Source organism: Mycobacterium sp. IS-1496 (genome assembly GCF_001499995.1).
Classification (GTDB): Bacteria; Actinomycetota; Actinomycetes; order Mycobacteriales; family Mycobacteriaceae; genus Mycobacterium.
On the sequence record NZ_LQIU01000011.1, the window covers coordinates 57,672 to 100,323 of the forward strand.

Annotated in this window: 41 protein-coding genes and 1 tRNA gene (1 of these 42 running past the window's edge); 30 read left to right on the top strand and 12 right to left on the bottom strand. The window is 69.2% G+C overall.

Annotated features, from left to right (window positions below):
- Together AU195_RS07265 and AU195_RS07270 are read left to right on the top strand one after the other, a co-directional pair.
- Nucleotides 1-230 carry the 3' portion of an Rrf2 family transcriptional regulator gene (locus tag AU195_RS07265; RefSeq protein ID WP_059158394.1) on the top strand. The gene continues 259 nt to the left of window position 1, outside the view, so only the last 230 of its 489 coding nucleotides appear in the window; the start codon falls outside the window, past its left edge; the stop codon is at nt 228-230.
- A gap of 43 nt (nt 231-273) precedes the next feature.
- A complete protein-coding gene (locus AU195_RS07270; protein ID WP_059158438.1) occupies nt 274-1,848 on the top strand; it encodes a threonine/serine exporter family protein in 1,575 nt (524 codons plus the stop codon).
- 37 nt (nt 1,849-1,885) lie between these two features.
- Here AU195_RS07270 and AU195_RS07275 read toward each other — a convergent pair whose 3' ends face one another.
- From AU195_RS07275 to AU195_RS07295, 5 genes are all read right to left on the bottom strand, one after another.
- Nucleotides 1,886-2,365, bottom strand: coding sequence for a DUF1942 domain-containing protein (locus AU195_RS07275; protein ID WP_059158395.1), 480 nt, complete (start codon nt 2,363-2,365; stop codon nt 1,886-1,888).
- Nucleotides 2,366-2,525: 160 nt separating this feature from the next.
- Nucleotides 2,526-2,774 (bottom strand): hypothetical protein, encoded by a 249-nt coding sequence (locus AU195_RS07280; RefSeq protein ID WP_059158396.1) that lies wholly within the window; start codon nt 2,772-2,774, stop codon nt 2,526-2,528.
- Between the two features lie 147 nt (nt 2,775-2,921).
- Nucleotides 2,922-3,815, bottom strand: a complete 894-nt coding sequence (locus AU195_RS07285) for a DUF4097 family beta strand repeat-containing protein (RefSeq protein ID WP_059158397.1) — start codon at nt 3,813-3,815, stop codon at nt 2,922-2,924.
- Between the two features lie 19 nt (nt 3,816-3,834).
- Nucleotides 3,835-4,479 carry a response regulator transcription factor gene (locus AU195_RS07290; protein WP_059158398.1) on the bottom strand — a complete coding sequence of 215 codons (645 nt, stop codon included), beginning with the start codon at nt 4,477-4,479 and terminating at the stop codon, nt 3,835-3,837.
- A complete protein-coding gene (locus AU195_RS07295) occupies nt 4,467-5,771 on the bottom strand; it encodes a sensor histidine kinase (protein ID WP_059158399.1) in 1,305 nt (434 codons plus the stop codon). Before AU195_RS07295 ends, AU195_RS07290 begins: the two co-directional genes overlap by 13 nt.
- A gap of 102 nt (nt 5,772-5,873) precedes the next feature.
- Between AU195_RS07295 and AU195_RS07300 the strand changes: the two genes are divergently transcribed.
- Nucleotides 5,874-6,755, top strand: a complete 882-nt coding sequence (locus AU195_RS07300; RefSeq protein ID WP_059158400.1) for an LLM class flavin-dependent oxidoreductase — start codon at nt 5,874-5,876, stop codon at nt 6,753-6,755.
- A 177-nt stretch (nt 6,756-6,932) separates the two neighbouring features.
- Here AU195_RS07300 and AU195_RS07305 read toward each other — a convergent pair whose 3' ends face one another.
- Nucleotides 6,933-8,171 (bottom strand): glycosyltransferase, encoded by a 1,239-nt coding sequence (locus AU195_RS07305; RefSeq protein WP_059158401.1) that lies wholly within the window; start codon nt 8,169-8,171, stop codon nt 6,933-6,935.
- A 95-nt stretch (nt 8,172-8,266) separates the two neighbouring features.
- Here AU195_RS07305 and AU195_RS07310 point away from each other — a divergent pair, with 95 nt between their 5' ends.
- Both AU195_RS07310 and AU195_RS07315 read left to right on the top strand, forming a co-directional pair.
- Entirely contained in the window at nt 8,267-9,241 is a 975-nt protein-coding gene (locus AU195_RS07310) for a Gfo/Idh/MocA family protein (RefSeq protein WP_059158402.1), read from the top strand.
- The gene (locus AU195_RS07315; protein ID WP_059158403.1) at nt 9,234-10,328 is read left to right on the top strand and encodes a zinc-dependent alcohol dehydrogenase; all 1,095 of its coding nucleotides are present in this window, start codon (nt 9,234-9,236) and stop codon (nt 10,326-10,328) included. Before AU195_RS07310 ends, AU195_RS07315 begins: the two co-directional genes overlap by 8 nt.
- Before the next feature lie 70 nt (nt 10,329-10,398).
- On the opposite strand, the gene AU195_RS07320 is transcribed toward AU195_RS07315, so the two are convergent.
- Together AU195_RS07320 and AU195_RS07325 are read right to left on the bottom strand one after the other, a co-directional pair.
- Complete coding sequence (locus AU195_RS07320; RefSeq protein WP_059158404.1) at nt 10,399-10,881, bottom strand: hypothetical protein; 483 nt, start codon at nt 10,879-10,881, stop codon at nt 10,399-10,401.
- A gap of 357 nt (nt 10,882-11,238) precedes the next feature.
- The gene (locus AU195_RS07325) at nt 11,239-13,224 is read right to left on the bottom strand and encodes a SpoIIE family protein phosphatase (protein WP_059158405.1); all 1,986 of its coding nucleotides are present in this window, start codon (nt 13,222-13,224) and stop codon (nt 11,239-11,241) included.
- A 268-nt stretch (nt 13,225-13,492) separates the two neighbouring features.
- On the opposite strand from AU195_RS07325, the gene AU195_RS07330 reads away from it, so the two are divergent.
- Nucleotides 13,493-14,758 carry an MFS transporter gene (locus tag AU195_RS07330; RefSeq protein WP_059158406.1) on the top strand — a complete coding sequence of 422 codons (1,266 nt, stop codon included), beginning with the start codon at nt 13,493-13,495 and terminating at the stop codon, nt 14,756-14,758.
- 250 nt (nt 14,759-15,008) lie between these two features.
- Here the strand turns inward: AU195_RS07330 and AU195_RS07335 are convergent.
- Nucleotides 15,009-15,081 (bottom strand) — tRNA-Arg (locus AU195_RS07335).
- A gap of 103 nt (nt 15,082-15,184) precedes the next feature.
- Here AU195_RS07335 and argS point away from each other — a divergent pair.
- The 6 genes from argS (at nt 15,185) to rho (ending at nt 23,964) form a co-directional block, all read left to right on the top strand.
- Nucleotides 15,185-16,837, top strand: coding sequence for an arginine--tRNA ligase (gene argS, locus AU195_RS07340; protein ID WP_059158407.1), 1,653 nt, complete (start codon nt 15,185-15,187; stop codon nt 16,835-16,837).
- A 35-nt stretch (nt 16,838-16,872) separates the two neighbouring features.
- Nucleotides 16,873-18,258, top strand: coding sequence for a diaminopimelate decarboxylase (lysA, locus tag AU195_RS07345; RefSeq protein ID WP_172800497.1), 1,386 nt, complete (start codon nt 16,873-16,875; stop codon nt 18,256-18,258).
- Entirely contained in the window at nt 18,255-19,592 is a 1,338-nt protein-coding gene (locus tag AU195_RS07350) for a homoserine dehydrogenase (protein WP_059158409.1), read from the top strand. The genes lysA and AU195_RS07350 overlap by 4 nt, the downstream gene beginning before the upstream one ends.
- On the top strand, nt 19,589-20,671 hold the full coding sequence (gene thrC, locus AU195_RS07355; RefSeq protein WP_059158410.1) for a threonine synthase: 1,083 nt from the start codon (nt 19,589-19,591) through the stop codon (nt 20,669-20,671). The genes AU195_RS07350 and thrC overlap by 4 nt, the downstream gene beginning before the upstream one ends.
- Before the next feature lie 12 nt (nt 20,672-20,683).
- Complete coding sequence (thrB, locus tag AU195_RS07360; protein ID WP_059158439.1) at nt 20,684-21,628, top strand: homoserine kinase; 945 nt, start codon at nt 20,684-20,686, stop codon at nt 21,626-21,628.
- 284 nt (nt 21,629-21,912) lie between these two features.
- On the top strand, nt 21,913-23,964 hold the full coding sequence (gene rho, locus AU195_RS07365; protein WP_059158411.1) for a transcription termination factor Rho: 2,052 nt from the start codon (nt 21,913-21,915) through the stop codon (nt 23,962-23,964).
- A gap of 138 nt (nt 23,965-24,102) precedes the next feature.
- Here rho and AU195_RS07370 read toward each other — a convergent pair whose 3' ends face one another.
- Nucleotides 24,103-24,708: a TetR/AcrR family transcriptional regulator gene (locus AU195_RS07370; protein ID WP_059158412.1), complete on the bottom strand. Its 606-nt coding sequence runs from the start codon at nt 24,706-24,708 to the stop codon at nt 24,103-24,105.
- Between the two features lie 142 nt (nt 24,709-24,850).
- Between AU195_RS07370 and fadD1 the strand changes: the two genes are divergently transcribed.
- Nucleotides 24,851-26,449: a fatty-acid--CoA ligase FadD1 gene (fadD1, locus tag AU195_RS07375; RefSeq protein WP_059158413.1), complete on the top strand. Its 1,599-nt coding sequence runs from the start codon at nt 24,851-24,853 to the stop codon at nt 26,447-26,449.
- On the opposite strand, the gene AU195_RS07380 is transcribed toward fadD1, so the two are convergent.
- Nucleotides 26,430-26,864 carry a MarR family winged helix-turn-helix transcriptional regulator gene (locus AU195_RS07380; RefSeq protein ID WP_059158414.1) on the bottom strand — a complete coding sequence of 145 codons (435 nt, stop codon included), beginning with the start codon at nt 26,862-26,864 and terminating at the stop codon, nt 26,430-26,432. The two genes, fadD1 and AU195_RS07380, sit on opposite strands and share 20 nt — an antisense overlap.
- A 63-nt stretch (nt 26,865-26,927) precedes the next feature.
- Between AU195_RS07380 and AU195_RS07385 the strand changes: the two genes are divergently transcribed.
- The 16 genes from AU195_RS07385 (at nt 26,928) to AU195_RS07460 (ending at nt 40,432) form a co-directional block, all read left to right on the top strand.
- Nucleotides 26,928-27,518, top strand: a complete 591-nt coding sequence (locus AU195_RS07385) for a maleylpyruvate isomerase family mycothiol-dependent enzyme (protein WP_059158415.1) — start codon at nt 26,928-26,930, stop codon at nt 27,516-27,518.
- Between the two features lie 119 nt (nt 27,519-27,637).
- Nucleotides 27,638-27,850: a 50S ribosomal protein L31 gene (gene rpmE / locus AU195_RS07390; RefSeq protein ID WP_059158416.1), complete on the top strand. Its 213-nt coding sequence runs from the start codon at nt 27,638-27,640 to the stop codon at nt 27,848-27,850.
- Nucleotides 27,851-27,937: 87 nt separating this feature from the next.
- On the top strand, nt 27,938-29,011 hold the full coding sequence (prfA, locus tag AU195_RS07395; protein WP_059158417.1) for a peptide chain release factor 1: 1,074 nt from the start codon (nt 27,938-27,940) through the stop codon (nt 29,009-29,011).
- Nucleotides 29,008-29,886: a peptide chain release factor N(5)-glutamine methyltransferase gene (prmC, locus tag AU195_RS07400; protein ID WP_059158418.1), complete on the top strand. Its 879-nt coding sequence runs from the start codon at nt 29,008-29,010 to the stop codon at nt 29,884-29,886. Before prfA ends, prmC begins: the two co-directional genes overlap by 4 nt.
- Entirely contained in the window at nt 29,883-30,539 is a 657-nt protein-coding gene (locus tag AU195_RS07405) for an L-threonylcarbamoyladenylate synthase (protein ID WP_059158419.1), read from the top strand. Before prmC ends, AU195_RS07405 begins: the two co-directional genes overlap by 4 nt.
- Before the next feature lie 31 nt (nt 30,540-30,570).
- Entirely contained in the window at nt 30,571-31,749 is a 1,179-nt protein-coding gene (locus AU195_RS07410; protein ID WP_059158440.1) for a glycosyltransferase family 4 protein, read from the top strand.
- Between the two features lie 235 nt (nt 31,750-31,984).
- A complete protein-coding gene (locus tag AU195_RS07415; protein WP_059158420.1) occupies nt 31,985-32,455 on the top strand; it encodes an ATP synthase subunit I in 471 nt (156 codons plus the stop codon).
- Complete coding sequence (atpB, locus tag AU195_RS07420; RefSeq protein WP_059158421.1) at nt 32,452-33,207, top strand: F0F1 ATP synthase subunit A; 756 nt, start codon at nt 32,452-32,454, stop codon at nt 33,205-33,207. Before AU195_RS07415 ends, atpB begins: the two co-directional genes overlap by 4 nt.
- Before the next feature lie 85 nt (nt 33,208-33,292).
- A complete protein-coding gene (locus AU195_RS07425; protein ID WP_059158422.1) occupies nt 33,293-33,538 on the top strand; it encodes a F0F1 ATP synthase subunit C in 246 nt (81 codons plus the stop codon).
- 21 nt (nt 33,539-33,559) lie between these two features.
- Nucleotides 33,560-34,072, top strand: a complete 513-nt coding sequence (locus AU195_RS07430; protein WP_059158423.1) for a F0F1 ATP synthase subunit B — start codon at nt 33,560-33,562, stop codon at nt 34,070-34,072.
- A gap of 3 nt (nt 34,073-34,075) precedes the next feature.
- Complete coding sequence (locus AU195_RS07435; RefSeq protein ID WP_059158424.1) at nt 34,076-35,407, top strand: F0F1 ATP synthase subunit B/delta; 1,332 nt, start codon at nt 34,076-34,078, stop codon at nt 35,405-35,407.
- A gap of 45 nt (nt 35,408-35,452) precedes the next feature.
- Nucleotides 35,453-37,099 (top strand): F0F1 ATP synthase subunit alpha, encoded by a 1,647-nt coding sequence (gene atpA, locus AU195_RS07440; RefSeq protein WP_059158425.1) that lies wholly within the window; start codon nt 35,453-35,455, stop codon nt 37,097-37,099.
- 14 nt (nt 37,100-37,113) lie between these two features.
- The gene (locus AU195_RS07445; RefSeq protein WP_059158426.1) at nt 37,114-38,043 is read left to right on the top strand and encodes a F0F1 ATP synthase subunit gamma; all 930 of its coding nucleotides are present in this window, start codon (nt 37,114-37,116) and stop codon (nt 38,041-38,043) included.
- A 21-nt stretch (nt 38,044-38,064) separates the two neighbouring features.
- Entirely contained in the window at nt 38,065-39,609 is a 1,545-nt protein-coding gene (atpD, locus tag AU195_RS07450; protein ID WP_059158427.1) for a F0F1 ATP synthase subunit beta, read from the top strand.
- Between the two features lie 2 nt (nt 39,610-39,611).
- Entirely contained in the window at nt 39,612-39,977 is a 366-nt protein-coding gene (locus AU195_RS07455) for a F0F1 ATP synthase subunit epsilon (protein WP_011561255.1), read from the top strand.
- Nucleotides 39,978-39,985: 8 nt separating this feature from the next.
- Nucleotides 39,986-40,432, top strand: a complete 447-nt coding sequence (locus AU195_RS07460) for a DUF2550 domain-containing protein (RefSeq protein ID WP_059158428.1) — start codon at nt 39,986-39,988, stop codon at nt 40,430-40,432.
- Between the two features lie 58 nt (nt 40,433-40,490).
- Here AU195_RS07460 and AU195_RS07465 read toward each other — a convergent pair whose 3' ends face one another.
- On the bottom strand, nt 40,491-41,057 hold the full coding sequence (locus AU195_RS07465) for a cob(I)yrinic acid a,c-diamide adenosyltransferase (RefSeq protein ID WP_059158429.1): 567 nt from the start codon (nt 41,055-41,057) through the stop codon (nt 40,491-40,493).
- 83 nt (nt 41,058-41,140) lie between these two features.
- Here AU195_RS07465 and murA point away from each other — a divergent pair, with 83 nt between their 5' ends.
- Nucleotides 41,141-42,394 carry a UDP-N-acetylglucosamine 1-carboxyvinyltransferase gene (gene murA / locus AU195_RS07470; RefSeq protein ID WP_059158430.1) on the top strand — a complete coding sequence of 418 codons (1,254 nt, stop codon included), beginning with the start codon at nt 41,141-41,143 and terminating at the stop codon, nt 42,392-42,394.
- Nucleotides 42,395-42,652 lie beyond the last annotated feature (258 nt).

Sequence of the window (42,652 nt, forward strand, 5' to 3'; positions counted from 1 at the left end):
TGGCCAGCGTGCGTGACATCGGGCTCGGCGACCTGCCGTACTCCGGGCCGACCGCCGCGCTGACCGACGTGTGGCGCGCGCTGCGGGCCAGCATGCGTTCGGTGCTCGAGCAGACCAGCCTCGCCGACGTGGCCACCGGCGCGCTGCCCGAGCACGTGGCGTCGATGGCCGGTGACTACCTCGACCAGGAGCACAAGCGCGGCCACCACGACCGCGTCAGCACCAAATAGCCTGCACCTGGGCTGATTTGGTGCCGTCAGTATCGTCGTCGTGGTGGAGCCCGATCGATCTGAGCGGCCGGCCCGGCGTCGGCGCGCACTGCACCTCGCCCTGCGTGGCCGACGCGAACCCGCGTCCGGCGCCGGCCAGCGCAGGCAGGTGTCCGCTGGGCTGAGCGAGCGGCACACCCGCAAGGTCCTCGACCTGACCGTCCGCCTGGCGGAGGTGATGCTGTCCTCCGGATCGGGCACCGCCGACGTCGTCGCCACCGCTCAGGACGTGGCGCAGGCGTATCAGCTCACCGACTGCGTCGTGGACGTCTTCGTCACCACCATCTTCGTCTCGGCGCTGCCCACGGCCGACAGCCCGCCGGTGACGATCGTGCGGTCGGTGCACGCGCGCTCGACCGACTACTCGCGGCTGGCCGAACTCGACCTGCTGGTGCGGCGGATCACCTCGGGCGGTGTGTCGGTCGACGACGCCCACGAGGCGATGGACGTGTTGACCGAGCGGCCCCATCCGTACCCTCGCTGGGTCGCCACCGCGGGGTGGGCCGGGTTCGCGCTGGGCATCGCGATGCTGCTCGGCGGCAGCTGGTTGACGTGGATCCTGGCCGCTGTCTCGTCGGCTTTGATCGATCGCGTCGGCCGGGTGCTCAACCGGTGGGGCACACCGTTCTTCTTCCAGCAGGCCGCGGGCGCGTTCATCGCGACGATGATCGCCGTCGCGGCCTATCTGTACGCCGGGGTGGGGCCGACCGCACTGGTCGCGACCGGGATCGTGATGCTGCTGGCGGGTCTGACGCTGGTGGGTTCGGTGCAGGACGCGCTGACCGGATACATGGTCACCGCGGTGGCGCGGCTCGGCGACGTCCTGTTCCTCACCGCGGGCATCGTCGTCGGCATCCTGGCCGGGCTGCAGGTCGCGGCACTCGCCGGTATCCAGATCGAGCTCCATGTCGACGCCACGGAATCGTTCGTGATGCCGACTCGGGCGGTGCCGATCCTGCTCGCGGTGGTGGGCGCCGCGATCGCCGGGGCATGCCTGACGATCGCCAGTTACGCGCGGTTGCGGTCGGTGGTCACCGCGGGCATCGCGGCGGCGCTGGCCGAGCTGGTGCTGATCGGCCTGAGCGCGGCCGGGGTCGGTGGCGTGGTCGCCACCGGTACGGCGGCGGTCGGCGTCGGTCTGCTCGCCACCCTGATCTCGATTCGCCGGCAGGCTCCGGCGCTGGTCACCGCGACCGCGGGCATCACCCCGATGCTGCCGGGCCTCGCGGTGTTCCGTGCGGTGTTCTTCTTCGCCGTCGACCGCAACGTCCCGGGTGGGATCGCGCAGGCACTGGGCGCCGCGGCCATCGCGCTGGCGATCGGAGCCGGCGTGGTGATGGGTGAGTTGCTCGGCTCCCCACTGCGTTACCGCGCCGGCCGCATCGGCGAGATCCTGCGCGTGGAAGGTCCACCCGGACTTCGCCGGGCGATCGGCAACGTGGTGGCGTTGCGGCCGTCCGGCAAGCAACAACCGACACACACCCCGCACCGACGGTCGTGGAGTGTCGCGCTCGAACCGGAGTCACGGGATGCGGCCGACGGAGATAGCCGCGAACCCTCGAATCGCGAGAGCGGCTGATTCCCGAACCCGACCGCGCAGCGGTGCGCCGGTGCCGCTACGGGCGGGTCCCCCCTTGGGGAGGACCGGGCACCCAGGCCAGAAGGTCCCGCACGCCGTCGTTGTAGACGACGCTGTTGGGTACATCGCCCACGACGTCGAAATAGAGCTTGCCGGTCCTGCTGCCGCCCGGCGGCACCACGCCTCCGACACCTGCGTCAGCGACGACACGGTACATCGCCGAGCTTTCAGCGCGGGCGTTGAACATCGGAACCATCGGAGTGGCCGGACTGCCGAACGCGTCGACGGTCACCGTGGCTGCATACAACTGACCGCTGTGCGGCACGGGGTCGGAGCTCGGGGAAAGGTCTCTGACCGTGTAACCGATCATCGGAGCGCCGGCCCAGTCGTTCAGTCGCTCCTGGCTACCGAAAGGCTTGATGTTGTCGGTTGCCGAAGCCGGCGCGACGGTCGCGGCACCACCGCCCAACGCGATCACGGTGACGGCGACGGCTCCGGCCAGTTTCTTGAAATTCACCTTGACTCCCCTCCTCTGCCTGCAGTGATACAGCAACGCGTACCCGCGCAGGCGCCGTCGAAATCACAGAACGGCGGCCATCGTGACGAGGGTGGCGTGAGAACTCGGTGAGCCGAAAAGGGGCCACCCCGGATCAGGGTGGCCCCAGGTGGGTCGGGTGTCAGCGGACGGTGACGTAGACGACGCGGTCGTCGTTGTCGTAGCGGACCGAGACGATGCTGGACTGATCGAGCGGCTTGACCATGCCCTGGTGGTTGACCCGCACCGCGTAGCCGCGGTCGTCGAGCTGCTCGATGGTGTTCTGGGCGTTGCCCGGTCCGGCCGGGGCGGCCTGGGCGGGGGCGGCCAGACCGAGGATGGCGGTGGCGGCGGCGCCGGCGAACAGTGTGGTGGCTGCGAACTTCGTCATTTCTCTCACTTCTCTCTTGTGATGTTCGAGCCGTGGCGGTCGTCGCGGTTCGGACGCTTTCGTTGTTCTCTGACTGCTCAAACCAGCAGGTGAGGCAGATGATTTCCGCTGGCAGCGATTGACCGGCCGTTGGCAGCATCGAAGCGGTCAGCGGTGCCAGTCGCCGTCGGTCTCCTCGATCACGACGCTGCCGGTGTCGGTGCGCGCGGTGATCTGGCTCGTCGCTTCGGCGGCGTCGGAGGTCTCCGGCACCCGCACCTGCGTGGAATCGCCGGACTGCGCGCGAACGAGGTAGGGGCCCCGGTCGGGGAGCCCGAGGACGATCTCGCCGGTGCGGCTGATCGCCTCGACGGTGCGCGGCGCCGCGTCACGGAAGTCGACGACGATGTCGCCGTCGGATGTGTTGACCGCGAACCGCTCCCGCACCGAGATCGGGTCGCGCGCGGTCACCTCTCCGTCGACGGTCTGCACCTCGACGCGCCGCGCCGAGCCGCTGAGCACGATGGCCCCGCGCGTGGTGCGCGCGCTCAGCTGGTCGACGTCGGCCTCGGCGAGCACCACACCGGTCTCCTGCTGGGTGCGCACGCTGAGCCGGCGGGCCTGTTCGGGCGGGAGCGCGACGGTGATCTCCCCGCCTCGCGCCCATCCGAACGACGGCGACGGCTCACCCTCGAGGACGATGCGGGTCTCCGACCCGGCCGTGGTGACCGCGAGCCGGTGCTCGCCACCGCTCGCGGTGTTCACCAGGCGCAGGTTCGCGCGGCCCTCCCGAGTCTGCGGATCGCTGGTGATGCGCACGGCCACCGGGATGTCGGCGGTGTCGATCACCAGCGACCGCATGGCCGACGGCAGCGCGTGGCTGTCGCTGAGCACGCGCACGGTGCTCAACCCCCATGCCGTGACGGCCAGCGCCGCAACGCTGCCCACCACGAGCACGGCCGCGGCGGCGATGAGCGCGCCCCGCAGCGCGGTCCGTCCGCCTGGGGACAGCTCGGGTGGGGGGCCGACGGGAGCCGGAGGTGGGGGAGTGATCGTCGTCATCGGATGTCCTTCCGGGCGTTCAGGATTCGAGGAACCGCAGGACGGCCAGTACGCGGCGGTTCTCGGTCTCGTCGGGGGCCAGGTTCAGCTTGGTGAAGATGGAGGCGATGTGTTTCTCGGCCGAACCGACCGAGATGTGCATTCCGGTCGCGATCGCCGAGTTCGTCTTGCCCTCCGCCATGAGCTGGAGCACCTCGTGCTCACGGGGGGTCAACTGTTCGAGCGTCGCGCGCCGGTGTGAGCGCACCAGTATCTGCGAGACCACCTCGGGATCGAGCACCGTCCCGCCGTTGCCGACGACCTCGACGGCGTCGAGGAAGGCCGGCACGTCGGCCACCCGGTCCTTGAGCAGGTAGCCGAAACCTCTGGTGTCCGAGGCGATCAGCTCGGCGGCGTAGCGCTGTTCGACGTAGTGCGACAGGACCAGGACCGGGGACTCCGGGTTCTGGCTGCGCAGCAACGCGGCCGCTCGGATGCCCTCGTCGGTGAAGGTCGGCGGCATCCGCACGTCGAGGATCGCCAGATCGGGACGGGTCTCGTTGACCAGCCGCAACAGGTTGGTGGCATCGGGGACGCCGGCGACCACGTCGTGGCCGGCGTCGGCGAGGATGCGTTCGATCCCGGCACGCAGCAGCGCGGAATCCTCGGCGATCACGATGCGCATGGCAGCACCGCGGTGACGATCGTGGGTCCGGTCGACGGGCTGGACACCGAGAACGTGCCGCGCGCCGCGCGCACCCGTTCGTCGAGACCCCGAAGGCCCGTGGCGTTGTCGTCGTCGGCGATCGCCGCACCGCCGCGTCCGTCGTCGAAGACCGACACGTACAACGAGTTCGACGGTTCGTCGAACCGCACCGTGACCACGGCCTGACTGGCGCCCGCGTGTTTGGCGACGTTCGTCAGGGCCTCGGCGACGACGAAGTAGGCGACGGACTCGGTCTCGTCGGGCAGTCGCCGCGGCAGCTCCAGGTTCAATGTCGTGGGCACACCGGAGTTCTCGGCCCGTTGCACGACGGCGGACAACGCCGCGTCGAGCCCGCGGTCGGCGAGGATCGTGGGCGCGATGCCCCGCACCACGTTGCGCAGTTCGACCAGAGCGTTCTTCGCCTCGTCGTGCGCCTCGGCGATCAACTGCTTCGCCGCGGGCAGATCGGTGTCGAGCTTGGTCTGCGCCAGGCCGATCGCCATGGCCAGCGACACCAGCCGCGGCTGGACGCTGTCGTGCAGATCCCGTTCGATGCGGTGACGTTCCGTCTGCGCCGACGACACCGCGCCCGCCCGGGCATCGCTGAGCGCGCTGACCTCGTACTTCAGCGCCGCGGTGGGCGACGGGGTGAGCAGCCGGCGATCGATGATCGCGTCGAGTGCGGGCGCGAAGACCAGGATCGCGACCGACGCCGCCACGGCCACCACCGCCAGCGGCCAGGCGAGGGCAGGCGGGAGGAACGCCAGACCCGCGGCGTCGTCACTGTGGTCGATGGCCAGCGCGGCCGCCGGCGCCAGGAACCCGAACGCCAACAGCGCGAAGGCCAGCGCGGTGGCGAGGACGTCGTAGACCATCCGCAGGTAGTGGTGGGCGAAGACCTTCCAGAACCGGGCGCTGCTGACGTCCAGCCACAGCTGATGCAACCAGCCCTGGAAGCCGGTGTAGGTGGTCAGGCGCCGGAACGGGCGCCCGATACCCATCCCGAACACCGCCTCACTGCGCACGCGCTCGACCCGGTCGATGCCCCGGACCAGATAGATGAAAACCACTGCGGCCAGGATGAATCCGATGACCGACGGGATCGAGGACGTGCCGAGCACCAGGATCCCCAACGGGATCCAGAACCACACCACGCCGATGGCGGCGCCGGTCAGCACGGAAGCCGTCGGGACTATGCCGATGGTGCGGGGTGGTGACGGGGTGTGACTGACCGCGAGGGACGCGGGTGGGGGGCTGGTGACTGCGACCATGCATTCAACCTATGGAGTCCGCGTCCGCTGCGACACAGCGTTTTCCGCCGAGCCGGCCGGGGGTTAACCCCCGGATGCCAGAATCGCGGTGTGCGAATCGGAATGACCCTGCCGGTGATGGAGCCCGATCTCGACTCCGCGACGCTGCGCGCGTGGGCCCGGACGGTCGACGAGGGGCCGTTCTCCGCGTTGTGCTGGGGTGAGCGGATCGCCTTCGACAATCCCGAGAGCCTGACGCTGCTCGGTGCGGTGGCCGCCTGGACGGAACGCGTCCGGCTGGTGACGACGGTGGTCGTGCCGCAGTTGCACGATCCGGTCATGCTCGCCAAGGCACTCGCGACCGGCGATCTCATCAGTGGTGGCCGGTTGACGGTCGGCATCGGCGTCGGTGGCAGGCACGAGGACTACGAGGCGGTGGGCGCGGACCCGGCCACGCAGACCATGCGGCAGATGGCCGAACGCGTCGCGGTGATGAAGCGGGTCTGGGCGGGGGAGAAGGTGACCGAGTCCGTGCTGCCGGTGGGGCCGCCGCCGGTGCAGCCGGGCGGCCCGCCGCTGCTGGTCGGGACCATCGGGCCCAAGACGGTGCGCAGCGCGGCTGCGTGGGCCGACGGCATGGCGGGCACCATCCTCGACCTCGACCCGGCGAAGCAGGGCGAGCTGTTCGACGTCGCCCGCACCGCCTGGGCGGACGCCGGCAAGCCGCGGCCGCACCTGGCGACATCGTTCTGGTTCGCCATCGGCGAGCGCGACCAGGCGCGCGAACAGGTGCACCGGCACCTGCGCCGCTACATGAACTGGATCCCGGGCGAGTACGTCGACGCGATGGCCCCGGCGACGGGGTTCGCCGGCACGGAGGACGATCTGCTCGCGGTGCTCGAACGGTTCGACAAGATCGGCACCGACGAGGTGCACCTCATCCCGACCAGTTCGGACATCGGTCAGCTGACCCGGATCGCCGACGCGGTGAAGGACCGGGTGTAGCTCATGGCCGCCGACGGCCTTCCTCCGATCGTCTCGCGCGGCGAGTGGGAGCAGGCCCGGGCGGAACTGCTCATCCGCGAGAAGGAGCTGCGCGGCTGAAGGATTCGGTGAGTGCCGCGCGCCGTCGCCTGCCCATGGTCGAGGTGGCCGAGCCGTACGTGTTCGACCTGCTCGACCTCACCCCGTACGGCCGTCAGGAGACGTGGGAGGACTCGCCTTCCGGCTGGCCCCAGCGACCGCCCTATGAGTGGATGCGCCTGCACGACGCGTACTGAGCAGCCGTGGTGTGCGGCTGCGATGTACGCATTCCTCGTACATCCGGAGATATCCGGCGGCCATCACGGCCGGGGAGAACCGCCTCCGCGCCTCCGCGCGGCACCGGGCCGGCTCGATCTCGTCGGCCTGCGCGAGCATGTCGGCCAGCGCCGTCTCGTCGCCCGGTTCGGCGAGCCGGCCGGTGTCCGGGGCCACCAACTCCGGCATGCACCCGCGCCGGTAGGCCACCACCGGTGTGCCCAGCGCCAGCGATTCGATCACCGCGGTGCCACCCGGCTCCTCCCAGGTGAGCGGGAACAGCGTGGCGCGTGCCGTGGCCACCAGATGATCACGGGCCTCGCCCTCGAGACTGCCGACCCAGCGCACCCGCCGGTCGTCGATCAGCGGCGCCACCGCGCTGCGGTAGTACCGCACGTCGGGATACCGCTCGGCGTGGGGGTCGGCGGCCAGGTCCGCGGCGTTCGCGTAGGGCCCGACGGGGCCGGCCAGCACCAGGTCGACACCGCGCCGGTGGGCCAACCGTGCGGCCACGTGCTGACCCTTGGTCGGTGAGATCCGCGCGACGAGCGCGACATGTCGTCCCTTGGGCGCCGGATCGCGCGGCGCCGTTCGGGTGAGCGACGTCGCCAGGTAGACGTGGCCGAGGCTGCGCTGACGCAACGGCGCGGGCCCGCGTGCGATCTGCGCGGCCGACACCCCGTTCACCCAGAGGTGGTCGACCGACAGATTCCAGTACAGGCCAGGATGTTTGGACAGGTCCCAGTGCAGAGTGTGCAGAACCGGCGGCAACCGGCGCCCGGCCGCCGCGAGCACGGTCGGACCCACCGCCTCGAGGTGGTCGTGCACCAGGTCGACGTCACCGCGACGCGCCAACTCCGTCACCAACCGGTGCATGTGGGTCGCGGCGATGCCCATCACCTGGTTGTACGGCTCGGTGAGATGACGGAACTGCGGTTCGTCGAAGGTGACGATTCTCTCGTCGACGTCGACCGTGCTGCCCCCGACGGTGGCCAGGACCACCCGCACGCCGGCGCTGCGCAACTCCGGGATCAACGTCGCGACCATGTTCTCGATGCCGCCGTATCCGCGCGGCGGCACTGTCAGCCACGGGCCCGCGTTGATCAGCACCGTCAGCGACATGCAATCCGGGTACCCACCGTGAATCGACGTATACGTCAAAAAATGCATACCGACGCGTGCGGCGGGTATCCACCGCGGGCAAGGGGAGGGTGCCCATGTCTCGCTGCAGAGTCGCGTTCGTCGGAGCCGGTGGCGTCGCCGTCCGCCATGCCCGTCACCTCGCCGAGCTGCCCGACGTCGTCATCGCCTCGGTCACCGACCCCGCGGCACCCGCGGCCGACGCGTTCGCCCGCGCCACCGGGGCCGCGGTCGTCCCCGACCTGGCCGCACTCCTGGCCGACACGCCGGATGCCGTCTACGTCTGCGTCCCCCCGCACGCGCACGGGCCGATCGAGGAGTCGGTCGTCGATGCGGGCGTCGCGCTGTTCGTCGAGAAGCCGCTGGGCACCGATCCGGGCACCGCCCGGCGCATCGCGGACCTGATCGGCGAGCGCGGTGTCACCAGCGCCGTCGGCCATCACTGGCGGTACTCGGCGGCCGTCGGTCTGGTTCGGGAGATGTTGGGCGACAGCGTGATCCGGCTCGCCGTCGCGTCGTGGCTGGACCGGGTTCCGCCGGTGGCGTGGTGGTGCCGACGGGACCTGTCCGGCGGGCAGATCGTCGAGCAGGCGGTGCACGTGCTCGACATGCTGCGGTACCTGGTCGGCGAGGTCGCTGAGGTCAGCGCTTACGCCAACGCCGCCCCGCCGAGTTCGCCCGACGCCGACATCGACGGGGCGACCGCGGCGACGCTGCGTTTCGAATCGGGCGCGGTCGGCACGGTCGCCGCTGCGTGCTGCCTGACGTGGAAGCACCTGGCGGGCATCGACATCCACGCGGACGCGGTGAGCGTCGCGGTCCGCGAGGACGGCATCACCGCGCGTACGGCCGACGGAACGCTGCAGCGCGACCTCGAACCCGACGACGCCAAGAGGGCCGCCGATCGTGCCTTCATCGAGGCCGTGACGGGCCGCGGGGCGGGCCCCGACGGCATCCTCGTCGACTATGCCGACGCCCTGCGCACCCACGAAGTGGCCTGCGCCATCGCCGAATCCGCCGCCCGCGCGCGACCGGTGACGCTCCATGTCTGACGCCGGGTACGCCGTGGTCGTCGAGCGGCCCGGCGTGGTGGCGTGTGAGCCGCAGCCGTCGGACGGCGCCCTGCCCGAAGGCCGATTCGACGTCGCGACCGTGTTCAGCGGACTGTCCGCCGGGACGGACCTCAGCTGGGTCAAGGGCACGAATCCGGCGCTGCACCGGCACTGGGATCCGGACCTCGGGCTGTTCCTCGCAGGCGAACCGAACGCCGGTTACCCGGTGAAGAGGTTCGGCTACATGCAGGTCGGCCGGGTGGTCGAGAGCCGCGTGCCGTCGCTTGCCGCCGGTCAGCTCGTGGCGATGACCTACGGCCACCGCAGCCGGTACCGGGCGGATGCGCTGCGCGACCGGTTCGTCGTGCTGCCCGACGGGTTCGACGCGGTGCTGGGGATCTACGTCGCGCACATGGGCCCGATCTGCGCGAACGGACTGTTGCACGCCGCGGCCGACGTGGTGGGCGCCGACGTGCGGACCCTGGGCGACGGCGTGCGCGGCAGGCGGATCGCGGTCGTCGGCGCAGGCGTCGTCGGTCTGCTGACCGCGCTGCTGGCCGCCCACCACGGCGCGGCGGACGTCGTGGTGCTCGACGAGACGGCCGGAAGGCGGCACATCGCGGAACGCCTGGGCGTGACGGCGCTGGATCCGGCCGACGGCGACCCGGCGCTCTCGGTGAAGCAGCGCTGGGGCAGAGCCGGGGAGCGCGGTGCGGACGTGGTGTTCCAGTGTCGCGGGCGGGGCAGCGCGCTTGCCCTGGCGCTGCGGCTGCTGCGACCACAGGGCACGGTCATCGACCTGGCGTTCTACCAGGACGGGTGCGGGGACGTCCGGCTCGGCGAGGAGTTCCACCACAACGGGCTGTCGGTGCGTTGCGCGCAGATCGGCCGGGTGCCGCGGGGGACGGGTCACCTATGGAACCGCGACCGCCTCAGCGCGGAGACGGTCGCCTTCCTGCAGGTCCGCGGCGACGACGTCCGGGCGCATCTGATCACCGACTACGTGCCGCTGGCCGAGGCGCCGCAAACGCTGAGCCGGCTGGCGACCACTCGGCATCACGGGCTTCAGCTGGTCTTCTCCTGCTGAACGGCCCCGGCAGACGACAGTGGCCGCCTCGCATCAGCGAGGCGGCCACGATCGTTCGGTCAGCGCCGGATCAGAAACCGATCTTCGGCAGCTTGAACGGATTGTTCGGCGGGCCGAGGTTCAGCGGGTTGTTGGGCGGGCCGAGTTTCGGCGCCGGGAGGTTCACGCTGGGCATCCCGACGGCCGGCAGGCCGACGCCGCCCAGGGCGGGCGGGTGCAGATGGACCGGCGCACTGAAACCGATGTCCGGCACCACGTCCGGCAGGCCGACGGAGACCGGCACGCTGCCGTTCGCCTCGACCGGTGACGGCAGGTTGGCCACGTTCTTGGCGACCTCGCGAGACCACGCCTCGGGAATCTGGATCGGCGCCTTGTTCGCGTTGGTCTTCTTCTCGGCCGGCTTCTCCTCGGGCGCCCGCTCACAGGTCGCCGGGTCGGCACATTCGGCTCCGGCGACCGGTTCGGCTGAGGCGACCCCCGCGCCCAGGAACCAGGCCGGAAGGCCCACGACGCCGACGATCGACGCCCCGGCCAGTACTCGTTTGATATCCACAGTCAACCCCTCGGATAGGAAATCACCTAGATCGTAGCCCGTCCGAGCAAATTCCGCGTCGCCTTACCTGCCTTTGCAGATGCAAAGCCCGGCATGTGTTTAGCTTTGCGAACCACCCTCAGCATCTGCGCGGATGCGCTGGCAGCACCGGGTTGGGCCGGTGAACGTTGCGCCAGCAAACAGTGGCACGGGCGCGGTGCGGTGTTGAGCCGCAAAACGCGACGTGAGGGGTGTCAGTCAGCGAATCAGAGCGGTTGCGGCGGGTCTCGTCGCCGTCGATCGCCCGTCGGGCCGGAACGAGTTGTGACGAGGAAGTTCGAGATTGACCGGGGACAGTAGGCCGGCGGCGCAGGACGATCAGTGTGCTGCCGCGTCCACCGGTTCCCGCCGCAGGACGACGGCCGTCACATCGTCGCGGTCCAGATCACCGTTGGCTCGCGCGCACAGGGCATCGACCAACGCCTGCGGGCTGGTGCCGTGCTGCCGGGCGCACTGCGCCACGGCGGCCGACAGTTGCTCGACGGAGCCACCCCACAGGTCCATCACCCCGTCGCTGACCAGCAGGAGCGCGTCGCCGGGCTGTAGCGCTCCGTGCTTCTCGTCCCAGCCGCTGTCCAGCCCCACCGGCAGATCGCTCGAGGCCGCCCGCTCGACGCGGTTGGAACCGGTCCGGACGATGAAGTGCAGCCCGTGCCCGGCGTCGGCGAAGCGGAAGTCGCCGGTGACCAGGTCGACGAGCACGTAGGTGAGGGTGATGAACGCGCTGGTGCGCTGCAGGTCGTGGTCGACGATGCCGGCCACCCGGCTCATGGCAGCCGACGGGCTGAGCTGGGTGTCGTTGGCGCGCAGCGCGGCCCGCGTCGCCGCCGCGAGCATTCCCGCGCCCATACCCTTGCCCATCACGTCGCCGAGGCTCAGGACGGCGTGCGGAACCTCGACCCGGATGTCGTAGAAATCCCCACCCACCTGTTTGGCAGGCACCGATGCCGCCCCGGAACTCCAGCCGGGCGTCGGCGGCAGCTTCCCCGGCAGCAGCGCCCGTTGCACCTCGGCGGCGCGTTCGAGTTCCTCCTGTTCCAGCCGGCGGGCCCGCATCGCCTCGGTGATGTCGTAGAACTGCAGGGCCACCGTTCTGCTGTCCCGGTCATCGCTGATCAGCGAGATGCTGACGTTGAGGATCCGCCCGGCGCTGGTGGTCAGCGTGAGGCGCGCGTTGCCCTCGGTCAGCGCCTCGACCTCGGCGGACAGCGCGGCGGTCGCCTCGTCGCCGAGCAGGTCACTGAGCCGAGTCGGGGGATCGGCGAGCCCCGGGACGATGGCCACCGCGGAGTCGTTGGCGCGCAACACCTTCCAACCGTTGGCTTCGCGGGTGGCGATCACCATCCCGGCGACCGACGTGTCGAAGATCCGGCGGAACAGTTCCTCACTCTCGTTGAGCCGCCGCGCCGTGGTGCGCTCCTGGCCCACCGCGAGTGAGAGCGACAGGAAGACGACCACCATCGACAGCTCGAAGACCTGCAGGACCAGGTTGCCGATCTCCGGGTCGAGGAGCTGGAAGGCGAACGGTCCGGTGCCGTAGGCGCTGCCGGCCGAGGCGATCACGGCGATCCCCAGCATCAGCAAGATCAGTTCCCGCGTCGTCAGGCGCATCGCCACCCACACCAGCGGCATGAAGGGCAGGAACGACAGCGGCATCCCGGGGTTGAACGCGAACACGAACGTGACGAGGCCCAGCGTCGTGACGACCTGCGCGACGGTCTCGACAGGGCCTGCGGGCCGGGGGCGTCTCGGCAGGTGCATGAACAGCGGGACCAGCAGCAGCATCCCAGCGGCGTGCTTCGGCGCCGAGGTCACCAGCCGGATCCACGCCTCGGTGGAATCGGCCAGCAGGTAGGTGGCGCTGGCACCGACGAGGTCGTAGACCACCGCGGCCGTGCCGACGGCCAGCAGCAACCGGCCGAGGTCGCGTGGGGCCGACAGGGTCGGCAGGCAGTCGTTGCGCCCCCGCAGGATCAGGGTCGCGATGATCATCTCGAGGGCCACGGTGAGCGCCAGGGCGATCGCGAGCGGGGCGGGCCGCCCCGCCCAGAGCAGGAGCGGAAGGGTGATCGCGGCCACCGTGGCGGCCAGAGCCCAGACGTGCCGGCGTGGGAAGCGGATGCCCAGGCCGACGGCGATCCCGGCGACGGGCCACCATGCGGTGGAGGCCAGCGCGGTCGGCTGGGTCACCAGTGAGAGCCATCCGACGACGAGTACGGCGAGTAGGCAGCCGGCGACGAAGACGACGGTCGGCTTTCCGGAGCGAACCCGCTGATCTCCCAGCGCCCCCTGATCAGGATTCACCCGCTCACTTTTACACGCTGATCACAGGGAATGCGCGCAAGTCGGAGACCTCGACGACGCGTGCACGCGTGACGGCGCAGTTAATTTCGGGGGTCCGTCAAGGTGAGTGCCCCGGCAGGACGCGAACGTCTGCGCCGATTCGGTACGCGAAGTGGCTCGACCTGTACGCGATCCGGCTCGTCCCGACACCAGCCGGCGAACCGCCCATACACTCGGCAGCGCGTGGCTGTCCTTTACACATCGGCGCCGCAGTGACAAGAAAGCAGCAATGAGCAGAACCAACAGCGCGAGCCTCAGTGAGTGGCGGACCTACGGCACGGTTCCCATCGCCGCGGCTCTCGGCTACTCGATCAGCGTCATCCACGTCTACTCCCTCGGTGCGTTCATGCAGCCGCTGCAGGACGAATTCGGCTGGTCCCGGGCGCAAACCTCCGTCGGACTGACCATCGTCGGGATGGCCGCCGCGGCCGCCGCCCTGCCGATCGGCCTCATGGTCGACCGGTTGGGACCCCGGCGAGTCGGCCTCACCGGTGTCCTGCTGATGGCCGGGGCCTTCGCGCTGCTCGGCGGAGCCACTGGCTCGATGTGGAACTGGGTGTTGATGTGGTCGGTGCTCGCATTCGCGAGCTTCTGGGTGCAGACAACGGTGTGGACCAGTGCCGTGGCCACCCGGTTCGAGGCCTCCCGCGGGATCGCGTTCGCGGTGACGCTCTCGGGCGGCTCGCTGGCGGCCGCGTTGTTTCCGCCGCTCGCCACCGCACTCATCGAGGGCTGGGGCTGGCGTGCGACGTTCGTGGCCCTCGGGGTGGTGTGGGGCGGGGTGGTGGCGGTAACCGTCTTCCTGTTCTTCCGGGGCGCCAAGGACGTCAAGGAGCCTGCGGTACCCGCTGTCGAGGAGGTCGTCGTACCGGTGGTGGACCTACCCGGAGTCACCCTGCGGGAAGGCCTCACGTCGCTGACGTTCTATCGGTTGCTGGTGGCCGCCGGCCTGTTCGCCTTCACCACATTGGGGGTGGTCGTCCACCTCGTGCCGATCCTGCGCGACGCCGGTGCCGAGCCGCTGGCCGCCGCCGGAACGGCATCGCTGGTGGGCGTCTTCTCGATCGTCGGACGCTTGGGGGTGGGCTTCCTCCTCGATCGCTTCCCGGCACGGCTGGTGGGGTCATGCGCCTATCTGGTGCCGACCGTCGGCGCAGCGCTCCTCCTGCTCGACGGCTCGAATCCGCTCAGTCAGACCATCGCGGCGGCATTGTTCGGTTTGACCCTCGGCGCCGAGGTCGACGTCATCGCGTACCTGGCGTCGCGCTACTTCGGTCTACGCAACTTCGGCGGCCTGTTCGGCGGACTGGTCGCGGCGCTTTCCCTCGGGACGGCCTTCGGGCCACTGGCCGCGGGCGCTACATCCGATCACTTCGGCGACTACACGAACTTCCTCATCGTCACCATCGTCCTCATGGGTCTGAGCAGCGCCCTGCTCGCGAGCCTTGCACCGCAGCCGAGCTGGGCGACAAGCCTCGAGACCGCCCTGGAGTGAGCCCGTGACAGCGCGCGACCCGTAGACCACCATGCGGTCCAGCATCGAGATCCGATGATGGTCCCTTTTGGTTGGAGACCCCCGAATGACCGCGCGCTCCTCGGTCACCCCAGACGTCGTCGTCGAGGGGATCGGCAGTGGCGTGTCATGCAGGGCCAGCCAGCAATGGCGCCCGGTGACACGCTAGGGCGCGCGGAGGGCACGGGTGGTGACGACGACTCCACAAAGTCCCTGCCTGCGGAATTCTGGGTGCCCCCGGCAGGATTCGAACCTGCGGCCTTCTGCTCCGGAGGCAGACGCTCTATCCCCTGAGCTACGGGGGCGCGTTCTTCACGAACTGCGCCATTGGGCGTGGACAGCGTAACGCATCCTGCCCCGGGGAATGGATTCGGGCACTGACCACCCCAGACCATAGGATGGACCCCCGTGACACCCGCCGACCTCGCCGACTTGCTCAGGACCACCGCCACCGCTGTGTTGACCGAGCGCGGCCTCGACACCGCCGCGCTGCCCGCGACCGTCACGGTGGAGCGTCCCCGCAATCCCGAGCACGGCGACTACGCCACCAACCTGGCGCTGCAACTCGGTAAGAAGGTCGGCGCCAACCCCCGCGAATTGGCGGGATGGCTCGCCGAGGCGCTGACCGCCGCCGCAGGCATCTCGTCCGCGGAGGTGGCCGGTCCGGGATTCGTCAACCTGCGCATCGAGGCCGCCGCGCAGAACGTGATCGTCGGCGACATCATCACCGGCGCCGGGCGCTATGGGCACTCCGCCGCGCTCGCCGGACGCGACATCAACCTCGAATTCGTCTCGGCCAACCCCACCGGCCCGATCCACATCGGCGGCACGCGGTGGGCCGCCGTCGGCGATGCCCTGGGCCGACTGCTGGCCACCCAGGGCGCCGCGGTGGTACGCGAGTACTACTTCAACGACCACGGCGCGCAGATCGACCGGTTCGTCAGCTCGCTGATTGCGGCGGCGACGGGGGAGCCCACCCCCGAGGACGGCTACGCGGGCAGCTACATCGGCGACATCGCCGCCCAGGTGCTCGCCAAAGATCCGGGTGCGCTCGAGCTGCCCGACGATCAGATGCGCGAGGCGTTCCGCGCCATCGGCGCGGACCTGATGTTCGACCACATCAAGACCTCGCTGCACGAATTCGGCACCGACTTCGACGTGTTCACCCACGAAGACTCGATGCACAGCAGCGGTCGGGTCGACGAGGCGATCGCCCGGCTGCGGGACAACGGCGCGATCTACGAGAAGGACGGTGCGACCTGGCTGCGCACCACCGACTTCGGTGACGACAAGGACCGCGTCGTCATCAAGAGCGACGGCGCCCCCGCCTACATCGCCGGTGACCTCGCCTATTTCCTGGACAAGCGGCAGCGCGGGTTCGACCTGTGCATCTACATGCTCGGCGCGGACCACCACGGCTACATCGCCCGGCTCAAGGCCGCCGCAGCGGCGCTCGGCGACGACCCGGACACCGTCGAGGTGTTGATCGGCCAGATGGTCAACCTGGTCCGCGACGGCCAACCGGTGCGGATGAGCAAGCGCGCGGGCACCGTGATCACCCTCGACGATCTGGTCGAGGCGATCGGTGTCGACGCCGCCCGCTATGCGCTGATCCGCTCGTCTGTGGACACCCCGATCGACATCGACCTCGCGCTGTGGTCCTCGGCGTCCAACGAGAACCCGGTCTACTACGTGCAGTACGCCCACGCGCGGTTGTCGGCGCTCGCCCGCAATGCGGCCGACCTCGGCGTCGTCGCCGGCACCGACCACCTCGACCTGCTCACCCATGACAAGGAGGGCACGCTGATCCGCAACCTCGGCGAGTTCCCGCGGGTGCTGGAGTCGGCGGCCGCACTGCGCGAACCGCACCGGGTGTGCCGCTACCTCGAAGACCTCGCCGGTGACTACCACCGTTTCTACGACCAGTGCCGGGTGCTGCCCCAGGGCGACGAGGAACCGTCCGACCTGCACTCGGCTCGTCTGGCGCTCTGCCAGGCCACCCGTCAGGTGGTCGCCAACGGCCTGGCGATCCTCGGCGTGAGCGCCCCGGAGCGGATGTGAACGCCCATCCCGCCGGGCCCCGGCACGCCGAAGAGATCCACCACGGTGGCGCGCCGCCGCGTCCCGCCGGCCCCGACGAGGTGCTGCAGATCGCTCCGAACGTCTGGCCGCGCAACGCCGTTCGCGGCGCCGACGGCGTGGTGTCGATCGCCGGGGTGCCGATCACCGACATCGCCGCCCGGTTCGGCACACCGGTCTTCGTCATCGACGAGGACGACTTCCGCTCACGCTGCCGGGAGATCTCCGAGGCGTTCGGCGGCGGCGAGTACGTGCGTTACGCCGCAAAGGCTTTCCTGTGCACCGAGGTGGCACGATGGATCGACGAGGAGGGCCTGGCCCTCGACGTCGCCAGCGGCGGAGAACTCGCCGTCGCACTGCACGCCGGCTTCCCCGCCGAGCGGATCGCCCTGCACGGCAACAACAAATCGCTGGACGAACTGACACTGGCGGTCAAGTCCGGGGTGGGACACGTGGTCGTCGACTCGATGATCGAGATCGAACGCCTCGACGAGATCGCCGCCGGGGCGGGCGTGGTCCAGGACGTGCTGATCCGGGTCACCGTCGGTGTGGAAGCCCATACGCACGAGTTCATCTCGACCGCGCACGAGGATCAGAAGTTCGGGCTCTCGCTGGCCAGCGGGGCGGCGATGGACGCCGTGCGCCGGGTGTTCGAGGCCGACCACCTGCGGCTGGTCGGCCTGCACAGCCACATCGGCTCGCAGATCTTCGACGTCGCGGGATTCGAGATCGCCGCCCACCGCGTGATCGGTCTGCTGCGTGACGTCGTCGCCGAGTTCGGCGTGGACAAGACCGCGCAGATGTCCACCGTCGACCTGGGTGGTGGCCTGGGCATCTCCTATCTGCCGCAGGACGATCCGCCGCCGGTCGCCGACCTCGCCGCCAAGCTGAGCGCGATCGTGCGCGACGAGTCCGCGGCCGTCGGCCTGCCCACCCCGAAACTGGTGGTCGAGCCGGGCCGGGCGATCGCCGGACCGGGCACGATCACGCTGTATGAGGTCGGCACCGTCAAGGACGTGGCCGTCAGTGCGACCGCGAACCGCCGCTACGTGAGCGTCGACGGCGGGATGAGCGACAACATCCGCACCTCGCTCTACGGTGCCGAGTACGACGTCCGGTTGATCTCCCGGGTCAGCGAGGCCGGCCCGGCGCTGAGCCGGGTGGTCGGAAAGCACTGCGAGAGCGGCGACATCGTCGTGCGCGACACGTGGATCTCCGGCGACGTGGCGCCGGGCGATCTGCTCGGTGTGGCCGCGACCGGTGCCTACTGCTATTCGATGTCGAGCCGTTACAACCTGATCGGCCGGCCCGCGGTGGTGGCGGTGCGCGACGGACACGCGCGCCTGATCCTGCGCCGCGAGACGGTCGACGATCTGTTGAGTCTGGAAGTGAGTGGTCAATGAACAGTGACAAAGCGGTAGGCGACAAACCGGTGGGCGTAGCGGTCCTGGGCCTCGGCAATGTGGGCAGCGAAGTGGTCCGCATCATCGAGCAGAGCGCGACCGACCTGGCGGCACGCGTCGGCGCCCCGCTCGTGCTGCGCGGGGTGGGTGTGCGCCGGGTGGCCGACGACCGCGGGGTGCCGGCCGACCTGCTCACCGACAACGTCGAGGAACTGGTCTCCCGCGAGGACGTCGACATCGTCGTCGAGGTGATGGGTCCGGTCGAACCGGCCCGCAAGGCGATCCTCGCCGCGCTCGAACAGGGCAAGTCGGTGGTGACCGCGAACAAGGCGCTGATGGCGCAGTCGACGGGCGAGCTGGCCCAAGCCGCCGAGGCCGCCCGCGTCGACCTGTACTTCGAGGCCGCCGTCGCGGGCGCCATCCCGGTGATCCGTCCGCTGACCCAGTCGCTGGCCGGCGACAGCGTGCTGCGGGTGGCCGGAATCGTCAACGGCACAACGAATTACATCCTGTCGGCCATGAACGAGACCGGCGCCGACTACGACAGCGCGCTGGCCGATGCCAGTGCGCTCGGGTATGCCGAGGCGGACCCGACCGCCGACGTGGAGGGCTACGACGCCGCCGCCAAGGCCGCCATCCTGGCGTCCATCGCGTTCCACACGCGGGTGACCGCCGACGACGTCTATCGCGAAGGCATCACCCGGGTCACCGTCGAGGACTTCGAGAGCGCCCGGTCGCTGGGGTGCACGATCAAACTGCTCGCGATCTGCGAGCGGCTGACCACCGACGACGGCCAGCAACGCGTCTCGGCCCGGGTCTACCCGGCGCTGGTTCCGCTGGAGCACCCCCTGGCAGCGGTCAACGGCGCCTTCAACGCCGTGGTCGTCGAGGCCGAGGCGGCCGGCCGGTTGATGTTCTACGGCCAGGGCGCCGGTGGCGCGCCGACCGCGTCGGCGGTGATGGGCGACCTGGTGATGGCCGCGCGCAACCGCGTCCAGGGCGGCCGCGGACCGCGAGAGTCGAAGTACGCCAAACTGCCGGTGTCACCGATCGGGTTCATCCCCACGCGGTACTACGTCAACATGAACGTCGCCGACCGTCCGGGCGTCTTGTCCTCGGTCGCAGCCGAATTCGCCAGGCGTGAGGTCAGCATCGCCGAGGTGCGTCAGGAGGGTGTGGTCGACGAGGGTGGACAGCCCTGCGGTGCGCGCATCGTCGTGGTCACCCACCGTGCGACCGACGCGGCACTGTCCGAAACGGTCTCGGCCCTGGCCGAACTCGACGTCGTGCAGAGCGTCAACAGCGTGCTGCGCATGGAAGGAACAAGCGAATGAGCACGCCAGTGAACGCGGTGCACCGGCCGTGGCCCGGCCTGATCGAGGCCTACCGTGATCGGCTACCCGTCGGCGAGAACTGGACGCCGGTCACCCTGCTCGAGGGCGGCACACCGCTGGTGCACGCCAAGCGGCTGAGCGAATTCACCGGTTGCACAGTGCATTTGAAGGTCGAAGGGCTCAACCCGACCGGTTCGTTCAAGGACCGCGGGATGACGGTCGCCGTCACCGAATCCGCGGCCAGCGGTAAGCAGGCGGTGCTGTGCGCGTCGACCGGCAACACCTCGGCCTCGGCCGCGGCGTACGCGGCACGCGCGGGCATCACGTGCGCGGTGCTGATCCCGCAGGGCAAGATCGCGATGGGCAAGCTGGCCCAGGCGGTCATGCACGGCGCCAAGATCATCCAGATCGACGGCAACTTCGACGACTGCCTGGAACTCGCCCGCAAGCTGACCGCCGACTTCCCGACCGTCGCGCTGGTCAACTCGGTCAACCCGTACCGCATCGAGGGCCAGAAGACCGCCGCGTTCGAGATCGTCGACGTCCTGGGCACCGCACCCGACGTGCACGCCCTGCCGGTCGGCAACGCGGGCAACATCACCGCCTACTGGAAGGGCTACAGCGAGTATCACCGTGACGGCCTGTCCGACCGGCTGCCCCGCATGCTCGGCACCCAGGCGGCGGGGGCGGCGCCGCTGGTGACCGGTGAGCCCGTCAAGAACCCGGAGACGATCGCCACCGCGATCCGCATCGGCGCGCCCGCGTCGTGGACGTCGGCGGTGGAGGCCCAGCAGCAGTCGGGCGGCCGGTTCCTCGCGGCCACGGACGAGGAGATCCTCGCGGCGTACCACCTGGTGGCGCGCACCGAAGGGGTCTTCGTCGAACCAGCCTCGGCGGCCAGCGTCGCCGGACTGCTCAAGTCGATCGAGGACGGCTGGGTGGCCAAGGGTTCGACCGTGGTGTGCACGGTCACCGGAAACGGGCTCAAGGATCCCGACACCGCGCTCAAGGGCATGCCCGCCGTCACGCCGCTCGCGGTGGACCCCGTCGCGGTGGCCGGCGAACTCGGTCTGGTCTGACAGGACGTGCCGGTGACGCAGACTCTTCCCGTCGGGCTGACGGCGACGTCCACGGTCGCGGCGTCGAGCGCCAACCTCGGTCCCGGCTTCGACAGCCTGGGCCTGGCGCTCAGCCTCTACGACGACATCGTCGTGGAGACAGTCGAATCCGGGCTGACCGTCACCGTCGAGGGGGAGGGCGCCGGTCAGGTGGCCCTGGACTCCTCGCACCTGGTGGTGCGGGCGATCGAAGCCGGTCTGCGGGCGACCGGATGCGCCGCGCCGGGACTCGTGGTGCGGTGCCGCAACGACATCCCGCACTCACGCGGGCTCGGATCGTCGGCTGCGGCCGTCGTCGGCGGTTTAGCTGCCGCCAACGGCCTTGTCGCGCAGACTGATTCGACTCCGCTCACGGTGGAGCAGCTGATCCAGCTGTCGTCGGCGTTCGAAGGTCACCCGGACAACGCCGCGGCCGCCGTACTGGGCGGGGCGGTCGTCACCTGGACCGACGGCGCGGGTGCGCAGGCGCGCTACGCGGCCGCACCGTTGCGCGTGCATCCCGACATCCGCCTGTTCACGGCCATCCCACAGCAGCAGTCCTCGACCGCCGAGACGCGGGTGCTGCTGCCGGACACCGTCAGCCACCTCGCCGCGCGGTTCAACCTCAGCCGCGCGGCGCTGCTGGTGGTGGCGTTGACCGAACGTCCCGACCTGCTGATGGCCGCCACCGAGGACGTCCTGCACCAGCCGCAGCGGGCGTCGGCGATGCCGACGTCGGCGGAATTGATCCGGGTCCTGCGCTGTTGTGGTGTGGCAGCGGTGCTGTCCGGGGCCGGGCCCACGGTGATCGCCCTCGGTACCGATCCGGACCTGCCCGCCGAGGCGGCCGAGTTCGGCGCCGCCAACGGGTTCACGATCGCTGAGATGGCCGTGGGCGACGGTGTGCGCTGGTCAACCGGCGTCGCCGCACGCAGCTGAGGGTTGACACGCATCACGCCACGATTCTTGCTTCCGGCACGTAAGCGGGTTATTCTCGCTTTCGTCCAGCAATTGCAGCGTCTCTGCCTGCGCCGACACTAGGACGATCCTCATCTTTCCCGTGTTTCACTCGTGGACCGACGGTTCGCCCTATGGCGGCGAACTCCGGCGATCACCGTTGCACAGGCGACGGTGGAACCTTCGCGTTCGGCGGATCGGCTGAACAGCAAGGACATTTTGAGCCCTCGCGCAAACGCAATCAGCGAGGGAAAGAAAGGAAATCCGTGACCGATACGGACCTCTTCACGGCCGACAGCGCGCAGCGAACAGAGCTGCCGAACGTCGTGAACACCGAAGCTTCCCCGGCGTCGGAGACCCCGGCCGTCACCACGACGACCGCGGAGACCGCTCCGACCGCCGACGTCGCATCCGGCGACCGCGCGACCTCGCTGACCTCGATGGTTCTGCCGGAACTGCGCGCTCTGGCGCGGCAGATCGGCGTCGAAGGCGCCTCCGGCATGCGCAAGAGCGAACTGATCGCCGCCATCCGTGAGCGCCGCGGCGAGGGCAACGGCGCCAAGGCGGACAACACCGCGGCCGAGGCCGCCGCACCGCAGACGCCGCCGCGCCGCGAGCGTCGCAGCGCATCCCGCCAGGCCGGCGCCGCCGAGCCCAAGGCGACCGACACCAAGGCCCCCGAGACCAAGGCCCCCGAGCAGCCTGACTCCGACGCCGTCGAGACCAAGGCCCCCGAGAGCAAGGCCCCTGACACCAAGGCCCCTGAGCAGGCCACCGTCACCGCCCCGGCCGAACAGGCCGTCACGGAGCCGAAGAGCGAACGGCCCAGGAACGAGCGCACCAAGGCCGACCGGCCCGCGCAGCAGCAGTCCGACGCCGAACAGCCCAAGGGTGAGGCGCCCAAGTCCGACCAGGGCAAGGGTGACCAGCCCAGGGGCGAGCAGCGCCGTGCGGACCGTCAGCGGGGCGATCAGTCCGACGACCGGTCCGACAACGACCAGAGCCAGGGCCAGGGCAACCGCAACAACAACGCCGCCGACGGTGACGACGACGGCGACGGCCGCGGTGGCCGCCGCGGACGCCGGTTCCGCGACCGCAGGCGTCGCGGCGAGCGTGGCGGCGAGAGCGGCGGCGGCGCCGGTGACACCGAGATCCGCGAGGACGACGTCGTCCAGCCCGTCGCCGGCATCCTCGACGTCCTCGACAACTACGCGTTCGTCCGCACCTCGGGCTACCTGCCCGGGCCGAACGACGTCTACGTGTCGATGAACATGGTGCGCAAGAACGGACTGCGCCGCGGCGACGCCGTGACCGGTGCGGTCAAGGTGCCCAAAGAGGGTGAAGGCGGCGGCCAGAATCCGCGCCAGAAGTTCAACCCGCTGGTGCGTCTGGACAGCGTCAACGGCGGGCCGGTCGAGGACGCCAGGAAGCGTCCCGAGTTCGGCAAGCTGACCCCGCTGTACCCGAACCAGCGGCTGCGCCTGGAGACCTCTCCGGACAAGCTGACCACCCGCGTCATCGACCTGATCATGCCGATCGGCAAGGGGCAGCGCGCGCTGATCGTGTCGCCGCCCAAGGCCGGTAAGACCACGATCATGCAGGACATCGCCAACGCGATCACCCGCAACAACCCGGAATGCCACCTGATGGTGGTGCTCGTCGACGAGCGTCCGGAAGAGGTCACCGACATGCAGCGCTCGGTCAAGGGTGAGGTCATCGCCTCCACCTTCGACCGGCCGCCGTCAGACCACACCACCGTCGCCGAGCTGGCCATCGAGCGCGCCAAGCGTCTGGTGGAACAGGGCAAGGACGTCGTGGTGCTGCTCGACTCGATCACCCGTCTGGGCCGCGCGTACAACAACGCCTCGCCGGCGTCGGGCCGCATCCTGTCCGGTGGTGTCGACTCGACCGCGCTGTACCCGCCGAAGCGCTTCCTGGGCGCCGCGCGCAACATCGAAGAGGGCGGGTCGCTGACCATCGTCGCGACCGCGATGGTCGAGACCGGTTCGACCGGTGACACGGTGATCTTCGAGGAGTTCAAGGGCACCGGCAACGCCGAGCTCAAGCTGGACCGCAAGATCGCCGAGCGCCGGGTGTTCCCGGCGGTCGACGTGAACCCGTCGGGTACCCGTAAGGACGAGCTGCTGCTCGGCCCTGACGAGTTCGCGATCGTGCACAAGCTGCGCCGGGTGCTGTCGGGTCTCGACAGCCATCAGGCCATCGACCTGCTGATGAGTCAGCTGCGCAAGACCAAGACGAACTACGAGTTCCTGGTGCAGGTCTCCAAGACCGCGCCGGGGTCGGCGGACAACGACTGATCCGCTCGCCGAGGAGGCCCCTGCCGCGAGGCGGGGGCCTCTTTCGTGTCGACTGTGCGTTCAGGGCGCCGACTGTGAACACAGGGCGGGAAATCCGCGTCAGCGCCGCCCTGGATGCACACTCGGCGCCTGCGACGGTCAGAGCGAGGGATCGGCCTCGAGGCCCGGCATCACATACCTGCGGACGTGGGTCAGCAGGGCCGCCGGGTCCGCGGGGTCGAGGGTGTTGCCCGGAACCGTCGCCAGCGAGATCACCGACCGCGCCACCCACTCCGACGCCTCGGCCACGTCGGTGTCCGGGTGGATCTCGCCCCGGTCGCGGGCGGCCACGAGGTAGCGGCTCCAGAAGTCGGCGAGGTCGGGCACCAGACCCTGCACGCCGGCACCGGCGCAGGCCGCGAACTCCTCGGGTTCCTCGAGGCGGAGCCTCATCAGCAGGGCGCCCGGATCGTCGTAGGCCTGCCGGCCGTGCCGGATGCCCGCCACGATCTGTTCGGCGAGCCCGTCGATGGGCTCGAGCACCGCGTGCGCCTCGGACCAGTAGGCCTCGTTGAGCCGCACGATCGCCGCGCCGAGCAAGGACGGCTTGTCCGGGAAATGCCGGTACAGCCAGCCGCGGGACACCCCGGCCACCTCAGCCACCTCGGACACCGTCGTGGCGCGAATCCCCTTGGCGCGCAAGCAGGATTCCGCTGCATCGATCAGCCGGTCACGTGCAGACCGCGTGGGCGTCGTTGCCGTCACCGGGCTTCGGCCTCCTTAGGGCGTTTCGCCGCGCGGGCAACGCGACGAGTGCATTCTGCCAACAGGCGCGCCGCCACGGTGCGCCGGACGAACATGGTAGACAGATTGGCGAATCTGTTCACTCAAAGATCGAGGTGGACTCGTGCCGGACACTCTGCAGGGCTTGCTGCGCGAGCGCGCCGACTCCGACGCCGTCGCGGTTCGCTATGGCGACCGCAGCTGGACGTGGCGCGAACACATCGCGGAGGCGTCCCGGCAGGCTGCCGCGGTCATCGCCGCCGCTGATCCGGCCCGTCCGCTGCACGTCGGCGTCCTGCTGGGCAACACGCCGGACATGCTCACCGCGCTGGCCGCCGCGGCACTCGGCGGCTACGTGCTGTGCGGGGTCAACACGACCAGGCGGGGGGAGGCGCTGGCCCGGGACATCGCGCGGGTGGACTGCCAGATCCTGCTGGTCAACCCCGAACACCGTGGGCTCATCGACGGGCTCGACCTGCCCGGCGTCACCGTCGTCGACACCGGCACCGACGACTGGGCTCAGCGCCTGGCCACCGCGCCCGAGCTCACCCCACACCGCGAAGTCGGCGCCGACGACACGTTCATGATGATCTTCACCTCGGGCACCAGCGGCGAACCCAAGGCCGTACAGGTGCCCCACGCGATGGTCCTGTTCGCCGGCAGCGCCCTGGTGGAGCGCTACGGGCTCACCGAGGACGACGTCTGCTATCTGGCCATGCCGCTGTTCCACTCCAACGCCGTGTACGCGGGCTGGAGCGTCGCGGTCGGCGCGGGCGCGGCCATGGCCCCGGCGGCGTTCTCGGCGTCCCGGTTCCTGTCCGACGTCCGCCACTACGGCGCCACCTACATGAACTACGTCGGCAAACCGCTGGCCTACATCCTCGCGACCACCGAGAAGCCCGACGACCACGACAACCCGCTGCGCATCGCCTTCGGCAACGAGGCCGCCGACCGCGACATCGAGGCGTTCGGCCGGCGGTTCGGCTGCACGGTCTGGGACGGATTCGGGTCGACCGAGACCGCGGTCATCATCACCCGGCCCGACGACTGCCCGCACGGATCGATCGGCAAGGGCTTCCCGGGCGTCGCGATCTACGACCCCGACACGGTCAGTGAATGCGAGGTGGCCCGGTTCGACGAGAACGGGGCGCTGCTCAACGCCGACGCCGCGATCGGTGAGCTGGTCAACACCGCCGGCGGTGGACTGTTCCGCGGTTACTACAACGATCCGGGCGCCACGGGCGAGCGGATGCGCCACGGCATGTACTGGTCGGGCGACCTCGCCTACCGCGACGCCGACGGGTGGATCTATCTGGCCGGCCGCACCGGGGACTGGATGCGCGTCGACGGCGAGAACCTCACCGCGGCGCCCATCGAACGAATCTTATTGCGGCTGCCCGCGATCAACCGCGTCGCGGTCTACCCGGTACCCGACGACCATGTCGGCGACCAGGTGATGGCCGCGGTCGTGCTCCAGGACGACGCGAAGCTGACGCCCGAGGAGTTCGAGGAGTTCCTCACCGCCCAGCGCGATCTCTCGACGAAGGGCAGGCCGCGGTATGTGTGGATCGCCGACGATCTGCCGAGTACCGCGACAAACAAGATCCTCAAGCGCGAACTGGTCGCGATGGGCGCCGAACCGCGAGGCAGGCTGCTGTGGAAACGCGACCGCAACACCTACCGGGTCCTGGCCGAGCCGTCGGTCAGCGGTACGGATCGGTGATCTCGCGCAGCGACACCATCGCCTCGCACAGCCGGTCGAAGGCCTCCGCTCCCAGGTGTGACCGCCACTCCCGCTCGACCACCGCGAGCTCGGCCGCCGCGGCGGCGCACAACCGCTGCCCACGGTCGCTCAGCATCACCAGGCGGGCCCGCGCGTCGGTGGGATCGGGCGTGCGGACGACGTAACCGGCGCGTTCGAGTTGGTCGACCAGCGCGCCGGCCGTCTGCTTGGTGACCCGCGCCTCTTCGGCGAGATCGGTGAGGCGGATGCCGTCCGGGCGTAGCCGCTGGCCGATCCGGCTCTGGGCCAGTGTGAGGTCGTCGAAGCCCGCGGCGCGCAGGGCGTCGTGGATCCGCGCCTCCGCGGCACGGTGCGCGACGAACATGAGCGTCGTGACGCTCGGAGTTTCGGCCACCCGTTGACTTTAGTACATTTCCCTGACTAATTTAGTCAGGGAAGCTGACTAATAGGAGGCATCGTGGACGACAACGAGATCTGGACCCACATCGATGCCCAGCGCACCGACCTCGCCGACTTCCTCGACACGCTGACCGCCGAGCAGTGGGCCGCCCCGTCTCTGTGCGAGGGCTGGTCGGTGCGCGACGTCGCGGTCCACCTCACTCACTCGACGGCGCCCTGGCCGCGCATGGCGTTCGAGGCCGTGCGGTCGGGTTTCCGCTTCAACGCCATGGTGTCGCGGTTGGCGCGAGAGGATCCGAGCGCACCCGACGAGATCGTCGCGGCGCTGCGGGCCATGGCGGGGGTCCGGCGCAGGCCGCCCGGCACGTCGGTGGCCGACCCGCTGACCGATGTGCTCGTCCACACCCAGGACATCGCCATCCCACTCGGCATCGACCGGCAGATGCCGCCGGCGCCCGCCGTGATCGCCGCGCGGCGGCTGTGGGGCATGGGCTTCCCGTTCCATGCGCGCAAGCGGTTCGCCGGGGTGCGGTTGGAGGCGACGGACGCCGACTTCACGGTCGGCTCCGGGCGGTTGGTCACCGCCCCGATCCGCGACATCGTGCTGGCCCTGTCCGGCCGGAATAGCCCCGTCCTGCCGCGCGTTTAGGCTCTTGGCGGTTGACCTGGCATAATTGACCGCTAGTCACACCCTCGGTTCCGGTTCACGCCCACCTCAGCGCAGGTCATGAGCGGGCGACCCGGCGGCCACGATCGAAGAGGACACCAATGAAGACGGGTATTCACCCTGACTACGTCGACACCACGGTCCAGTGCGGCTGTGGGAACACGTTCACCACACGCAGCACCAAGAAGACCGGGAACATCGTCGTCGAGGTCTGCTCGCAGTGCCACCCGTTCTACACCGGCAAGCAGAAGATCCTCGACAGCGGCGGCCGCGTCGCGCGTTTCGAGAAGCGCTACGGCAAGCGCAGCAAGTAGCCACCACACCGACGCCCGCTCTGTCGCCACGCGCGCAGGCCGGGCGTCGGTTTGCGTTCGGGGAAGTCTTGGCGGAAGGAGGTCGCGATGAGTGCTCCCACCACAGCGGTTGACGCGTTGCTCGCCGAGCACGCCGACCTGGAGCGTCAGCTCGCCGACCCCGCGCTGCACGCCGATGCGGGCAAGGCCCGCAAGGCCGGTCGCCGGTTCGCGCAGCTGGCGCCGATCGTCACCACCCACCGCAAGCTCGAAGCGGCCCGCGGTGACCTCGAGGCCGCCCGCGAACTGGCCGCCGACGACGAGTCCTTCGCCGCCGAGGTGCCCGAACTCGAGGCCACCGTCGACGCGCTGGAGACACAGCTGTCGGATCTGCTGGCGCCGCGTGATCCGCACGACCCCGACGACATCGTCCTCGAGGTGAAGTCGGGGGAGGGTGGCGAGGAGTCGGCGCTGTTCGCCGCCGATCTCGCACGCATGTACATCCGGTACGCCGAGCGGCACGGCTGGTCCGTCACGATCCTCGACGAGACCAGCTCGGACCTCGGCGGCTACAAGGACGCCACGCTGTCGATCCGGAGCAAGGGCGACTCCGCCGACGGCGTCTGGTCGCGGCTGAAGTTCGAGGGCGGCGTCCACCGTGTGCAGCGGGTGCCGGTCACCGAATCCCAGGGCCGTGTGCACACCTCCGCCGCGGGCGTGCTCGTCTACCCCGAACCCGAAGAGGTCGAGCAGGTCCAGATCGACGAGTCCGACCTGCGCATCGACGTCTACCGGTCGTCCGGCAAGGGCGGCCAGGGTGTGAACACCACCGACTCGGCGGTGCGGATCACCCACCTGCCCACCGGCATCGTCGTCACCTGCCAGAACGAACGCTCGCAGCTGCAGAACAAGGCGCGCGCCATGCAGGTGCTGGCCGCCCGGCTGCAGTCGCTGGCCGAGGAGCAGGCGCAGGCCGACGCATCGGCCGACCGCGCCAGCCAGATCCGCACCGTCGACCGCAGCGAGCGCATCCGCACGTACAACTTCCCCGAGAACCGGATCGCCGACCACCGCATCAACTTCAAGGCGCACAACCTCGACCAGGTGCTCGACGGCGATCTCGACCCACTGTTCGACGCGCTGGCGGCCGCCGACAAACAGGCGCGTCTGCAGAGCTCATGACCCGGGCGCCGGCGTCCTCGCTGCGCCAGGTCATCGACGAGGCCGCGGCGGTGCTGGCCGCCGCCGGGGTCGTGTCGGCCAGGGTGGACGCGGAACTGCTGGCCGCCCACGCCGCGGGCACCGACCGTGGCCGGCTGATGTTCGCCGACCTCCCGACCGATTTCCACACCCGCTTCGACGACCTGGTGTCCGCCCGCGCTTCGCGCATCCCGCTGCAGCACCTCACCGGAACGGCGGCGTTCGGGCCGGTGCAGGTCAGCGTCGGGCCCGGGGTGTTCATCCCGCGCCCGGAGACCGAGGCACTGTTCGAATGGGTTGAGCGTCAACATCTTCCGGACGAGCCGCTGATCGTCGACCTGTGCACCGGCTCGGGGGCGTTGGCGCTGGCGATCGCCACCGCGCACCCGCGGGCGCGGGTCATCGCGGTCGACAACTCCGCCGATGCGCTCGGCTACGCCCGGCGCAACCTCGCCGGCACCGGAGCCGAACTGCTCGACGCCGACGTCACCGCGACCGGTCTGCGCCCCGATCTCGACGGGACCATCGACCTCGTCGTCGCCAACCCGCCATACATCCCCGACGGCGCCGACCTCGATCCCGAGGTCGCCGAACACGACCCGGCCCAGGCGCTGTTCGGCGGCCCGGACGGCATGGTGGTGATCGACGCGATCGTCGCGCTCGCGCGGCGCTGGCTGCGCGGCCGCGGCCGCTGCGCGGTCGAACACGACGACACCACCTCGGCACTCACGGCCGCGGCATTCCGCCGCAGCGGCGCGTTCGACGACGTGACCGCCCACACCGATCTGACCGGCCGGCCGCGCTTCGTCACCGCCCGGCGTCAACCGGACACCACTGCCACCGCGGAGGGGCGATGACCGAACTGTTCGACTGCACCGACCCCGACAACCGCGCGACCGGTATCGCGACCGCCGTCAGCGCACTCAAGGACGGGGGGCTGGTGGTGCTGCCCACCGACACCGTCTACGGCATCGGCGCCGACGCGTTCAACAACGACGCCGTCGCCGCGCTGCTGGCCGCGAAGGGCCGCGGCCGCGACATGCCGGTACCCGTTCTGGTCGGCTCCTGGCACACCATCGAAGGCCTGGTCTACACGGTCCCGCACACGGCGCGGGAACTCATCCGCGCGTTCTGGCCGGGGGCGCTGAGCCTGGTGGTCCGGCAGGCGCCGTCGCTGCCCTGGGATCTCGGCGATGCGAACGGCACGGTGATGTTGCGGATGCCACTGCACCCGGTCGCCATCGAACTGCTGCGCGAGGTCGGCCCGATGGCCGTGTCGAGCGCCAACATCTCCGGGCGGCCCGCCGCGGTGTCGGCGGCCGACGCGCGCGAGCAGCTCGGCGACCTGGTCGACGTCTACCTCGACGCCGGCCCGTCCGAGCGACAGGCGGCCTCCACGATCGTCGATCTCAGTGGCGCCCACCCGCGCATCCTGCGGACCGGGCCCGTCACCGCCGAGGCCGTCGCCGGCGTCCTCGGGGTCAACACCGAAAGCCTGCTCACGGAGTGAACGCAGCCGCGTGCAGTACCGTTTCGCGGTGATGGTCGAGTACCTTGCGCTCTCCGATCGCGGCGCGGGCGTGCCGCTGCGCGAGCTCGTCCTGGTCGGACTGACCGCCGCGATCATCACCTACCTCGCCACCGGGTGGGTCCGTGTCCTCGCCACGCGGCTGGGTGCGGTGGCCTACCCGCGCGAACGCGACGTCCATGTACAGCCCACCCCGCGCATGGGCGGGCTGGCGATGTACGTCGGCGTCGCCGCGGCGGTGCTGCTGGCCTCCCAACTGCCCGCGCTCACCCGTGGTTTCGTCTACTCCACCGGCATGCCCGCCGTCGTGGTCGCCGGCGGGCTCATCATGGCGATCGGGCTGATCGACGACCGGTGGGGACTCGACGCGCTCACCAAATTCGCCGGTCAGCTGACCGCGGCCAGCGTGATGGTGACCATGGGCGTGGCGTGGAGCGTGCTCTACATCCCGATCGGCGGCGTCGGCACCATCGTGCTCGACCAGGTCGCGTCGATCCTGCTGACGCTGGCGCTGACGGTGGCGATCGTCAACGCGATGAACTTCGTCGACGGACTCGACGGTCTGGCGGCCGGCCTGGGGCTGATCACGGCGCTGGCGATCTGCCTGTTCTCCGTCGGACTGCTGCGCGATCACGGCGGCGACGTGCTGTTCTACCCGCCCGCGGTGATCTCGGTGGTGCTCGCCGGGGCCTGTCTGGGCTTCCTACCGCACAACTTCCACAAGGCCAGGATCTTCATGGGGGACTCCGGGTCGATGCTGATCGGCCTGATGCTGGCCGCGGCGTCGACGACGGCGGCCGGGCCGATCTCGCAGACGGCCTACGGCGCGCGCGACGTGTTCGCGCTGCTGTCACCCTTCCTGCTGGTCGTCGCCGTCATGTTCGTCCCGGCACTGGACATGCTGCTGGCGATCATCCGCCGCACCCGGGCGGGCCTCAGCCCGTTCAGCCCCGACAAGATGCATCTGCACCACCGGTTGCTCGAGATCGGCCACTCCCACCGCCGGGTGGTGTTGCTGATCTACATGTGGGTCGGCATCGTCGCGCTCGGCGCGGCGAGCACGATCTTCTTCGATCCGCGGCACACCGGAATGGTCATGCTGGGGGCGACCGTGGTGGCCGTCGTGGTGACCCTCGTCCCGCTGCTCCGCCGCCGGGAAACGGCAGCGGAGAGCGTGTACGACAAAAAGTAGTAGGCCCGGTTTAGGGCTGCCTACCATGTGGTACCGTGCTGCTAGAACCCGAAGAAACCTCGCGGGTTGCCGGCCACCGGACCATCGGTTTCGCCACCGATTCGGACCGTTTCAGACCGACAAAAAGGGAGTACCCCTTGGGTGATTCCAGCGAGCCCGTAGCCCTCCGATACGCTCGGCAGGTTACTGACAGGAATCGACACGGGTCCCACCAACCGCGGATTGAGGTGAAGCAGTGACGACGCCAGCGCAGGACGCGCCGTTGGTGTTGCCGGCAGTTGCCTTCCGGCCTGTCCGTCTGCTCGTCATCTGCGTGGCACTGGCCGCGGTCGCCGCGGTCGCCGCGGCACTTCTCGGAGTCCCGATGGTGGGGCTGTTCTTCGCGATCGGGCTCGCGCTCGGCCTCACCAACGCCGTCATGATCCAGCGTTCGGTCGAGTCCATCACCGCGAAGGACCACCCTCTCAAGCGCAACATGGCCATGAACTCGGCCACCCGACTGCTGATCATGACCGTGATCGGCCTGACCATCGCCTACATGTTCAAGCCCCAGGGGCTGGGCGTGGTGTTCGGCATGGCGTTGTTCCAGGTGATCCTGGTGGCGTCCACGGCCCTGCCGGTGGTGAAGAAACTCAAAGCCCAGGCCGCTGACGCGGATGCGGGGAGCACTGGAACGGGACTCGAAGGAGAGACTCCACAGCAATGACGCAGACGTTCCTCGCCGCGGAGAGCGGCATCCAGGTCGGCCACCACACGGAGGCCAACTGGTTCGGGCTGACGGTCAACACCGACACGATCCTGTCCACCGCGATCGCCGCGGCGATCGTGCTCGGACTGGCGTTCTTCCTGCGTGCGAAGGTCACCTCCACCGGGGTGCCCAACGGTGTGCAGCTGTTCTGGGAAACGCTGACGGTGCAGATGCGCAACCAGATCGAGGCCGCCATCGGGATGCGGGTGGCCGGCTTCGTCCTGCCGCTGGCCGTCACGCTCTTCGCGTTCATCCTGATCGCCAACTGGCTGTCGGTGCTGCCCGTGCAGTACAAGGACGAGACCGGCGTCCACGAGCTGCTCAAGCCCGCGGCCTCCGACATCAACTTCGTGCTGGCGCTGGCGCTGTTCGTGTTCATCGCCTACCACGCCGCCGGGTTCTGGCGCCGCGGCGTACTCGGCCACCCGAAGAAGCTGCTGAAGGGTCACGTCGCCGTCCTCGCGCCGATCAACCTGGTCGAGGAACTCGCCAAACCGATCTCGCTGTCGCTGCGACTCTTCGGCAACATCTTCGCCGGCGGCATCCTGGTCGCCCTGATCGCACTGTTCCCGCCGTGGATCATGTGGGCGCCCAACGCGATCTGGAAGAGTTTCGACCTGTTCGTCGGCGCGATCCAGGCGTTCATCTTCGCCCTGCTGACCATCCTGTACTTCAGCCAGTCGATGGAGCTCGACGAAGACCACGACTGACCGACGCAAGACTGCACGACTGCTCGAAAACAACGCTCGACCCACGTCCTGGTAGGCGACTACCAGATATCAAGGAGGATAAGGAATGGATCCCACAATCGCTGCCGGCGCACTCATCGGCGGTGGCCTCATCATGGCCGGCGGCGCGATCGGTGCCGGTATCGGTGACGGTATCGCCGGTAACGCGTTGATCGCCGGTATCGCCCGCCAGCCCGAAGCCCAGGGTCGCCTGTTCACGCCGTTCTTCATCACGGTCGGTCTGGTGGAGGCCGCGTACTTCATCAACCTGGCCTTCATGGCGCTGTTCGTCTTCGCAACCCCGGTTAAATAGTCGGTATTGGAATCTTCAGTCATGGGTGACCTGAGCACGACCATCTTGGCCGCGGAGGAGGGTGGGGGAGGAAGCAACTTCCTCATCCCCAACGGCACCTTCTTCTTCGTGCTGCTCATCTTCCTGATCGTGTTGGGCGTCATCGCCAAATGGGTGGTGCCGCCGATCAGCAAGGTGCTGCAAGAGCGCGAAGCGATGGTCACCAAGACGGTTGAGGACAACCGCAAGTCGGCCGAACTGTTCGCCGCCGCGCAGGCCGACTCCCAGCAGGTGATGACCAAGGCGCGTCGTGAAGCCTCAGGCATCCGGGACGAGGCCCGCGGAGAGGGTCGCAAGATCCTCGAGGACATGCGCTCGCGCGCCAGCGAGGAGTCGGCGACAACTCTGCAGAAGACCAACGAAGAGCTGTCCCGCCAGGGGCAGCAGACCGCGGGCGAACTGCAGTCGTCGATCGAGACGTTGTCGGCCACCCTGGCCAGCCGCGTTCTCGGCGTCGACATCTCCAGCGCCGCCGCGACGAGCCAGGGACGGTAGCGCATGTCGACATTCATCGGTCAGCTCATCGGGTTCGCGGTCATCGTTTTCCTGCTCGTCCGTTTCGTGGTGCCGCCGGTGCGGCGCATGATGACCGCGCAGCAGGAGACGGTGCGCCGTCAGCTCGAGGAGAGCTCGACCGCGGCGAACAAGGTGGCGCAGGCGGATCAGCAGCACGCCAAGGCGGTCAAGGACGCCGAGGAGGACGCCAAGCGGGTGATTCAGGAGGCCCGTGCGGACGCCGAGAAGATCGCCGAGCAGATGCGCGCACAGGCCGACGCCGAGGTGGAGCGCATCAAGGTCCAGGGGCAGGCGCAGGTGCAACTGCTGCGCCAGCAACTGATCCGTGAACTCCGTGCGCATCTCGGCACCGAGTCGGTGGCCCGGGCCCGCGAACTGGTCCGCGATCACGTCTCCGACGACGACAACCGCTCGGCGACCGTCGACAGGTTCCTCGACGAACTCGACGCCATGGCGCCTTCGGACGCCGTGCTCGACGACGCCGTGGGTTCGCGGCTGCGCTCGACGAGCAGGGAAGCGCTCAAGGCCCTGGTGTCGCGGTTCGACGAACTGACCGCCGATGTCGACGCCGACGGTCTGACGTCACTCGCCGATGACCTGGCGGCCGTCGCCAAGCTGCTCAAGACCGAGCCGGTCCTGCGCAAGCACTTCTCCGAGCCCACGGTCGAGGGTGAGGGCAAGGCGAACCTCGCCGAGGCCGTGTTGTCGGGCAAGGTCTCCGACACCGCGCTCGAGGTCGTCAAAGCCGCCGTCAACCAACGCTGGTCCGACGAATCCGATCTGGACTACGCGCTGCGGCACACGGCGCGGCTGGCGCTGCTCGTGCGTGCCGAGCGCAACGACGAGACCAGCGAGGTCGAAGACCAGCTGTTCCGGTTCAGCCGGATCCTGGACTCCGAATCGCGGCTGAGCGGCGTGCTCAGCGACTACACCACCCCCGTCGACGGCCGTATCGGGCTGCTGGATCGGTTGCTCGGGGACCAGGCGGGCCAGACGACCAGGGCGCTTCTGGCGCAGACGGTCGAACTGCTGCGCGGCGAACGCGCCGACGAGGCAGTGCGTGAACTGGCCGAGCTCGCAGTGGCTCGGCGCGGCGAGGTCGTGGCGCACGTCAACGCCGCGGCGGAGCTCAGCGATGCGCAGCGCACCCGGCTCGCCGAGGTGCTCGGCCGGATCTACGGCCGCCCGGCATCCCTGCAGCTGCACATCGATCCCGACTTGCTCGGCGGCCTCACCATCGCCGTGGGCGACGAGGTGATCGACGGTTCACTGGCATCTCGGCTGGCCTCGGCCGAAACCCAGCTACCCGACTAACTCCGAACCCACCAGACTCAAACACAAAGGCAGGAAGACGAACCCATGGCAGAGTTGACTATCTCGGCTGCTGACATCCAAGGGGCGATCGAGGACTACGTCGCCAACTTCGCCACCGACACCGAGCGGGAAGAGATCGGCACCGTCGTCGACGCCGGCGACGGTATCGCGCACGTCGAGGGTCTGCCCTCGGTGATGACGCAGGAGCTGCTCGAGTTCCCCGGCGGTGTCCTGGGTGTCGCGCTCAACCTCGACGAGCACAGCATCGGCGCGGTCATCCTCGGCGACTTCGAGAAGATCGAGGAGGGCCAGCAGGTCAAGCGCACCGGGGACGTGCTTTCCGTCCCCGTCGGCGACGGTTACCTCGGCCGCGTGGTCAACCCGCTGGGGCAGCCGATCGACGGTCGCGGCGAGATCGAGACCACGGAGCGCCGCGCGCTCGAGCTGCAGGCGCCGTCGGTGGTGCAGCGTCAGGGCGTGAGCGAACCGCTGCAGACCGGCATCAAGGCCATCGACTCGCAGACCCCGATCGGCCGCGGCCAGCGTCAGCTGATCATCGGCGACCGCAAGACCGGCAAGACCGCGGTGTGTGTCGACACGATCCTCAACCAGCGCCAGAACTGGGAGACCGGCGATCCCGACCAGCAGGTGCGCTGCGTCTACGTCGCGATCGGCCAGAAGGGCACCACGATCGCCAGCGTGCGCCAGACCCTCGAGGATGGCGGTGCGATGGACTACACCACCATCGTGGCGGCCCCCGCCTCGGACTCCGCGGGCTTCAAGTGGCTCGCGCCCTACACCGGGTCGAGCATCGCCCAGCACTGGATGTACGACGGCAAGCATGTGCTGATCGTGTTCGACGATCTCACCAAGCACGCCGAGGCCTACCGTGCGATCTCGCTGCTGCTGCGCCGTCCGCCGGGCCGCGAGGCGTTCCCCGGCGACGTGTTCTACCTTCACTCCCGCCTGCTGGAGCGTTGCGCCAAGCTGTCCGACGAGCTCGGTGGCGGGTCGATGACCGGACTGCCGCTGATCGAGACCAAGGCCAACGACATCTCGGCCTACATCCCGACCAACGTCATCTCGATCACCGACGGTCAGTGCTTCCTCGAGACCGACCTGTTCAACCAGGGTGTGCGGCCGGCCATCAACGTCGGCGTCTCGGTGTCCCGCGTCGGCGGCGCCGCCCAGATCAAGGCGATGAAAGAGGTCGCGGGTTCGCTGCGACTCGATCTGTCGCAGTACCGCGAACTGGAGTCGTTCGCGGCGTTCGCCTCGGACCTGGATGCTTCCTCGAAGGCGCAGCTCGACCGCGGCGCCCGGCTGGTCGAATTGCTCAAGCAGCCGCAGAACAGCCCGATGCCGGTCGAGGAGCAGGTCGTGGCGATCTTCCTCGGCACCCGCGGTCACCTCGACACCGTCCCCGTCGAGGACGTGCAGCGCTTCGAGCAGGAGTTGCTCGAGCATGTGCGGTCCTCGAAGGAGGAGATCTTCACCGAGATCCGCGAGAGCAAGAAGCTCTCCGAAGAGCTCGAGGACAAGCTGACCGATGTGGTGAACGAGTTCAAGAAGGGCTTCGAGACCACCTCCGGTGAGTCCGTGGTTCCCGACGAGAACGTTGAGGCCATGTCCGAGGACGACGTCGAGAAGGAATCGGTCAAGGTCCGCAAGCCCGCCCCGAAGAAGAAGTAAGGCGCTCATAACCGATGGCTGCCACACTGCGCGAACTGCGCGGCCGCATCCGCTCCGCGGGGTCGATCAAGAAGATCACCAAGGCCCAGGAGATGATCGCGACGTCGCGAATCGCCAAGGCGCAGGCCCGAGTCGAGGCGGCTCGGCCCTACGACCGCGAGATCACCAACATGCTCACCGAACTCGCCAGCGCCAGCGCCCTGGACCATCCGCTGCTCGTGCAGCGCGAGAATCCGCGGAGGGCAGGCGTGCTGGTCGTGTCCTCGGACCGTGGGTTGGCCGGTGCGTACAACGCGAACGTGTTCCGTCGCTCCGAAGAACTCTTCTCGTTGCTGCGTGAGGAGGGCAAGGAGCCCGTCCTGTACACGGTTGGCCGCAAGGCGTTGTCCTACTACAGCTTCCGCAACTGGGACATCACCGAGTCGTGGACCGGCTTCTCCGAGCGGCCCGAGTACGAGCACGCGCAGGAAATCGGCAAGACCCTGGTCGAGGCGTTCATGGCGGGCGTCGACGACGAGGGCGATGACGCGGGAGCGGACGGCGTTCTCGGGCTGGACGAACTCCACATCGTGTTCACCGAATTCCGGTCGATGCTGTCGCAGTCCGCGATCGCCCGCCGGATCGCGCCGATGGTGGTGGAGTACAGCGAGGAAGACCAGAACGAGCCGCACACGCTGTTCTCCTTCGAACCGAGCGCCGAAACACTGTTCGATGCACTGTTGCCGCGGTACGTGTCGACGCGGATCTTCGCCGCGATGCTCGAGGCGGCGGCATCGGAGTCGGCCTCGCGCCGGCGCGCCATGAAGTCGGCGTCGGACAACGCCGACGACCTGATCAAGGACCTGACGCTGATGGCCAACCGCGAACGGCAGTCCCAGATCACCCAGGAAATCAGCGAAATCGTCGGTGGCGCCAACGCGCTCGCGGACGCCGCCAAGAAGTAGCCCGTAGGAAGCGAAGAGATTATGACTGCTGCCACCGAACAACAAGAGAAGACCCAGAGCTCTGACGGCGTGGGTCGCGTCGTCCGCGTGACGGGCCCCGTCGTCGACGTCGAGTTCCCCCGTGGGTCCGTGCCGGAGCTGTTCAACGCCCTGCACGCCGAGATCTCGTACAAGGATCTCGCCAAGACGCTGACCCTCGAGGTCGCCCAGCACCTGGGCGACAACCTGGTTCGCTGCATCTCGATGCAGCCGACCGACGGTCTGGTCCGCGGCGTCGACGTCAAGGACACCGGCGCCTCGATCTCGGTGCCCGTCGGCGAAGGCGTCAAGGGCCATGTGTTCAACGCCCTGGGTGCCTGCCTCGACGACCCGGGCTACGGCAAGGACTTCGAGAAGTGGTCCATCCACCGCAAGCCGCCGGCCTTCGACGAGCTCGAGCCGCGCACCGAGATGCTCGAGACCGGTCTGAAGGTCGTCGACCTGCTCACCCCGTACGTCCGTGGCGGCAAGATCGCCCTGTTCGGTGGTGCCGGTGTGGGCAAGACCGTGCTCATCCAGGAGATGATCAACCGCATCGCCCGCAACTTCGGCGGCACCTCGGTGTTCGCCGGCGTGGGTGAGCGCACCCGTGAGGGCAACGACCTGTGGGTCGAGCTCGGCGACGCGAACGTGCTCAAGGACACCGCGCTGGTGTTCGGCCAGATGGACGAGCCGCCCGGCACGCGTATGCGCGTCGCCCTGTCGGCGCTGACGATGGCGGAGTACTTCCGCGACGAGAAGCAGCAGGACGTGCTGCTGTTCATCGACAACATCTTCCGGTTCACCCAGGCCGGTTCCGAGGTGTCCACGCTGCTCGGCCGCATGCCGTCGGCCGTGGGTTACCAGCCGACCCTGGCCGACGAGATGGGTGAGCTCCAGGAGCGCATCACCTCGACGCGCGGTCGCTCCATCACCTCGATGCAGGCCGTGTACGTGCCCGCCGACGACTACACCGACCCGGCGCCCGCCACGACGTTCGCGCACCTCGACGCGACGACGGAGCTGAGCCGTTCGGTGTTCTCGAAGGGCATCTTCCCGGCGGTGGACCCGCTGGCCTCCAGCTCGACCATCCTCGACCCGTCGGTCGTCGGTGACGAGCACTACCGCGTGGCCCAGGAAGTCATCCGCATCCTGCAGCGCTACAAGGACCTCCAGGACATCATTGCGATCCTCGGTATCGACGAGCTCGCGGAGGAGGACAAGCAGCTCGTGCAGCGCGCGCGCCGGATCGAGCGCTTCCTGAGCCAGAACATGATGGCGGCCGAGCAGTTCACCGGCCAGCCCGGTTCGACGGTGCCGCTCAAGGAGACCATCGAGGCGTTCGACAAGCTCAGCAAGGGCGACTTCGACCACCTGCCCGAGCAGGCGTTCTTCCTGATCGGTGGTCTCGAGGATCTGCAGCGCAAGGCCGAGAGCCTCGGCGCGAAGATGGACGACGGCGGCAGCGACGGCGCGCCGGTCCAGAGCGACTCCAAGAGCGACTCCAAGGGTGACGACAAGGGCGACGACGCAGACAAGGACGCCTAACGATGGCCGACCTTGACGTTGACATCGTCGCCGTCGAGCGGGAGATCTGGTCGGGCAAGGCGACGTTCGTCTTCACCCGCACCACCTCCGGTGAGATCGGCATCCTGCCGCGGCACATCCCGCTGGTGGCTCAGCTCGTCGACGACGCCATGGTGCGCGTCGAGCGCGAGGGCGAGGAGGATCTGCGGGTCGCGGTCGGTGGTGGCTTCATGTCGGTGACCGAGTCCGGCGTGATCATCCTCGCCGAGACCGCCGAGCTGGAGTCGGAGATCAACGCCGACGAGGCTCGTCGTGACTCCGAGTCCGACGACCCGGCGACGGCCGCACGGGGTCGCGCGCGGCTGCGCGCGCTGGGCCAGATCGACTAACGGCACCGATGAGCGCGTCCATGTGGGGCATGGTCGCGCTCATCGGCGTGCTGTTGCTGGTCGTCGTAGCACTGTCGTACCGCCTGTGGAAACTGCGTCAGGTCGGTGGCACGGCGGCCATCCTGCGTGACGTTCCCGCGGTCGGCGGCCATGGCTGGCGGCACGGGGTCATGCGCTACCGCGGTGGCGAGGCGGGCTTCTACCGGTTGTCCAGCCTGCGCTGGTGGCCGGACCGCCGGCTCAGCCGGCGGGGTCTGGAGATCGTGTCCCGGCGCAGTCCGCGCGGTGACGAGTTCGACATCATGACCCATGAGATCGTCGTGCTCGAACTGCGCGACACCAGCCCCGACCGTGGGCGCGGCTATGAGATCGCGCTGGACCGGGGAGCCCTGACCGCGTTCCTGTCCTGGCTCGAATCGCGGCCGTCGCCGCGGGCCCGGCGCCGCAGCTTCTAGGCGCGCGTCCGGCTCATCCGCTGCATGGTCTTCGCGCAAGCGCTCATCGCGCAGGCGCTCATCCGCCGGGCTTCCAGAGGACGTCACCGTCGGGATTGGCGACGCGCGACAGGATGAACAGCAGATCCGACAGCCGGTTGAGGTATTTCGCCGGCAGCACGCTGATGGTCTCGCCGTGTGCGGCCACCGCCTCCCACGCCGAGCGCTCGGCACGCCGGGCGACCGTGCGCGCGACGTGCAGTTGCGCCGACAACGGTGTCCCGCCCGGCAGGATGAACGAGGTCAGCGCGGGCAGCGGCTCGTTGAACTCGTCGCACCAGGACTCGAGTCGGTCGATGTAATTCTGCGCGATGCGCAGCGGCGGGTACTCGGGATTCTCCGCGACCGGGGTGGAGAGGTCAGCGCCCGCGTCGAAGAGGTCGTTCTGGATCTGGCGCAGGACGCCTGAGATCCGCTCCGGGGGGTCGCCGAGCGCGATCGCGACGCCGATGGCGGCGTTCGTCTCGTCACAGTCGGCGTAGGCGATCAGGCGCGGGTCGTTCTTGCTCACGCGGCTGAAGTCGCTGAGTCCCGTGGTCCCGTCGTCACCGGTGCGGGTGTAGATGCGGGTCAGATGCACGGCCATGGCTCAAACCGTACTAGGCGCGGGCGGTGTGCAGACCTCGTCGGAAACTGACATGGCCGGAGCCGCTGTTTACACTGACCGGCGTGAGCGAGCGATTCGTGGTGACCGGCGGCAACCGGTTATCGGGCGAAGTCGCGGTGGGCGGAGCGAAGAACAGCGTGCTGAAACTGATGGCCGCGTCGCTGCTGGCCGAGGGGACGAGCACGATCACGAACTGCCCCGACATCCTCGACGTCCCGTTGATGGCGGAGGTGCTCCGCGGGCTCGGTGCCACGGTGGAGCTCGACGGCGACGTCGTTCGCATCACCTCACCGGATGAACCGAAGTACGACGCCGACTTCGCCGCGGTGCGCCAGTTCCGCGCCTCGGTCTGTGTCCTCGGTCCGTTGGTCGGGCGGTGTAAGCGGGCCCGCGTGGCGTTGCCCGGCGGCGATGCGATCGGCTCGCGCCCGCTGGACATGCACCAGTCGGGGCTGCGCCAACTCGGCGCGCGGTGCAACATCGAGCACGGATGCGTCGTCGCCGAGGCCGACGAACTGCACGGCGCGGAGATCCAGCTGGAGTTCCCGTCGGTCGGCGCGACCGAGAACATCCTGATGGCGGCGGTGCTCGCCAAGGGCGTGACGACCATCCACAACGCGGCGAGGGAGCCCGACGTCGTCGACCTGTGCGCGATGCTCAACCAGATGGGGGCGCAGATCACCGGCGCCGGATCGTCGACACTGACGATCACGGGCGTCGATCGTCTCTATCCCACCGAACACCGGGTGATCGGCGACCGGATCGTCGCGGCGACGTGGGGGATCGCCGCGGCGATGACCCGCGGGGACATCTCGGTGACCGGCGTCGACCCGCAGCACCTGCAGTTGGTGCTGCACAAACTGCACGACGCCGGCGCGACCGTCACCCAGGACGACAACGGTTTCCGGGTGGTGCAGTACGAGCGGCCGAAGGCGGTCAACGTCGCGACCCTGCCGTTCCCGGGGTTTCCGACCGATCTGCAACCGATGGCGATCGGGTTGGCGGCGATCGCCGACGGCACATCGATGATCACGGAGAACGTCTTCGAAGCGCGGTTCCGGTTCGTCGAGGAGATGATCCGGCTGGGCGCCGACGCCCGCACCGACGGGCACCATGCCGTGGTGCGGGGGATCCCGCAGCTGTCGAGCGCCCCGGTGTGGTCGTCGGACATCCGGGCCGGCGCCGGCCTGGTGCTCGCCGGCTTGGTCGCCGACGGCGACACCGAGGTGCACGACGTGTTCCACATCGATCGCGGCTATCCGCTGTTCGTGGAGAACCTCAAGAGCCTGGGCGCCGAGATCGAGCGGGTGGCGTAGTCGCCGGAGCGCTGACGCCGCACGAATCGCGGTCGTCAGGCCTCTGACCAGGCGATTTTGGCATCAGCGCAACCTGTGCGTAAGCTATCGGACATACCGCAGGCCCCCGGCCGAAAGGCCCGGGAGGAACCTGGTTGACTTCCTCGAAACAATGCAGTACAGTATCGGGGTTGCCTGCTCAGCGGGTGTGTTGTTTGAGAACTCAATAGTGTGTTTGGTGGTTTTTGTTTGTTGTTTTTGTTGTGCCGCGCCTCTTTT

Bases quoted from the DNA above. Each gene is read 5' to 3' on its own strand.
- AU195_RS07280 (WP_059158396.1), bottom strand. From the start codon at position 2,774: ATGACGAAGTTCGCAGCCACCACACTGTTCGCCGGCGCCGCCGCCACC.
- AU195_RS07285 (WP_059158397.1), bottom strand. From the start codon at position 3,815: ATGACGACGATCACTCCCCCACCTCCGGCTCCCGTCGGCCCCCCACCC.
- AU195_RS07290 (WP_059158398.1), bottom strand. From the start codon at position 4,479: ATGCGCATCGTGATCGCCGAGGATTCCGCGCTGCTGCGTGCCGGGATC.
- AU195_RS07295 (WP_059158399.1), bottom strand. From the start codon at position 5,771: ATGGTCGCAGTCACCAGCCCCCCACCCGCGTCCCTCGCGGTCAGTCAC.
- AU195_RS07300 (WP_059158400.1), top strand. From the start codon at position 5,874: ATGACCCTGCCGGTGATGGAGCCCGATCTCGACTCCGCGACGCTGCGC.
- AU195_RS07305 (WP_059158401.1), bottom strand. From the start codon at position 8,171: ATGTCGCTGACGGTGCTGATCAACGCGGGCCCGTGGCTGACAGTGCCG.
- AU195_RS07310 (WP_059158402.1), top strand. From the start codon at position 8,267: ATGTCTCGCTGCAGAGTCGCGTTCGTCGGAGCCGGTGGCGTCGCCGTC.
- AU195_RS07315 (WP_059158403.1), top strand. From the start codon at position 9,234: ATGTCTGACGCCGGGTACGCCGTGGTCGTCGAGCGGCCCGGCGTGGTG.
- AU195_RS07330 (WP_059158406.1), top strand. From the start codon at position 13,493: ATGAGCAGAACCAACAGCGCGAGCCTCAGTGAGTGGCGGACCTACGGC.
- AU195_RS07350 (WP_059158409.1), top strand. From the start codon at position 18,255: ATGAACAGTGACAAAGCGGTAGGCGACAAACCGGTGGGCGTAGCGGTC.
- thrC (WP_059158410.1), top strand. From the start codon at position 19,589: ATGAGCACGCCAGTGAACGCGGTGCACCGGCCGTGGCCCGGCCTGATC.
- rpmE (WP_059158416.1), top strand. From the start codon at position 27,638: ATGAAGACGGGTATTCACCCTGACTACGTCGACACCACGGTCCAGTGC.
- prfA (WP_059158417.1), top strand. From the start codon at position 27,938: ATGAGTGCTCCCACCACAGCGGTTGACGCGTTGCTCGCCGAGCACGCC.
- prmC (WP_059158418.1), top strand. From the start codon at position 29,008: ATGACCCGGGCGCCGGCGTCCTCGCTGCGCCAGGTCATCGACGAGGCC.
- AU195_RS07405 (WP_059158419.1), top strand. From the start codon at position 29,883: ATGACCGAACTGTTCGACTGCACCGACCCCGACAACCGCGCGACCGGT.
- AU195_RS07410 (WP_059158440.1), top strand. From the start codon at position 30,571: ATGGTCGAGTACCTTGCGCTCTCCGATCGCGGCGCGGGCGTGCCGCTG.
- atpB (WP_059158421.1), top strand. From the start codon at position 32,452: ATGACGCAGACGTTCCTCGCCGCGGAGAGCGGCATCCAGGTCGGCCAC.
- AU195_RS07425 (WP_059158422.1), top strand. From the start codon at position 33,293: ATGGATCCCACAATCGCTGCCGGCGCACTCATCGGCGGTGGCCTCATC.
- AU195_RS07430 (WP_059158423.1), top strand. From the start codon at position 33,560: ATGGGTGACCTGAGCACGACCATCTTGGCCGCGGAGGAGGGTGGGGGA.
- AU195_RS07435 (WP_059158424.1), top strand. From the start codon at position 34,076: ATGTCGACATTCATCGGTCAGCTCATCGGGTTCGCGGTCATCGTTTTC.
- atpA (WP_059158425.1), top strand. From the start codon at position 35,453: ATGGCAGAGTTGACTATCTCGGCTGCTGACATCCAAGGGGCGATCGAG.
- AU195_RS07445 (WP_059158426.1), top strand. From the start codon at position 37,114: ATGGCTGCCACACTGCGCGAACTGCGCGGCCGCATCCGCTCCGCGGGG.
- atpD (WP_059158427.1), top strand. From the start codon at position 38,065: ATGACTGCTGCCACCGAACAACAAGAGAAGACCCAGAGCTCTGACGGC.
- AU195_RS07455 (WP_011561255.1), top strand. From the start codon at position 39,612: ATGGCCGACCTTGACGTTGACATCGTCGCCGTCGAGCGGGAGATCTGG.
- AU195_RS07460 (WP_059158428.1), top strand. From the start codon at position 39,986: ATGAGCGCGTCCATGTGGGGCATGGTCGCGCTCATCGGCGTGCTGTTG.
- AU195_RS07465 (WP_059158429.1), bottom strand. From the start codon at position 41,057: ATGGCCGTGCATCTGACCCGCATCTACACCCGCACCGGTGACGACGGG.